Raw genomic sequence first — 57,213 nt, 5'->3', positions numbered from 1 at the left:
GGGTTGGGGCGGCCGGCGTCGTCGGCGAAGCCGTCTTCGAACTCCAGCCGGTGCGGGGCGTCGGTGGACAGGATGCGCCACCAGCCGTAGTGCTTGTCGCCTTCCGGCCCGGTCATGAAATACGTGACCGCGCCGCCGGGCGTCAGGTCATGGTCGACGACGGTCGCGGGATAGGTCGGCGGGCCCCACCACCGCTCCAGCTGGCGGGGGTCCTGCCAGACCTGCCACACCCGCGCCCGCGGCGCGTCGAACCGCGCGGTGAGCGTCATCGCCAGGGCTTCAGGGTCCTTCTGGACGTCGATCATGGTCATGCTCGTGCTCCTTGCTGTCTTCTGAGTCGGGACCGGCGAGAACCGCGCCGATCCGGTCGATACGCCCTTGCCACACGGCCGCCAGCTGGTCCAGCAGCCGATGCGCCTCGCCCAGGGCGCCCGCGTTTCCCCGCACCCGCTGCTCCCGGCCCTGCCGTTGCTTGGTGACGAGCCCCGCTCGTTCCAGCACCGCCACGTGCTTCTGGACGGCCGCGAAACTCATCGGGAACCGCCGGGCGAGCTCTGAGACCGAGTGCTCGCCGGTCAGGGTGAGGGCCACGATCTCGCGCCGCGTCGTATCAGCCAGGGCATGGAAGAGACGATCGGCGCGGTCGGTGGACTCTTGATATACAACCATTGAGTTGTACTTTAGTGCCGTCGTCGGGCCCCGGCAAGTGGTGTCCACCGGGCAGGGTCTTCCAATGCAGACCGTGCGGGAGCCGTGCCGCGTGCGGGTTGAGGGGGCCGTCTATGTCGAGGAGGAGCGGCGGGCGGTCTGTCGTAGGGGGAACTGCCCGTCGGCCGGCCGGATTACCGCAGGCAGGCGTGGGCAGCTCCGGACCACGGTTTCCGCGCTCTCAGAAGTCGACGCGTGTCGGCTCGTCCAGCCGGGCCACCGACTCCTGCTCGTACTCCTTGATGTACGCCTCGCGGATCCGCTCGATCTGCGGATCGCGGGCGCGCGCCTCCCCGGTCGGATACAGCAGGATCAGTTCGTACGAACGCTCCCGCTCGATGACACCGCCGGCGTCCCGCCACTGCCCGCGGCCTTCCTGGATCGTCAGCCCCGACGGGAAGCTCGGCGTGACGCTCCGGTCGATGAACGCCATGAACTGCGGGTCGGTCACGTCGGGTCCGCCCTCCGGCCGCTCGGTGCCGAAGAACAGCCGCGTCTCGACGTATGCCGCACCGCGCGCCGCCGCCGACGACGACGACGGGGACTGTTCGCTGTCGAGCGCGGCGGTGGCGGCGGGCGCGGCCACCGCCAGTACGGAGACGGTGGCGCCGGCGACGGCGAGGAGCGTGCGCTGCTTCAAGCGGGGCATGGGGGAGGGGTCCTTCCTTCGGGGGCACGGCTGCGTTGCCACTCTGGCAAGCAGGCCACACGACAGCCGCCCGGACGCCGTATTCGGCTGGATACCACCCACACCAGCGCATCCGCTGGAATCCTGAGGACGGAGGAGGACTCGATGGAGTCAATGGATTCGATGGCAACCACGAAGACGGACACGCACCCGCCCGCCGATCTCGTCGTGGACGGCTGAGACCGGCGTCTGCTGACCCTCGACGTGCCCGCGATCGCCGCTGAACTCACCGAACGGCTCCCGGTGTTGACGAAACGGCGCAGAGGACACCGCGTCCAGGACTACGAGACGTAGACCAATGCGAACATATGGGCCATAAATGCGCGCCATAACTCGAATGGGCTCCTGGCGTTAGTGCGGGTGCGGGTAAGTGCCCGCGAACGTCTCCTCTCCTGAAGGCAGGGAACCCATGAGACAGGCGCACCGAAAAGTCCTGGCCACCGTGATGCTCACGGGCGGCGCGCTCGCCATGGCGGGGTATGCCCATGCCGACTCGAACGCGGAGGGCGGAGCGGCCGGTTCACCCGGAGTGCTGACCGGCAATGTGGCGCAGGTCCCGGTTGACGTCCCGGTCATTGCCTGCGGCAACACCGTCAACGTCGTCGGACTGCTCAACCCGGCAATGGGAAACTCCTGCGCCCACGCCTCGCACAGCGTGCCGCGCCCGCACAGGCAACGCGTGCCGCTCACAGGCTCGGACAGCAACGAACCTCCCGATCCCGCCGGTCCGGCCGATCCGGCCGAACCTGCCACTCGCCTCGCCGAGACTGGTTCCGCACCGGTCGCCGTCGCCCTTCCCTCGGGTGCGGCCCTGCTGCTGGCGGGCGTCGTGCTCTACCGCCGTCCCCGCCGCTCTCGCCGGTCGTACCCCCAGGAGCCCGGCGGTTCCGCCTAGCCCCGGCCAGCCCCGCCTAGCGTGCGCCAGCCCCGGCTAGTGGCTTTCCGCGCGCCAGGACCCCAGCACCCCATCGATCACCGCCGCCACCCTGCCCCGCGCCTCATGGCGGGCGACCCCGGCCATCAGCAGCGTGTCGTACTCCGTGTCGACGTGCCGTACGGCCGCCCGCACCGCCGCCGTGACCGCCCCCGCCTCCAGGGAGCGGCCCGCCGCGGTCCGCCCTACCCGCCCGCTGCCCCGCGCCGAGGCGTGCGCCGCCACCTCCCTGGCGCGGGCAGCCGGACACCCGGGGAACAGGCGCAGGATCTCCGCCGCGAAGTCAGCGGCGAAACGTACGTCATCGGCCGCCCGGCGCCCCGCGTCTCTCCCCCAGCCTTCGGCCGGGGGCCCCCATCTCGCTTCGCTCGCGGCGGCGGGCCCGCGCATCGGCGTCCGCCAGACACGCCGACTCCGCCCGCGCCAGCGCCGCCTCCTCGACCAGCAGCCCCTGGCGTTCGTACCGCTTACGGCGACGGCTGAAGCGGATCACGACCGCCCACAGCGAACTCGCCTCCCGCGCCCGGCGGGTGAGCGCCGCCGAACCCCGCAGCAGATACACGAGGTGGGCGAGGTCGGCGCAGTCCAGGCAGACAGGCGCGTTGAACTCAAGGATGTGCGGAGGGACAGGCCCCTGACGGCACTCCGAGCAGTGCCGCCCCTTCAGTGGTTCGATCACCACCAGTTCCATGCCGGGAACCTACCCACCCCGGTACGCTCCGCTCTCATGACCTTGATGCACTGTGCCGTACTCGACGACTACCAGGACGTCGCCCTGTCGATGGCGGACTGGTCGGCCCTCGCGGCGCACGGCGTCGGCGTCGACGTACGGTCACTGCAAAGCCACTTCACCTCCGAGGGCGCGGTCGCCGAAGCCGTCGGCGACTGCGAGATCCTCGTCGTGATGCGCGAGCGCACCCCCTTCCCCGCGTCCCTCTTCGCCCGCCTGCCGCGCCTGAAACTGCTGATCACCTCGGGCATGCGCAACGCCGCCATCGATCTCGAAGCAGCCGCCCGCCACGGCGTCACCGTCTGCGGCACCGCCAGCAGCTCCGCGCCCCCCGCCGAGCTGACCTGGGCGCTCATCCTCGGACTGGCGCGCAATGTCGTCCAAGAGGCCACGGCCCTGCGGGAGAACGGGCCCTGGCAGTCCACCGTCGGCGCGGACCTGCACGGCCGCAGGCTCGCGCTCCTCGGCCTCGGCAAGATCGGCGCGAAAGTCGCCCGCGTCGGGCAGGCCTTCGGCATGGACGTCATGGCGTGGAGCCAGAACCTCACCGACGAGCGGGCCGCCGAGATCGGAGTCGTACGGGCACGCTCGCTCGGGGAGTTGCTCGAAGCCGGTGACGTCGTCTCCGTACATGTGCGGCTCAGCGACCGTACCCGCGGGCTGATCGGTACGAACGAGCTCAAGCGGATGCGGAGCACCGCCTGTCTCGTCAACACCTCACGGGCCGAGATCGTCGACCAGGCGGCGCTGGTGCGGGCGCTGCACGACGGCTGGATCGCCGGGGCGGGCGCCGACGTCTTCGAGACCGAGCCGCTGCCCGCCGGCCACCCGCTGCGTACCGCGCCGAACTTCCTCGGGCTGCCGCACCTCGGCTATGTCACCCGAAGCAACTACGAGGGGTACTTCCAGCAGGCCGTCGAGGACATCGCCGCGTATCTGGCCGGCCACCCGATACGTACGCTGTAGTTCGGTTAATCGTTCGAGTGTGGGTCGCGCGTCTTGCTACCTTGATCGACGTGGCGAAACTCAATCAGATCATCGCAGTCGAGAAAGGCGTCAAGTCCAAGGCGCACCAGGACCTGACGGCGGCCCACCACGGGCTGCAGAAGCCCGCGTTGCTGGCCGGCATCTCGCGTACGTACCAGCCCAAGGACGAGGAGGGCGAGCAGCTGCCGCCCGAGTCGACCAGGGTCCAGGTCAAGGCCGAGGACGTGCTGCGCGAGACCGCGAAGACGCTGACCCGGCTGTTCGATGTGACGGCCACCAAGGACTGGGCCAACTGCACCGCGCGCGCCGATGTGACGGTGGACGGGCGGGTCCTGGTGAGCGAGGTGCCGGTGGCGTATCTCTTGTTCCTCGAGAAGCAGTTGACGGATCTCAACACCTTTGTGCGCAAGCTGCCGGTGCTCGATGCCTCGGAGTCGTGGACACAGGACCCGTCGACGGACGCGTGGAAGACCGAGTCGGTACGCACGCTGCGTACGAAGAAGGTCCCCCGCAACCATGTGAAGGCGGAGGCGACCGAGAAGCACCCGGCTCAGGTCGATGTGTACTACGAGGACATTCCGGTCGGTTACTGGACGACCGTGAAGTTCTCCGGTGCGCTGCCCGCGCGGCGGGTGAACGAGCTGCTTGAGCGCGTGGAGAAGCTCCAGCAGGCGGTGAAGTTCGCCCGCGAGGAGGCGAATGGCGCGGAGGTCACCGACCAGCGAGTGGGCGACGCCGTATTTGGCTATCTGTTCGGGTAGCCTCAATGATTCCCCGTCCGCCAGTGTGCGGACGGGGTGCGCGAGGAGCGCAAGCTGAAACTGAAGCTTGTCGTGATGAGCGGTTCAAGTGGAGGTTCGAGTCCTCCCCGCGGCACCTTCTTTCCCGTACGTGATGTCAGGTCACGTCGGGTCACGGGCCGCGGTAGCCCAACTGGCAGAGGCAGACCGCGATCAATCTCAGACTATTGCTCCAGACTCAGCATTCGCCGCCGATCGCCGGATCGACCGGGCCCGAGCCCTGGTGCGTCGAAATGCCGGTTCAAGTCCGGCCCGCGCAGCTCAATGTGCGGTGGTCCAAAGGCAGGACGCGGCGACATAACGACTGACTCGGGTTCTTAACTGTGCCGGCGTGCGACATGGGCGGCCTCACAGGGCTCGGGGGCCGGCTACGCCCCCGGGCCCGCTCCCATCTCCGCTCCTTTTCTGCTCCCTTTCCGCTTGCGCTTCCGCTTCCCGTTGCCTTTGTGTACGGGTACGTTGGGGCCGTTTCGGCGACGGTGCTGGAGGGTTCCATGGGGTTCAGTCAGATCGTAGGGAACGCGCGGCAGGGGCGGCGAGCGCGTACCGGGTTGGTCCTGGCCGGGTGCATGGCCGCGGTCGCGACCGTACCGTCCGCCGCGAACGCCACGCCCGGCAGCGGCGTCTCGGGCACGGTGCTCGCGCAGGGCGTGTCAGAGGAGACGCTGAAGCTGAAGGCCAGGGGCCGTACCGATGTCGTCGTACGGACGATCACCGTGGCGCCGGGTGGCTCCACCGGCTGGCACCACCACCCCGGGCAGCTCCTCGCCGTCGTCCAGTCCGGGACGCTGACCCGGACGCTGGACGACTGCTCGGTGGAGGTGACTCCCGCCGGTACGGCGTTCATCGAACCCTCCGGCTCGGCCCACCGGCATATCGGGCGCAACCTGGGCAGCGAGCCGGTGGTGCTGTACGTGACGTATCTGCTGCCCGCGGGCAGTCCGCTGTCGGTGGACGTGGACGCGCCGCCCTGCGCCGCCGACAGGTAATCGCTCCCGGCATGGCATGGTCAACCCCATGTCGAGTGAGCAAAGTGAACAAGCTGAGGTTCTGTGGACGCGACTGCCGGAAGCCGTGCGGGAGCGTGTCGATGAGTTGATAGTTCAAGGCAAGGTGGTCCAGGCGGCCATGGTCGTACGGGATTCCCTCCGGGAGGCCGGGACCGAGCCGCTGCCGAGCCTTATGGCCTGCCGGGCCATGCTCGCCCAACGGATCGGTCCCTGACGATGATGGACGGATGCGACTCGAAGCGATCACCTGGGAGCGGCTGACGGAGGCGCTCGCCGACCGCGCCATGAAGACGACCGTGCCGGATAAGGCCGTGCCGGATAAGACCGTGCCGGATAAGACCGTGCCGGAGAAGACCGTGCCCTCCGACGAGAACCCGGATGCGGGGTCCTGGCTCCGCATCGGCATCGACGGCGCGCCCGCCGCGCGGACCGGTGAGCTCGCCGGGAGCGTCGCCGAGGCGCTGCGGCTGCGCGGGCGGAGCGTGCTCGTGGTCGGGACGAGCGGGTTTGTGCGGCCCGCCTCGCTGCGGTACGAGTACGGGCGCGAGGACCCCGACACGTACTACAGCGGCTGGTTCGACACCGGCGCGCTGTGGCGGGAGGTCTTCGGACCGCTGGACGCGGGCGGCACCGGGCGCGTGCTGCCCACTCTCTGGGACCCGGCGACCGACCGGGCGACGCGCAGTCCGTACGTGGAACTCCCGCCGGACGGGGTGCTGTTGCTGCACGGGCCGTTCCTGCTCGGGCACTGGTTCCCGTTCGATCTGACCGTACATCTGCGGCTGTCGGCCGCGGCGCTCGCGCGGCGTACGGAGCCGGGGGAGCGCTGGACACTGCCGGCGTTCCAGCGGTACGAGGAGGAGGTCGGGCCGGGGGAGGCGGCGGATGTGCTCGTACGGGCCGACGATCCGCGCCGTCCCGCGTGGGGCGGGCTCGACTGATGCCGCTCAGGGCAGGGGCCGGGCGGTCAGGGCGTGCGGCGGTCGGCCGCCGACGACCGTGACCGCCTGCGCTCCGGCACGGCAGCCCCGGGCCGCCGCCGTCGCGGCGGCCGCCCCCGACAGGCGGGCGGCGAGGAACGCGCCGGTGAACGCGTCGCCCGCCCCCGTGGAGTCCACCGCATCGGCCGGGACCGGCGGGATGCGCGCGGTGACCGTGCCGGACTCCGCGACCAGGGCCCCGTCCGCGCCCAGGGTGACGACGGTCAGCGGGACACGGCGGCTCAGCGCGGCGGCGGCCTCGGCCGGATCGGCCAGGCCGGTGAGGAGGCGGGCCTCGTCGGCGTTCGGGATCAGTACGTCCACGCCTTCCAGCGCCGTAAGCATCCGGTCCACCCCGAGCTCGGCGATGAACCCGGCGGACGCCGGGTCGACGCTCACCGGCACGCCACGGGCGTGGGCCGACTCCAGGGCGAGCACGGCGAGCCGGCGGCTGGTGTCGGAGAAGAGGAGGTAGCCGGAGAGGTGCAGGTGGCCGACGCCGTCCAGCAGCGACGGCGACCAGTCGGCGGGGCACATCCGCCGTACCGCGCCGCTGTCGGTGAGGAACGTCCGCTCGGCGGTCGGGTCGACGAGGGCGATGACGGTCGCGGTGGGAGCCTCAGGATCGGCGATGAGGAAGGGGCGTACGCCCGCGTCGCGAAGCCCCTGTTCGTGCCGGCGTGCTTCGTCCTCGCCGACCCGGCCGAGGAGGCGTACGTCCGGGCAGCCGTAGCGTGCGGCCCAGCAGGCGGCGTTGGCCCCGGCGCCGCCGGGCAGGATGCGGATCCTGGCCGCGGTGTCGGTCCCGGGGGCGAGCGGGGAGTCGTGGCTGGCCACGACGTCCGTGACGACATCGCCGATGACGAGGAGACCTGTGCGGGCGGTGGCCCCCGTGGCGGGACCCACGAGCGCGGGCGCGCGGCCCGGGGCCGCGGTGTCGGGGGCCGCAGCGCTTGCGGCCGTGCGGCTCGGGGGCACAGGCGCGAGCGGCGCGGAGCCTGCGGGCACGCGGGGTGGGGTGGCGGTATCGGGCGGCGCTGTGCGTGTGGGTACTGGGCACGGGGTTGTAGCGCTCGCGGGCATCGGCCCGGGGAGCGCGGACACGCGGCGCTGGGGCGCGGTGCTTGCGGTGGCCGCGGTACCGGTACCGGGCGCCGGAGCGCCTGCGGCCTCGGGGGCTACGGGTGCAGGGCCCGGTGTCGCGGTGCCTGGGGGCATCGGCCCTGGGAGCGCGGACCCGAGGTGCGGGGGCGCGGGCCCGGTACTGGGCGCCGGAACGCCTGCGGGCACAGCCCCTGCAGCCTCGCAGTCTGCGGGCACAGGGTCCGCGAGGATATGGCCTCGCAACGTAGCGCTCGCAGGGGCAGGCCCCGGAGCGACAGTGCCCGCAGGAACCGGCCCAGCGAGTGCGGGCACTCGGCCCAGGCTCGCACGACCGAGCGGTGCGGGGCCCGCGGGCACATGCCCCGCCGGGGGCGCGGTACCGGGCGCCGGAGTGCCTCCGGCCACAGCGCCTGCGAGCACAGGCCTTGGCGGCGCAGTGCCTGCGAGGATCGGCTCCGGGACTGCGGGCATGTGGGCCCGGGTCGCGGTACCGAGCGCTGGAACCTCTGCGGGTACAGCGCGTGCGACGACGGGGCCGACGGGCCCAACCCCTGCAGCCACAGCGCCTGCGGGCACAGGCCCCGGCGTCACAGTGCCCGCGGGCATCGGCCCCAGCAGTGCGGGCACGTGGCCCTGGCTTGCGCTATCAGGCGGTGCGGCTCCCGCGGGCACGCCGCCCGGAGCCACGGGTCCCGACCGCGCAGCGTCCGCGCGCGCCAGGCCCGACCGCGCAGCGTCCGCGCGCACAGGCCGGGGCGGCACAGCGCCCGCCTGCACCGGTTCCCGCACCAGCTCCCGCCCCGGCGGCACCGCCCGTATCGGGCGCCCTGCCCTCACAGTGCCGCCGCGATCCGCGACGCCAGGCGCACATTCCCCCGCACCGCCGCCAGGTTCGCCTCCAGCGAGGCCCCACCCGTCCGGCGCATCAGGTGGTCCAGCAGGAAAGGCGTCACCGCCTGGCCGCTGATGCCCCGCTCCCGGCACTCGTCCAGCGCCTCGCCGAGCACCCGCTCGTGCAGCGCCGGATCGAGCTGCTCCTCCTCCGCGACCGGATTGCCGACGATCAGCGCCGACTCCGGCCCGCCCAGAGCCTCCTTGACCAGGATCACCTCAGCCACCTCCTCCGGCGTGTTGACCGTCCAGTCGACCGGTTCGCCGGAGGACCTGAGGTAGAAGCCCGGGAAACGGTCGATCCCGTATCCGAGGATCGCCACGCCCAGCGTCTCCAGCCGTTGCAGCGTGGCTGGGACATCCAGGATCGACTTCACACCCGCGCACACCACCGCGATCCGGGTCTGCGCCAGCAGCCTCAGGTCCGCCGACTCGTCCTGCGACTCGCTCCACTCGCGGTGTACGCCGCCGAGCCCGCCCGTCGCGAAAACCTTGATCCCGGCACGCGCCGCCAGAAACGCCGTCGCCGACACCGTCGTGGCCCCGCTGGCCCCTCTCGCCAGCGCGGGTGCGAGATCCCGGTGGCCGAATTTGCGTACGGTGTCGTCGTTCGCGATCCGTTCCAGGTGGCTCTTCTCCAGGCCGACATGAGCCCGGCCGTCCAGTACGGCGATGGTGGCGGGGACGGCGCCCTCGGCTCGTACGAGCTCCTCCAGCTCCTCGGCGACGGACAGATTGCGCGGACGCGGCAGTCCATGCGCGATGATCGTCGATTCCAGGGCGACGACGGGCCGGTGCGCGTCGAGCGCTTCCTGCACTTCCTCGGTGAGCAGCATGTCCCATCTCTGACACGGGAGGGGCCCGCCCAAACGTCAACCCACGGCGTCAACACGCAGCGTCAACCTGCGGCCTCAATGTCAGCCCGCCCGCCCATCGCCACAGCCGGGCAGCCCAGGCAGCCGATCCGCCCGTACCACCTGGATCACCGAGCGCGAGCCCGCCGCCTTCGCATCGCCGCTGGTGTGCGCGATGGCGAGCGCGCCGCCTCTGGCCTGTGCATAGCCGTACTGCGGGGTGATACGGGCGTACGCCGACGAGCGCAGGTCCAGGGCGTACGCGGCCTCCGGCGTACGCCAGGTGATCAAATCGCCGCTGACCCGCAACTGATCCATGCCCTCCGCCGTGCCTCCCGCCACCGCCGCCACCGCCGCGACCGGAAGGAGCTGTCCCGTACGCCAGACCATCAGTTTCGGCTCCCGCTCGCCCGCGATCCACGCCCAGGTGGAGCCGTCCGCGGCGGGCGAGCGGAAGTCGCGGAGGCGCGCGAGCGGGGCGGGCAGCGGCGCCGGGCGCAGCGTCGCGAACGAGATCGCCGACAGGCGGGTGGCCTTACCGGAGGCGTCGGCCTCGCGCCAGGCCAGCAGTCCGCCCGCGGCGAAGGGCGCGTCGAGGACGCCGGTGTGCAGAGCACGCGGTGCGCCACCGGACGCGGGGGCGGCGTACACCGTGGCCTTCCCGCCGCCCGTGCCGTGCGCCCAGAAGACCGTCCCGCCACGGACGACCGGCTGGGGCAGGGGTCCCGGCTGCCCGCCGGACCGGGCGAGTACGCGCGTACGGCCTGTGTGCTCGTCCCACACACGCAGGGTCCACGCGCTGTCGAGCGTACGGCCTTCGAGCACCGCGAAGGCCGCCCAGCGGCCGTCGAAGTCGGCGCTGAGGAGCTGGTGTTCGACGGGGTCGGCGAAGTCCAGCAGAGTACGTGGGGTACCGCCACCCTGAACGAGCGCGGCGCGCCGCTTCTTCCGGTTGTCCGAGAGCTGTACGACGGTCCAGCGGGCGGCGGCCGGGCCGACCTCGGTGAGGACGGCCCGCTCGCCCGCCGGGGCGCGCAGTTCACCGGCGGCGAAGGCGGTACGCCAGGTCGGGGGCAGCGGGACCTCGCAGGCGGCCCGGACGGCAGACGTCGTCGTCGGCTGCGGCGGCTTGGGTGCCGGGGCGGCCGCCGACGAGCATCCGGTGAGTGCGATGCCCGCCAGCAGAACCGCGCAGAGCGCCGACGACGGCCTACCGGACGACCTACCAGACGTACCCACGGCCGCCCATGATCGTAGTGATGGTGTCGGAGGAGATCCGCGCCGACTTGGGCACACTCGCCGCCCAGGAAATGACGCTGGTGCTCACCCCGCCCACCGGATCGAGGTAGCTGACCTGCCCGGCCGCGGTGTCGCTGTTGTAGCCGTCGATCGAGACCCAGTGGAAGATCTCGAGATTCGGATGCCCGACGAGATGCGGCCCGCCCGGTACCTCCCAGGCATTGGCCGCGATGGCGTAGTCGTTGTCCGTGTTGTGGACGATGTGCTGCTTGAAGTTCGCCTTGTCGGTGGCGGTCGGGGTGTACGGCAGCGCCTTCGGCACATAGCCCGCGCCCGGGATGCGGTGGTTGAGCGCGTCCGCGATGGGATAGCCGGTCGGATTCGGCACGCCGATGTTGATGCCGTACCAGGCGGTGCCGCTGGTGTTGGTCTTGAGGAGGGTCGCCGCGGACTGCTGCGACAGGCCCGCCGCCTCCGTGTGGGCGGACTGGGTGATCACGAGGGCGGCGGGTCCGCACCAGTACGAGTTCTTCTGCGACTGGTGCAGCCCACCGGAGAGTATGTATCCGGCCTGCGCCGCCGCCGAGCGCGTGGAGACACCCTCGTACGATCTTGCCGCGTCCGCCTGCTTGCGGGCGGTGAGGCTGTGCTGTTCGGCGGTGAGTCTCTGCGTGCCGAGGGTGTCGTGGGCCGCTTTGTACGAGGCGCCGGGGGCGGTGGAGCCTCCGGCGGGTCCGGCGGGTCCGGCGGCTCCAGCGGTTCCGGCGGCCCCAGCGGTTCCGGTGGCTCCGGCGGTTCCGGCGGCGGGTCCGGCGGCGGTGAGTGCCGTGACCAGACCGGTGACGGCGGCGAAAGCGAGACAACGCCGTGTGCTGCGCACTGCTGACATCGGTCTCTCCTGTCCGAGTGGGGGGAACCCGGCGAGTTTGACGCGTGCACGCCACAATGGACAGGGTTTCCGTGACCTTCTGGGCGAGCAACATTGGGTGCACCAAAGACGGTTTCGCCGACCAGCGTTTTTGCTGGTCGGCGAAAGATTTCCGGGCGGTGAACTTCCAGTGCCGCCGTCAGTCGACAGGGGCGGGCCGAGCGGGCTGAGCCGATCGAGTGAGAGCTCTACGTATCGCCAGCCCGGCCATCGGCAGCAGCAGGCACGCGCCGACAAGGTTCAGCCAGCCGTAACTGGCCTGCGCGACAATCACGCCCGCGGCCACGCCGCCGATGCCCGCCGCCGTGTTCATCGTCAGGTCGGACAGGCCCTGCACGGCCGCGCGGGCGGGCTGCGGCACGGACTCCGTGAGCAGCGTGGAACCGGCCACCAACCCCGCAGACCAGCCGAGACCCAGTACGAAGAGACCGGCGGCGGTCTGGCCGTGGCTCGCTCCGGCCGTGCCGGCCAGCGCCGCCGCCACGGAGAGCAGTCCGGCGGCCAGTCCGATCACCGCGAGCCGTCCGACGCGGTCCGCCAGCCAGCCCATCACGGGAGACAGGGCGTACATGCCCGCGATATGGCCGCTGATCACGAGACCGATCAGCTGGATGTCCGCGCCGTGGTGGCTGAGCGCGACCGGGGTCATCGACATGATCGACACCATCGCGGTGTGTGAGACGGCAACGGCGACCAGCGCCAGCTGGGCCATGGGCGACTCGCGCACGGCCCGCACCCCGGCACGCAGCGAACGGCCTTCGGGGGAACGGTCGCCCGGGGACATGGCACGGGCGGTCAGCAGCGGATCGGGGCGCAGGAGGACGAAGACCATGACCGCGGAGACGAGGAAGACCCCGGCGGCCCAGAGGAACGGGCCTGCGGCGGCGGGTATGCCGAGCCCGGAGACGCTGCGGCCCGCGGGCGCGGCGATGTTCGGGCCGAGCACCGCGCCGATGGTGGTCGCCCAGACGACGGTGGAGATGGCCCGGCCGCGATGCTCGGGCTCGGCGAGGTCGGCGGCGGCGAAGCGGGCCTGGAGGTTGGCCGAGGAACCGGCGCCGAACCCGGCCATGCCGAGCAGCAGCAGTGGGAAGTTCGAGATGACGGCCGCCAGTACGACCACACCTGCGCCGAGGGCTCCGATCAGATACGCGAGGACGAGACCTGGCCGCCGCCCGCGGGCCGTCATGAGCGCGGCCAGCGGCATGGAGAGCAACGCGGTCCCGGCCACGGTGGCGGTCGGGGCGAGCCCGGACAACGCCTCGGTGCCGCTGACGTCCTGCGCCAGGACGGCGGCCAGCGCGATGCCGGTCGCGACGCCGAGCCCACCGAGGATCTGACTGGCGATGAGCACGGCGGTGACTCGCCGCCGCAGCGCGGCCAGCCCGTCCACGGACACCGGCGCGGCGGCCGGGGAGGTCTCTATGCCAGCTGCGTCGTCAGCTGCGTCCGGGCTGGTGGTCACTGGCGCAGTGTGCCAGCCCGCACGCGCGTACGAAACTGGCTTTCCGTCTTTCCGTCTTTCCGCACCGAGTCACCCCGGGCGCGCCCATCAGAATCCCTCAGGCAGAACCCCTCAGAACAGCGGCTCCGGCAGTACCCCCTCCAGTGCCAGCAGCTTCCGCTTCGTCTCCAGGCCGCCCCCGAAGCCGCCCAGCCCGCCGTCCGTCTCCACCACCCGGTGGCACGGCACCACCACCGGCAGCGGATTGGACCCCATCGCCGCGCCCACCGCCTGCGCCGCGCCCGGCTGGCCCACGCGTGCCGCCAGATCGCCGTACCCCGCCACCGTTCCGTACGGCACTCTGGCCATCAGCTCCCGCAGCACCTGTCGGTTGAAGCCGGACGACAGCGTCCAGTCCAGCGGCAGGTCGAATGCCCGCAGCTCGCCCGCGAAGTACGCCTCCAGCTGACGTATCGGCTCTGCCAGCCGGCCCGCCGGGCTCTCCGTCGGCTCGGAGCCCAGCCGGGCCGCCAGACGGCCGAGCGCCTTGTCCCGTACCGCCGCGTCGGCATGGAAAACGACGGTCACCAGGCCACCGTCGGTCGCGGCGAGCAGCAGCGGCCCGATGTCCGTGCCGACGACAGTCCACTCGAAGCTGTTCATGCCGACCACCGTACGACCCGGCACTGACAACGCCGGTTCAGTGCCCGCTCAGGGCCGTTCAGTGCGTTCGGTTCAGCGCGTCCCGTACGACGTCCGGCTTGTTGGTGATGATCCCGTCCACCCCGAAACCGTCCACCCGCGCCGTCCCCGCCGCATCGTCCACGGTCCAGGTGTTGACCTGCAGCCGCTTGCCGTGCGCGCCCTTGAGCTGGTGCACCGCGGCCACATAGTCCGCGGTCAGGGCGGTGTGCGTCGGATTGATCTGGTCGGTGAACACCGCGTACGACGGCAGATCGGCGACCGCCGGCATGCCGAGGAACCCGGTGATGACGTCCGGCCGCTGCTGGTGCACCGCCTTCACGCTGTCCGCGCCGAAGCTCTGGATGACCAGCTTCCGCTTGACGTGCGAGCGGTCGAGCCAGCCCTCGTGGCGCAGCACCCGCAGCGTGTCCTTCTCGATGCCGGGGTAGAGCTCGGGCTTCTTGATCTCCAGGAGCAGCTTCTGGCCGTTGTCCTCGACCCGGTTCAGATACTGCTTCAGCATCGGCACGCGCGCGCCCGCCCACTTGTCGCCGAACCAGCTCCCGGCGTCGAGCGTGGCGATCTCCGCGGCGGTGAAGTCCTTGACCTTCCACGGGGAACGGCCGGGAAAACGCTGCTCCACATCGGTGGTCCGCGCCAGCGAGTCGTCGTGTACGACAACCAGCTCGCCGTCCTTGGTGCGCTGAACGTCGTTCTCGACCCACGCGAAGCCCATGTCGTCGGCGAGGTCGATCGCCGCGAGAGTGTTCTCGGGCGCGTACGCGGAGGCGCCCCGGTGGGCGAACACCAGCGGGTCGGCGGACTTGGCGGCCTGAGAGGCGGAGGGCCGAGCTGTGGCGGCCTCGGCCACCGAGCCCGTCAGGAGCAGCGCGGTCACTCCCAGGGCGCTGCCCCCCAGAACGGCTGCGGTCATCGCGGTGGCGGCGGGACGTACGTACACCTGGATTCCTCACGTCGTCATGTCATGGACGGGACAGAGAGTGGCAGCCGTACGCCAACGACGAACAGGCGAAGTGTGGCCACAACGTGAACGCAGTCGTCCAGAAGACACCCGAACACATGCAGAACGCACGCAGAACGCATCATGGGTCGATTTCCTTGTCGACAAATGCCCGTACAAGGTTTTCTTACGGAGATCAGGGCCATACCCTCAGCCAAATATCGGACGTTCCATCAGGGATCGCGGGATCACCAGGACCGAGGGGGCAAACGGGCATGCAGGGGACTGTGGACAGTTTCAGTTATGGCCTTGTCACACCTGTGGCGGCGTACATCATGGCGTGCCTCGGCGGAGCACTCGGCCTCCGCTGCACCACCAGGTCGGTCCGCAACCGGCGATCTTTCAAACCAGGCTGGCTCGCACTCGGCGCGATCGCGATCGGTTCAGGCATATGGACCATGCACTTCATCGCGATGATGGGCTTCAGCGTCGCGGAGGCGCCGATCGCCTACCACAAACCGACCACCTTCGCGAGCCTCGCCGTCGCGATCGTCATGGTCGGCATCGGGATCTTCATCGTCGGCTACCGCGGCGCGACTCCCATGGCCCTGGTCACCGGCGGCACGATCACCGGCCTCGGGGTGGCCACCATGCACTACCTCGGTATGGCGGGCATACGACTGCAAGGGCGTGTCGAATACGACACCCTGACCGTCGCCCTGTCCGTCTTGATCGCCGTCGTGGCCGCCACCGCGGCGCTCTGGGCGGCCGTGTCGGTCCATGGCTTCCTGGCGAGCCTCGGCGCCAGCCTGGTGATGGGCATCGCCGTGAGCGGCATGCACTACACCGGGATGGCGGCGGTCAGCGTCCACCTGCACGGGCTGACCGGCTCCGCCGGAGAGGCCGATTCGCCCGCCACCCTGCTGGCGCCCATGCTGATCGGCCCGGCGGTCTTTCTGCTGCTCGCCGCGGTCGTGGTGATGTTCGACCCGCTGCTGGTGATGGGCGAGCCGGACTGGCAACGGTCCGACGGGGCGAAGAACCTCCGCCCCGGGGTGCCCGCCCACCGGCCGCAGCCGTCGTACGGAGACCCCGCCGGCTGGGCGCCCGCCCGGCCCCCGCGCCGCGCCGCGGTCCACAGGGAGGCTCCCCACAGGGAATCTCCGCGCTCCAGCGACTGGTGACCGGCCGCCGGGGGACGACCACTCACGGCTGATCGCCCGCCGACCGATCGCCGACCGACCGATCGCCGATCGAGCACCGATCACCCCGGCTGTCAGTGGTGGGTCGTACGGTGGTTCCATGCGGCCAGTTTCAAAGATCGAACGTACGGTGGCGCCTTTCGAGGTCGTCAGTCCCTTCCAGCCCAGCGGCGACCAGCCCGCGGCGATCGCCGACCTGGAGCGGCGTATCCGCGCGGGCGAGAAGGATGTCGTCCTGCTCGGTGCCACGGGCACCGGAAAGTCGGCCACGACCGCCTGGATGATCGAGAAGCTCCAGCGCCCCACCCTCGTCATGGCGCCGAACAAAACCCTGGCCGCCCAGCTGGCGAACGAGTTCCGCGAGCTCCTGCCGAACAACGCCGTCGAGTACTTCGTCTCGTACTACGACTACTACCAGCCCGAGGCGTACGTCCCCCAGTCGGACACCTACATCGAGAAGGACTCCTCGATCAACGAGGAGGTCGAGCGGCTGCGCCACTCCGCGACGAACTCCCTGCTCACCCGGCGAGATGTCATCGTGGTCGCCTCCGTCTCATGCATCTACGGCCTCGGCACCCCGCAGGAGTACGTCGACCGGATGGTCTCGCTCAAGGTCGGCGACGAGATCGACCGCGACCAGCTGCTGCGCCGCTTTGTCGACATCCAGTACACGCGCAATGACGTGGCGTTCGCGCGCGGCACCTTCCGGGTCCGCGGCGACACCATCGAGATCTTCCCGGTGTACGAGGAGCTCGCCGTCCGTATCGAGATGTTCGGCGACGAGATCGAGGCCCTCTCCACCCTGCACCCGCTGACCGGCGAGATCATCAGCGAGGACCAGTCGCTCTACGTCTTCCCGGCCAGCCACTATGTGGCCGGTCCGGAGCGCATGGAGAAGGCGGTCAAGGGCATCGAGAAGGAGCTGGAGGAGCGCCTGGCCGAGCTGGACAAGCAGGGCAAGCTGCTGGAGTCCCAGCGCCTGCGCATGCGCACCACCTACGACCTCGAGATGCTCCGCCAGATCGGCTCCTGCTCCGGCGTCGAGAACTACTCGATGCACTTCGACGACCGCGACCCCGGCACCGCGCCCAACACCCTCATCGACTACTTCCCCGAGGACTTCCTGCTCGTCATCGACGAGTCACATGTCACGGTGCCGCAGATCGGCGCGATGTACGAGGGCGACGCCTCCCGCAAGCGGACCCTGGTCGACCACGGCTTCCGGCTGCCGTCCGCGCTCGACAACCGCCCGCTGAAGTGGGAGGAGTTCCAGCAGCGCATCGGGCAGACGGTCTACCTCTCGGCCACCCCCGGCAAGTACGAGCTCTCCCGCGGCAACGGTTTCGTGGAGCAGATCATCCGCCCCACCGGGCTCATCGACCCGGAGGTCGTGGTCAAGCCCACCGAGGGCCAGATCGACGACCTGGTGCACGAAATCCGCCTGCGCACCGAGAAGGACGAGCGTGTCCTGGTCACCACGCTCACCAAGAAGATGTCCGAGGACCTCACCGACTACTTCCTCGAACTGGGCATCCAGGTCCGGTATCTGCACAGCGACGTGGACACCCTGCGCCGGGTCGAGCTGCTGCGCGAACTGCGTTCCGGTGAGTACGACGTCCTGGTCGGCATCAACCTGCTGCGTGAGGGCCTCGACCTCCCGGAGGTCTCGCTGGTGGCCATCCTCGACGCCGACAAGCAGGGCTTCCTGCGCTCCGGCACCTCGCTGATCCAGACCATCGGCCGCGCGGCGCGCAATGTCTCCGGCCAGGTCCATATGTACGCGGACACCATCACCCCGGCGATGGCACAGGCCATCGACGAAACCAACCGACGCCGGGAGAAGCAGGTCGCGTACAACACCGAGCGCGGCCTCGACCCGCAGCCGCTCCGGAAGAAGATCAACGACATTGTCGCGACCATCGCGCGCGAGGAGATCGACACCGAGGAGCTGCTCGGCAGCGGCTACCGGCAGGCGAAGGCCGAACAGCCGGGCAAGGGAGCCAAGGCCCCGGTCCCGGCGCTCGGCGGCAGGGCGGGCAAGGCAGGAAAGGCCGGCAAGAAGGGCGACGTGCTCTCCGACCGCCCCGCGGCCGAACTGGCCGGGATCATCGAGGAGATGACCGAGCGGATGCGAGCCGCCGCCGCCGACCTGCAGTTCGAGATCGCGGCACGTCTGCGCGACGAGGTGGGGGAGTTGAAGAAGGAACTGCGGCAGATGAAGGAGGCGGGCCTCGCCTGACCCCGCGCACCTGGTGTGTTTCAAGAGCGACACAATAGTGAGCCAACTGTGCTGCGTGACCGGAGTCACTGCGTAGGGTGCATGGCAACCGCATACATGGCGGACGCAATTCGTGAGAAGGGGACTGCGCGTGACGGTCAACATGACCAAGGGTCAGGCCATCAGCCTGCAGAAGAGCGACGGGGGCACTCTCACCGCGGTGCGGATGGGGCTCGGCTGGCAGGCGGCGCCGCGCCGCGGTCTGTTCGGCTCACGCACCCGGGAAATCGACCTGGACGCCTCGGCGGTGCTGTTCGCGGACAAGCAGCCGGTGGACGTGGTCTTCTTCCGCCACCTCATCAGCGACGACGGCTCGGTCAAGCACACCGGTGACAACCTGGTCGGCGGAGCGGGCTCCAACGGCGGCGACGACGAGGCGATCCTGGTCGACCTGCCGCGCGTGCCGGTCCACATAGATCAGATCGTCTTCACGGTGAACTCCTTCACCGGCCAGACGTTCCAGGAAGTGCAGAACGCTTTCTGCCGCATCATCGACGAGACCAACGGCCAGGAGCTCGCCCGCTACACGCTCGACGGCGGCGGCCAGTACACCGCGCAGATCATGGCGAAGGTGCACCGCGTGGGCGGCGGCTGGCAGATGACGGCCATCGGCACCCCGGCCAACGGCCGTACCTTCCAGGATCTGATGCCGTCGATCCTGCCGGTCCTGTAGGCAACGTCGTACGGAAGAACACGCAGCTCCCGGAGGCAGCAGGCCGCCGGGAGCTGCACCAATGACCACCACCGAGCACCGCACAGCACTGAGGGGACAGAGGCGATGACGGCCGAACTGGTCCGGGGGCAGAACCACCCCTTGCCCGACACCCACCTGGAGATAAGGGTGTCGGCAGGCCATCCGGTCGTTGCCTGCGCCACCTGCGCCGACGAGCGGGGGACCATCAGCGAGGAGCTGATCGCCCACCCGGGCGCCCCCTCGCTGCCGGGCGTCGAGGTACCCCGGAGTGCCGGCGACTCCCCCCGGTACACCATCGATCTGGACGCGGTGCCCGCGGCTGTGCACCAGGTGAATGTGGTGCTCGCGCTCCCCGAAGGCAATGGCGGTCCCGCCCACTTCGGCGCCTCCGCGGCCCCCTTCGTGGCGGTCATCGGCCAGGGCGACGCCGAACTGGCCAGCTTCACCATCACCGGCCTCGACGCCGAGACCGCCGTCGTGGCGGTTGAGCTGTACCGGCGCCAGGGCGCCTGGAAGGTACGCGCCGTCGGTCAGGGGTACGCGGGCGGGCTCGCGGAGCTGCTCGGCGACCAAGGGGTGGCCAGGGCGCGCGAGACGGCCGCGAGCATCCAGCGGACGGCAGTGCCGCGCGTCGCCCGGCCCGAGCCGGCTCAGCTGCGTACACACGGCTCGGACGGAGCGTTCCCTACGCCTTCCACGCCGGCCACGTCTTCCGCGCCGTCCGTGCCCACTTCGCCCACTTCGCCCACTTCGCCCACCTCGCCCGCTTCGCCCACCGGACCGGGAGCCGACGCGACGGTTCCCGACGGCATCCCGGCCGCCGGTCCGCAGCCCGGAACAGCCGCCGGAACACCCGGGGGTCCGGCCGGTCCCGCGCAGAGCCCCTCGTCGGGCCCCAGTGGGCCCGTCAACTACGCCCACCCGCGCCGCCGGCCCGCCGTCGCGCCTCCGTCGCCGCCCCCGGTCGCGCCGCCCGCCCGGCCCGGACAGCCCGCCACTCCCGTCGCGGGCGACGCCAGCGGCTGGTCGATGGAGGAGCGGCTGTACAACCAGGTCTGGGGCATGTTCGAGGACCTGGCCCGCTCCATCGCCGCGTACCGCAGCGCGGTCGAATTCGCCGAGTCCCGGATGGAGAAGGAGCTCGACAAGGTCCTGTCCGATCCGCGCAGCCGCATCGGCGGCACGGGCAACGCCGCCCGCGAAGCGGCCCGCGCCAAGTACGAGCAGCTGACGGAACAGGCCCGCCAAGTACTCGACCGCGATGTGGCCCAGCTGGTCGCCGAGAGCGCCGTCGTCGAGCCCGCCCTCCCGCCCGCCTTCGCCCGCTGGGACAACCCCGCCTGGCACGCGTACCGCGTGCCCATGGAGATCCCGATGGCGCTGCGCCTCGGCGATCTCCACCTCCCCGAGAGCCCGGAGGTGCGGATCCCGTTCCTGGTGCGGCTGCCGCTGGAGCGCGGACTGTGGGTGGACAGCGGACGCTCCCATTCCGAGGCGGCGATGCTGCTGGACGAGGCGCAGCTGCGCACACTCGCCCTGGACGCCGCGGTGGCGCACGCCGCCCGGCTGCTCGCGGTCTATCCGCCGGGCGAGTTCACGGTCCATGTCATCGATCCCGCGGGCACGGCGGCCCGCTCGCTCGCCCCGCTGGTCGACTCCGGGGCGCTGGACGGCCCTCCGGCAGCCGGTGCCCAGGGCGTGAGCGCCGTCCTGGCCAAACTGACTCAGCGCGTGGACCTGGTGACGATGGCGGTGCGCGGCGGCGCGGCCGACTCGCTCCCGCCCGACCTGGACACGGCCGAGCAGCTGCTGATCGTCAATGACTTCCCGCACGGCTTCGACGACCGCGCGGTCACTCAGCTGCGCTACCTCGCCGACGAGGGCCCGGCGGTCGGCGTCCACCTCATGATGGTCGCGGACCGTGAGGACGCGAGCGCGTACGGGCCGGTGCTCGACCCGCTCTGGCGCTCCCTGCTGCGCATCACGCCGGTGGCCGACGACCACCTCGCCGATCCGTGGGTCGGTCACGCCTGGACGTACGAACCGCTCCGGGTGCCCCCGGGCAGCGGCGTGCTCCGGCAGGTACTCGATCAGGTGACCGTCGCCCGTCGCACCTGGCGCCGCTGACCTGCGCACTTGAGGAGTGCTTTACCAACCCCTTTACCTTCCATGGGTCTTTCGTGTACTGTTCTTGGTGCGGAGGGGAGTACTCCCGACTGCGGCGTTCCCGTCAATACGGACCGATATCGGTCCCGGGGCGTCGGCCCGTGGTGCGGCGGAAGCGGCCCGGGTGGAAGAGACCTCCGGCAGCGACGACGCTGATCAAGTAGCCGTACGACGCCGGAGGCGCAGTGGACGTTTCATGGACCCTGTGGGCGCTGACCATTTTTGGCCTCAGCGCTCTGATCGCAATCGACTTCTTCATCGGGCGCAAGCCGCATGACGTGTCGATCAAGGAAGCCGGAATCTGGACCGTCGTCTGGATCGTGCTGGCCGTACTCTTCGGCCTCGGCCTGCTGATAGCGGGCAACAGCCAGGCGTCGGGCGAGTTCTTCGCGGGCTTCATCACCGAGAAGTCGCTCAGCGTCGACAACCTCTTCGTCTTCGTCCTCATCATGGCGAAGTTCTCGGTGCCCTCCCACCTTCAGCAGCGGGTGCTGCTGATCGGTGTGCTGATCGCCCTTGTGCTGCGCGCGATATTCATCGCCGCCGGCGCCGCGGTCATCGCCAACTTCTCCTGGGTCTTCTACATCTTCGGCGCGTTCCTCATCTACACCGCCTGGAAGCTCATCCAGGAGGCGCGCTCCGGCGACGAAGAGGAGGAGTTCGAGGAGAACCGACTCCTCAAGTCCATCGAGAGCCGCTTCGGCGTCGCCGACAGGTACCACGGCACGAAGCTCTTCATCCGGAACAACGGCAAGCGCGTGCTGACCCCGCTGATGGTCGTCATGCTCGCCATCGGCACCACCGATGTGCTTTTCGCGCTGGACTCCATACCCGCGATCTTCGGCCTGACCCAGGACCCGTACATCGTCTTCACCGCCAACGCCTTCGCCCTGATGGGGCTGCGCCAGCTGTACTTCCTCATCGGCGGACTGCTCAGGAAGCTGGTCCACCTCAGCTACGGCCTGTCGGTGATTCTCGGCTTCATCGGCGTCAAGCTGGTGCTGCACGCCCTGCACGAGAACGGGGTGCATGTCCCCGAGATATCGATCCCGTTCTCGCTGAGCGTCATCTGTGGCGTGCTCGTCATCACCACGATCACCAGCCTGATCGCCTCCAAGCGGCAGGCCCAGCGCGAAGCGGCCGAGGAGGCCGAGAAGGACGCCGTCGAGGTCTGACGGCAGCGGCCTTCCGGGGCGTACGGGCGCGGGGAATGCCCGCGCCCGTACGCCCGTACCCCGGGGCTCAGTAGGTGACGGTGATCCGGCGGTTCGGACCGTCGACACGGACCAGTCCGCCGTAAGGGATGACCAGCTGAGGGTCGGTGTGGCCGAAGTCGACGTCGAAGACGGCCATCGTCTCCGGTGCGTATTCCGTCAGCCCGCGCTGGACCGCCGCGCGCTGCTCGGTGGCGTAGCGCGCCGCCGCAGTTCGGTCGTTGGGCTGCTCGAAGGACCAGGTCTTGGGGCGGCCCATCAGTAGCGCCGGGAAGCGCCGCAGCAGCCCGCGCTCACCCATGTTCCGCAGAATCCGGAATACCTCGGTGGCGCGCGGCAGCTCCTCGGAAGTCTCCAGGAACAGCACACACCCGTCGTATGCGGAGAGGTCGGCCCGGATCTCACGGTCAGCCATCAGCAGCCCGGACAGCACCTCCAGGTTGCCGCCCCAACTGCGGCCTTCCACAACCGTTCCCGAGCTCTTTACGAGGGGTGCCACCGGCTCGCTCCCCCCGGGCCCGTACCAGCTCCAGCCGCCGCCCGGCCGGGTCTCCGGCTCCGCCGTGAACGTCGCAGGGTCGGCCCAGTCGCGGTCCACATCGCGGAACCGCTCGGCGGGCCGCAGCTCGTAGGACCCCGGGGTGAACAGCGCGGCCCGCAGCGAGTCGGCGGTCAGTGGGTTCATTGCCCCAGGCCGCCCCAGTTCGCCCATCACGGTCGCGCCGTGGAAGCCGACGATGCCGGTGTTCCACAGCCAGGCCAGCAGATTGGTGTTGTCGCTGTAGCCGAAGAAAGGCTTCGGGTTGGCCCGGATCAGTTCCCGGTCCAGCAGCGGCAGTACGGTGATCTCGTCGTCGCCGCCGATGCTCGCGATCACGGCCTTCACGGACGGGTCCCCGAAGGCGGCATGGATGTCATCGGCCCGCTCCCGCGCGCTCGCCCCCGGCTTCCGCGTCGCCGGGTACTCGACGGGCACCAGCCCGAAGTCCCGCTCCAGCCGCTGGAGCCCCAGTTCGTACGGAAGCGGGAGCAGCCCCGGCAACCCACTGGACGGCGAGATCACACCAATCCGGTCACCGGGGCGGGGCTTGGGCGGGTACACGGGCGTCTCCATGCGCCCGGAGACTACGGCGAGCCCCCGGGGCGCCGCCGGGAATTTCCGGCCCGCGCCTCGGGCGGAGTCACTGCCCCGCCGCGCCCGTGGCTACCAGCCGCGCTCGCGCCACTCCGGCAGATGCGGCCGCTCGGCGCCCAGCGTTGTGTCCTTGCCATGGCCCGGGTAGACCCACGTCTCGTCCGGGAGGGCGCCGAAGAGCTTGGTCTCCACGTCGCTGATCAGGCTCGCGAATGCCGCAGGGTCCTTCCGGGTGTTGCCCACCCCGCCAGGGAAGAGGCAGTCCCCGGTGAAGACGTGCGGGGGCCCGTGCGGGTCGTCGTAGATGAGAGCGATCGAGCCCGGCGTATGGCCCACGAGACGGCGCGCGGTCAGCTCGACGCGGCCGACCCGGATCGTGTCCCCGTCGTCGACCGGCGCATCCGTGGGGACCGGGATGCCCTCGGCGTCGTAGCGGCCGGCGTAGGTGCGGGCGCCGGTCGCCTCGACGACCTCGGCCAGCGCCTGCCAGTGGTCGCCGTGGCGGTGCGTGGTGACGACGGACGCGATGGAGTCGTCGCCGATCAGATGGAGCAGGGTCTCGGGCTCGTTGGCCGCGTCGATCAGCAGCTGCTCACCGGTGGCCCGGCAGCGCAGCAGATAGCTGTTGTTGTCCATCGGGCCGACCGCGACCTTGGAGATCATCAGGTCCGTCAGCTCATGCACATCGGCCGGGCCGCCGACCTTCACCACACCGCTGTAGGTCATGGGGTCAGCCTATAGCGGAGGCAGCGCCGGCAGCGGGGCTCCGGCGGTCTCCAGAGCCGTGCCCTCGCGCCGCCCGGAGAGCCAGCCCAGCAGCGCCGGGGCGGGTCCTGAGACCGTGACCGGGTCGCCTTCCGTACCGCCGGTGCGCCACTCCCCGGAGACGTCCCCGGAGACGTCCCCGGCGGCCTCGCCGGTCGCGACGAGCCGGGTCGGCGGGACGTTCGCGTTGCCCGTGAAGCGCTCCGCGAGCATGGCGATCTCCCGCCCCGTGAACTCCTCCGGCAGATCCTCCAGCTCGTAGCCGAGCCCCAGATCCACATGGTGCAGCTCCACCTCGGCGAGGCGGCGGAACGGGATGCGGGCCGCGGCGTCCCGCACGCCGTTGCGCAGCTCGACGGTGCGGTTCCAGTCGGCGAAGGCGGCGCCCGCGGCCTGGAGACGGGCGGCGCTGTCGCGTACGTCGGCGAGCTGGACGGCCAGCGGACGCGATGCGTCCCGTTCGATGTCGGCGTCGCGCGCCTCGGCGCTCGCATACATCGGGCGGCCTTCGAGAACATTTACGAGCGCGTCGGCGTTACGGGAGATATGAGCCAATACATGACGTCGGCTCCAGCCGGGCAGCAGCGACGGCTCGGCGGCGCGGGAATCCTCCATGGAGGCCGCAGCGGCGAGGAGCCGGTCGGTGGCTTTGCGTACAGAGTCCAGGTCGCGCAGGGGATCGATCATGGTGCCGACGATAGTCGCGCCACACGATCGGGTGAAGCTGTCTCGGTGTGGCCGTAATTCGAATGTGCGTGCTATAGGCTCGTCGGAAGCATCCGGCATCCTTGGTTGGCAGCAGCCGATTCAAAGCCGGGATCCGAATCCGACGGCCCCCCTAGTCTGGGCGGGGGCTGTGCTCCCGCTTCTCTCAAGACTTCTCTCCAGAAATCTCTCAAGAAAGGTGCGGACCGGCGTGGCCGACCGTCTCATCGTTCGTGGCGCTCGCGAGCACAATCTCAAGAACGTCTCGCTCGACCTCCCGCGTGACTCCCTCATCGTCTTCACCGGGCTCTCGGGGTCGGGCAAGTCGTCCCTCGCGTTCGACACGATCTTCGCCGAGGGGCAGCGCCGGTACGTCGAGTCGCTCTCCTCCTACGCCCGGCAGTTCCTGGGCCAGATGGACAAGCCGGACGTCGACTTCATCGAAGGCCTCTCCCCGGCCGTCTCCATCGACCAGAAGTCGACCTCGCGCAACCCGCGCTCGACGGTCGGCACCATCACCGAGGTCTACGACTATCTGCGGCTGCTCTTCGCCCGTATCGGCAAGCCGCACTGCCCCGAGTGCGGCAGGCCCATCGCGCGCCAGTCGCCGCAGGCCATCGTGGACCGGGTGCTGGAGCTGCCCGAGGGCAGCCGCTTCCAGGTGCTCTCGCCGCTCGTGCGCGAGCGCAAGGGCGAGTTCGTCGATCTCTTCGCAGATCTGCAGACCAAGGGATACAGCAGGGCGCGGGTGGACGGGCAGACCATTCAGCTCGCCGAGCCGCCCACCCTGAAGAAGCAGGAGAAGCACACCATCGAGGTGGTCATCGACCGCCTCACCGTCAAGGACAGCGCCAAGCGGCGGCTGACCGACTCGGTCGAGACCGCGCTCGGCCTCTCCGGCGGCATGGTCGTGCTCGACTTCGTGGACCTCCCCGAGGACGACCCCGAGCGCGAGCGGATGTTCTCCGAGCACCTCTACTGCGCGTACGACGACCTCTCTTTCGAGGAGCTGGAGCCCCGCTCCTTCTCCTTCAACTCCCCCTTCGGCGCCTGCCCCGACTGCACGGGCATCGGCACCCGCATGGAGGTGGACCCCGAGCTGATCGTCCCGGACGTGGAGAAGTCCCTCGACGAGGGCGCGATCCACCCCTGGTCGCACGGCCACACCAAGGAGTACTTCGGACGGATGATCGGCGGCCTCGCGCAGGCCCTCGGCTTCTCCACCGACATGCCCTGGGCCGGGCTGCCGCAGCGCGCCAAGAAGGCCCTGCTCTACGGGCACAAGACCCAGGTCGAGGTCCGCTACCGCAACAGATACGGCAGGGAGCGCGCGTACACCACCCCCGCCTTCGAGGGTGCTGTCCAGTTCGTCAAGCGGCGGCACACCGAGGCCGAGAGCGACTCCAGCAGGGAGCGCTTCGAGGGTTATATGCGCCAGGTGGACTGCCCGACCTGCGAAGGCACCCGGCTGAAACCGATCGTCCTCGCGGTCACGGTGATGGAGAAGTCCATCGCCGCGGTCGCCGCGATGTCGATCAGCGAATGCGCGGACTTCCTGGGCCGGCTCAAGCTGAACACCCGCGACAAGAAGATCGCGGAGCGAGTGCTCAAGGAGGTCAACGAACGGCTGAAGTTCCTGGTCGACGTGGGCCTCGACTACCTCTCGCTGAACCGCGCGGCAGGCACGCTCTCCGGCGGCGAGGCCCAGCGCATCCGGCTCGCCACCCAGATCGGCTCCGGCCTGGTCGGCGTGTTGTACGTACTGGACGAGCCGTCCATCGGCCTGCACCAGCGCGACAACCACCGCCTCATCGAGACCCTCGTCCGGCTGCGTGACATGGGCAACACGCTCATCGTCGTGGAGCACGACGAGGACACCATCAAGGTCGCCGACTGGGTGGTCGACATCGGCCCCGGCGCGGGCGAGCACGGCGGCAGGGTGGTGCACTCCGGTGCGCTGAAGGACCTGCTGACCAACAAGGAGTCGATCACCGGGCAGTACCTGTCGGGGAAGCGGTCCATCCCGACGCCCGAGATCCGCAGGCCCACCGACCCGGCACGGCAGCTCACCGTCCACGGCGCGCGCGAGAACAACCTGCGCGACATCGATGTGTCCTTCCCGCTGGGCGTGCTGTCGGCGGTCACCGGCGTCTCGGGCTCCGGCAAGTCGACGCTGGTCAACGACATCCTCTACACCCACCTCGCGCGCGAACTGAACGGCGCGAAGTCGGTGCCCGGCCGCCACACCCGGGTCGCGGGCGACGACCTGGTCGACAAGGTGGTGCACGTCGACCAGTCGCCCATCGGCCGTACGCCCCGGTCCAACCCGGCCACGTACACCGGCGTCTTCGACCATGTGCGCAAGCTCTTCGCGGAGACGATGGAGGCCAAGGTCCGGGGCTACCTCCCCGGCCGGTTCTCCTTCAACGTCAAGGGCGGCCGCTGCGAGAACTGCTCCGGCGACGGCACCATCAAGATCGAGATGAACTTCCTGCCGGACGTGTACGTCCCGTGCGAGGTCTGCCACGGAGCGCGCTACAACCGCGAGACCCTGGACGTCCACTACAAGGGCAAGTCCATCGCCGAAGTGCTGGACATGCCGATCGAGGAGGCGCTGGGCTTCTTCGAAGCCGTTCCCACGATCTCGCGCCATCTGAAGACGCTGAACGAGGTCGGCCTCGGGTATGTCCGCCTCGGCCAGTCCGCGCCGACGCTCTCGGGCGGCGAGGCGCAGCGGGTGAAGCTGGCCTCGGAGCTCCAGAAGCGTTCCACCGGCCGCACGGTCTACGTCCTGGACGAGCCGACGACCGGTCTGCACTTCGAGGACATCAGCAAGCTGATCACCGTGCTGTCGGGCCTGGTCGACAAGGGCAACACCGTCATCGTCATCGAGCACAACCTCGATGTGATCAAGGTCGCCGACTGGGTGGTCGACATGGGCCCGGAGGGGGGCAACGGCGGTGGCCTGGTCATAGCCGAAGGCACCCCGGAGCAGGTCGCGGGGGTCCCGACCAGCCACACCGGCAAGTTCCTGCGGGACATCCTGGACGCGGACCGGATCAGCGACGCGGTGGTGCCGCCGGCGCGCAAGGCCGCGAAGAAGGTGGCGGTCAGGAAGACGGCGGCGGCGGACGGGGTGCCGGTGAGGAAGGCGGCGACGACGCGGATCGCCAGGGCCCGCAAGGCCTGAGGTCGGGGGCGCTGCCCCCGAACCCGCGCGCCTCAATCGCCGGCGGGGCTCTTTAGAGCCCGTCCGGCGATTGAGGCGCGCGGCCCGAAGGGCGGTACGCGGTCGGGGCGGAGCCCCAGTTACGGGAAAGGGCGGGGTGGGGGCAAGCCCGCCGCAGGCGCACCCCGCACCGCAGGCGCACCCCGCTCCGCCGGTATCGTCGGGGTTGTCACGGGCGCCCCGTCCGACCGACCGCCCTGACCCGTGGAGTCTTCATGTCCGGCCAGCCCGCCGCCCGCCGCACCGTGCTGAAAGGCGCCGCCCTCGCCGGTGTCGCCGGGCTGGGAGTGGCCGCCTGCTCCACCGAATCGAAGCTCGGTCATGCCCAGACGCCCACCCCGACCGCGCCCGTGGACCTCGGCGCGGCCGACGCCGTACCGGTCGGCGGTGCCAGGCTCTACCGCGAGGAGCGCCTCGTCGTCAGCTGCCCGGCAAAGGGCCAGTACAAGGCATTCAGCGCCCAGTGCACCCACGCCGGCTGTGTCCTCGACAAGGTCGACGGCACCGAGGCCAACTGCCCCTGCCACGGCAGCCGCTTCGATGTGACGACCGGCAAGGCGCTTCAGGGCCCGGCGACCGTGCCGCTCCCCGAGGTCCCGATCAAGGCGGAGGGCGGCAAGCTCATCGCGGGCCCCGACGCGCAGCAATAGCCGCGCCCGCCTCCCTCAGGACCCGCCCGGCAATCAGCTGGCGATCAGCTGGTGATCAGCCCCAGTCCCAGTTGATCCCGAGGATCCCCGTCCGTACGCCCTGCTCCACCAGGTGCACCGTACGGTGCGGGCCGCTCAGCGGCAGGTCCGTCCGGGCGCCCCGCGGCGCGCCCGTCGCCGCCTGCGCGAACCGCCGGCAACGCACCGGCAGCGCGGCCGGGTCGAAGCGCACCTGCAGGACGTACTGCCCGCCCGCGCAGCTGAAAGCCCGCACATACTCCCCGCTCGGCGGCCCGCCGGTCCCGTCCTCGAAGCCGTAGCCGAAGAGGTACGTCTCGCCCGCCCGCAGCCGGGCGTCGAACAGCAGCTCCGCGACGAGCACCCCGCTCTCCCGGTGCCACCGCACCCGCCCGATACGGCAATTCTCCAGAGCGCTCACCGTCACTTCCGCCGGGTCGCGGCCCGGCGCGCCGCGGTGGACGGCCAGATAGCGGTCGACGCCGTCGCGGTGGGCGCGTACGACGTGGTGCGAGTCTCGCCCGAGCACCTCGCGCCCCGCCCCGATCCGTACGCGCTCGTGGTGACCCACCGTGTGCAGTGCGCCGTCCGCGGGCGCTCCCAGGTCGGCGAGCAGCCGCTCCAGCACGCCGGAGCCCTCCACCAGGGAGCGGTACGAGCGCGCGGCCAGGGCCTCGCTGTCTCCGTGCTCGCCGCCATCGCCGCCATCGTCGCCCTCACCGGGTCCGAGCAGCCGGATCAGGGAGTTCCCGGGCAGCCCGAGCACGTCCTCCAGGGCGCGTACGGCGCGCAGCGACTCGGGACGCTGCGGGCGGCGTGCGCCCTGCTGCCAGTAACTGAGGCTGGTCACCCCGACCTTGATGCCGCGGTGGGCGAGATGGTGCTGCACGCGCTGGAGCGGCAGCCCGCGTACCGCGAGCGCGGCGCGCAGCGCCAGATGGAACGGGCCGGTGTGCAGCATCTGCGACAGCTCTTCGGCCTCAGCGTGCCCCATGGGTCCTCCAGCGGCTCTGGGGCCGCACCGTTCACAGTGCCGTGTCGGTCACTGCGCCATGTCAGCGCCATGTCACCCCGCATTGAAGCGTGTCGACCTGCGCTCGACAAGGCCGATGAAGGCCGATGCTGGACAGCGGCGTCAACGCGGGCCACGACGAGCACTACCTCACGAGGGGCCGTGGACACTCGTATGTGATCTACGGTTACGACATGAGCGCGATGAGCGCGACGAGCGCGACCAAGAGGACCACGCGAGCCTCTGCCACCGCTGTCCTCGCGGCCTGTCTCTCCCTCGGCGCCCCCGGCACGGCCACCGCGGCCGGGACCGGCCCCGGAGCCCGTGGTGGTCCCTCCGCGGCAGACCTGGCGGAGGCCCACCGCGCCGCCACCGCTCCCGCCGCCCTGGAGAGCCTGTCCCAGTTCTTCGCCCGCCCGCCAGCCGCAGCCGACCCCCGCGTCGAGGACGTAGGCGTGGACGCGGAGGTGGAGGTGGAGGTGGAGGTGGAGGTGAACCTCCCCGTCTACACCCTCGCTCCTGAGTTCGTGGCCGGGAAGCCGGGTGCGCCCGTCGCCCGGCTGGAGTACCTGGCCGGGCAGGCGGTGTCGTCCGACGGCCGCTCCGCCTCCGTCTGGACGGCCCGCCGGGGCGCGGACTGGCAGGTGGTCGGCATCGCCGCCGGTGACGACGAGATCCGCTACGTACGCCAGGGCGCCCGCAAGCTGCCCGGCGGCAGGGTCTTCCACGAACCGCAGATCGACGCCTGGTACGTCAGCAAGGGCGAGCGGGTTCTTCCGCTCGACGACGACGCCCGACGGGCCGTGGGCAGCCGTGGCACCACACTCGCCGCCTACCAGCGCCGCGTCCGGACCGCCTACGCGTACGGCGGCCCCGCCGCGGGCCCCGCCTACCGGGGGAGCGCGGTCACCCTCGCATCGGCGGCCTCCGGAGCGGGCGCCCTCGCGGCCCTCGCCCTGTGCGGTATGACGGCCCTCCGGATGCGCCGCCGCACCTGAGGACGCGGGCGCCTTGCTCCCAGCACTGAGCCGACCGCACTGTCACTGTCCGCCAGTAGGGTGGACGGCATGGCAGACCCCTCCAGCTACCGCCCCAGGCCGGGACAGATCCCCGACTCACCGGGGGTCTACAAATTCCGCGACGAGCACCGCCGGGTGATCTACGTCGGGAAGGCCAAAAGCCTGCGCCAGCGCCTCGCCAGCTACTTCCAGGACCTGGCCGGTCTGCACCCCCGCACCCGCACCATGGTCACCACGGCCGCATCCGTCGAGTGGACCGTGGTCTCCACCGAGGTCGAGGCGCTCCAGCTGGAGTACTCCTGGATCAAGGAGTACGACCCCCGGTTCAACGTCAAGTACCGGGACGACAAGAGCTATCCGTATCTCGCGGTCACCCTCAATGAGGAGTTCCCGCGCGTTCAGGTCATGCGCGGCGCCAAGAAGAAGGGCGTGCGCTACTTCGGTCCGTACGGCCACGCCTGGGCGATCCGCGAGACCGTCGATCTGATGCTCCGCGTCTTTCCCGTACGCACCTGCTCCGCCGGGGTCTTCAGGAACCACGTCCAGAAGGGCCGCCCCTGTCTGCTCGGCTATATCGACAAGTGCTCCGCGCCCTGCGTGGGCCGGGTCACCCCCGAGGAGCACCGCGAACTGGCCGAGGAGTTCTGCGACTTCATGGCCGGCCGCACCGGGACGTACATACGCCGCCTGGAGAAGCAGATGATGGCGGCGGCCGAGGACCTGGAGTACGAGAAGGCAGGCCGCCTGCGTGACGACATCGGGGCCCTGCGGCGCGCCCTGGAGAAGAACGCCGTCGTCCTCGCCGACGCCACCGACGCCGATCTCATCGCTGTCGCCGAGGACGAGCTCGAAGCCGCCGTGCAGATCTTCCACGTACGCGGCGGACGCGTCCGCGGCCAGCGCGGCTGGGTCACCGACAAGGTCGAGGCCGTCGACACCGCCGGGCTGGTCGAGCACGCCCTGCAGCAGCTGTACGGAGAGGAGCGCGGCGACGCCGTACCCAAGGAGGTCCTCGTCCCGGCACTCCCCGAGGACTCCGACACCGTCACGCAGTGGCTGAGCGACCGCCGCGGCTCGCAGGTCTCGCTGCGCATCCCGCAGCGCGGCGACAAGAAGGACCTGATGGAGACGGTGCAGCGCAACGCCGTGCAGGCGCTCGGGCTGCACAAGACGAAGCGCGCCAGCGATCTCACCACCCGCTCGCGCGCCCTGGAGGAGATCGCCGAGGCCCTCGGCCTCGACTCCGCTCCGCTGCGGATCGAATGCTTTGACGTATCGCACCTCCAGGGCGAGGACGTCGTGGCGTCCATGGTGGTCTTCGAGGACGGACTGCCGCGCAAGAGCGAGTACCGCCGCTTCCAGATCAAGGGCTTCGAGGGCCAGGACGACGTCCGGTCGATGCATGAGGTGATCGGCCGGCGCTTCAAGCGGTATCTGGCGGAGAAGGACCGAACGGGCGAGTGGATCGGTGCCGAGAGCCCCATGAGTGCCGAGGGCCAGACGCCCGAGGGCCAGACGCCCGACGGCGCCGAGACCTCCGAGGGCCCGACGACAGACGGAGCGGCGGCCCCCGGCCAGGTCCTGGAGGACGACGGCAGGCCCAAGCGTTTCGCCTACCCGCCCCAGCTCGTCGTCGTGGACGGCGGACAGCCCCAGGTGGCCGCCGCCCAGCGCGCCCTCGACGAGCTGGGCATAGACGATGTCGCCGTCTGCGGCCTCGCCAAGCGCCTCGAAGAGGTCTGGCTGCCGCACGACGACGACCCGGTGGTCCTGCCCCGCTCCAGCGAAGGGCTGTATCTCCTCCAGCGCATCCGCGACACGGCCCACGACTTCGCCATCCGCTACCAGCGCTCCAAGCGCCGCCACCGCATCCGCACCAGCCCGCTGGACACGATCCCCGGCCTCGGCGACACCCGGAAGCAGGCCCTGATCAAACATTTCGGCTCGGTCAAGCGCCTGAAGCAGGCGACAATCGAGCAGATCTGCGAGGTTCCCGGCATGGGACGCAAGACGGCGGAGTCCGTCGTCGTGGCCCTTGCCCAGGCGGCTCCGGCCGCCCCTGCCGTGAATACGGCAACAGGAGAGATCATTGAAGAGAATGACGGGGGCAGCACAGCATGACTGAGCACCATGGAGACGGAGCACCAGACGTGAGTACGGCCAGTACGGGCAGTACGGGCGCACCAACCGAGCCCGGCGCCACGACCGAGCCCGCCGGGACCGCCGATACGGCGGCGATCCCCGAGCTGGTCATCATCTCGGGAATGTCGGGGGCCGGCCGGTCCACCGCCGCGAAGTGCCTGGAGGACCTCGGCTGGTTCGTGGTCGACAACCTGCCGCCCGCGCTGATCCCCACGATGGTGGAGCTCGGCGCCCGCTCACAGGGCAATGTCGCCCGTATCGCCGTCGTGGTCGACGTGCGCGGCCGGCGTTTCTTCGACAACCTCCGCGAGTCCCTCGCCGACCTCGACGCCAAGCAGGTCACCCGGCGGATCGTGTTTCTGGAGTCCTCCGACGAGGCCCTGGTCCGCCGCTTCGAGTCGGTCCGCAGGCCGCACCCCCTCCAGGGCGACGGCCGGATCGTGGACGGCATCGCGGCCGAGCGTGATCTGCTGCGCGAGCTGCGCGGCGACGCCGACCTGGTGATCGACACCTCCAGCCTGAACGTCCACGAGCTGCGCGCCAAGATGGACGCCCAGTTCGCGGGCGACGAGGAGCCGGAGCTGCGCGCGACGGTCATGTCGTTCGGCTTCAAGTACGGACTGCCCGTCGACGCCGACCTTGTCGTGGACATGCGCTTTCTGCCGAATCCGCACTGGGTCCCGGAGCTGCGGCCCTTCACCGGCCTCAATGAAGAAGTCTCGAACTACGTCTTCAACCAGCCCGGCGCCAAGGAGTTCCTCGACCGCTACACCGAGCTGCTCCAGATGATCGCCGCGGGCTACCGCCGCGAGGGCAAGCGGTATGTGACCATCGCCGTCGGCTGCACCGGCGGCAAGCACCGCTCCGTCGCCACGTCCGAGAGGCTCGCGGCCAGCCTTTCCTCCGCCGGAATTGAGACCGTCATCGTCCACCGGGACCTGGGGCGCGAGTGACCGGACGCAATCTCCGGCTGCGGCGCCTGCGCAGAGCCACGCACGCGCTGTCGGGACTCAACCCCGGAGTCAAACGCGGCGCCCAGCCCAAGGTCGTCGCGCTGGGCGGCGGCATGGGGCTGTCCGCCTCGCTCACCGCCCTGCGCCGTATTACCGGCGATCTCACCGCGGTCGTCACCGTCGCCGACGACGGCGGCTCCAGCGGCCGGCTCCGGGAGGAGCTCGGCGTGCTGCCGCCCGGTGACCTGCGCAAGGCGCTGGCCGCGCTGTGCGGCGACGACGCCTGGGGCCAGACCTGGTCCCGCGTCATCCAGCACCGCTTCCAGTCCCAGGGCGAGCTGCACGAACACGCGGTCGGCAATCTGCTGATCGTGGCCCTGTGGGAGCAGCTCGGCGACCATGTCCAGGCGCTGGACCTGGTCGGCAAGCTGCTGGGCGCGCACGGCAGGGTGCTGCCGATGTCCGCCGTGCCGCTGGAGTTGCAGGCGCTGGTACGGGGCCATGACCCGGCCCGCCCGGACGAGGTGCAGACAGTGCGCGGCCAGGCCACGGTCGCGCTGACGCCGGGCGAGGTGCAGTCCGTGCACCTGGTGCCGCACGACCCGCCCGCGGTCCCGGAGGCCGTTGCCGCCGTGCTGGACGCCGACTGGGTGGTGCTGGGCCCGGGCTCCTGGTTCTCCTCGGTGATTCCGCATCTGCTGGTGCCCGAACTGCTGGACGCGCTGATAGTGACGAGGGCCCGCCGCGTCCTCTCACTCAACCTCGCCCCTCAGCCGGGTGAAACAGATGGCTTCTCACCGCAGCGTCATTTGGAGGTTTTGGGACGACACGCGCCTAAACTCGCCCTGGACGTGGTGCTGGCCGACGAGGCCGCAGTGCCCGACCGCGACTCCCTCGTCGACGCCGCCCAGCGGTTCGGCGCCGCGGTCGAGCTGGGCCCAGTGGCCTCGCCCGACAGGGGTCCGGTCCATGATCCGGAGCTGTTGGCCGCCGCGTACGACCGTATTTTTCGGATGCATGGAAGGATCGGCCCATGGCGATGACGGCAGCGGTGAAGGACGAAATCTCCCGGCTTCCCGTCACCCGCACCTGCTGCAGAAAGGCAGAGGTCTCGGCGATTCTTCGGTTCGCGGGCGGACTGCACCTGGTGAGCGGGCGCATTGTGATCGAAGCGGAGCTGGACACCGGCATTGCCGCGCGCCGGCTGAAGCGGGACATCCTGGAGATCTTCGGGCATACCTCCGAGCTGATGGTGATGGCGCCGGGCGGACTGCGCCGCGGCTCGCGTTACGTCGTACGGGTGGTAGGGGGCGGCGATCAGCTGGCGCGCCAGACCGGTCTGGTCGACGGCCGGGGCCGCCCCATCCGCGGGCTGCCTCCGCAGGTCGTCTCCGGGGCCACCTGTGACGCGGAGGCCGCCTGGCGCGGCGCGTTCCTGGCGCACGGCTCGCTGACCGAGCCGGGCCGCTCCTCCTCGCTGGAGGTCACCTGCCCGGGTCCGGAGGCCGCGCTCGCCCTGGTCGGCGCGGCCCGCCGGCTCTCGATCGCCGCCAAGGCGCGCGAGGTGCGCGGCGTGGACCGTGTCGTCGTACGCGACGGGGACGCGATCGGCGCGCTGCTGACCCGCCTCGGGGCGCACGAATCCGTACTGGCGTGGGAGGAGCGGCGGATGCGGCGCGAGGTGCGCGCCACCGCCAACCGCCTCGCCAACTTCGACGACGCCAACCTCCGACGCTCGGCCCGTGCCGCGGTCGCCGCGGGCGCCCGGGTGCAGCGCGCGCTGGAGATCCTGGGCGAGGAGGTGCCCGAGCATCTGGCCGCCGCGGGGCGGCTGCGGATGGAGCACAAGCAGGCCTCGCTGGAGGAGCTGGGCGCGCTCGCCGAACCGCCGCTGACCAAGGACGCGGTCGCGGGCCGGATCCGCCGGCTGCTGGCGATGGCCGACAAGCGGGCGCAGGACCTCGGCATTCCCGGTACGGAGTCGAACCTCACCGAGGAGATGGCGGACGGCCTCGTCGGCTGAGCCCGCGCCCCTGTCCTTGCCGGCAGCCCTGAGCGCGCCTCCGCGAGCGTGCCTCCGCAACTCCCGTGCTGCCGACTTCCTTCGAGGGAGTCGGCAGCCGCGTTTCGCCTTCCGAAATCGGCCAGGTCCCGTATTCTTGGCATGATCATGAAGAGGCATGAACCTGGCAACTGACCACTTCTGTGGCAGACAACTGCAAGGGGGGCTAATGAGACGTAGAGCGAGATCGATCCTCGCGGCGGCTTCACTGCTGATGGCCACACTGGCCGCGGCGCCGATCGCCCAGGCCGGACAAGGCGACGGCGGCGGTGACGACGGACTCTCTGTATGGCGTGCACAAGTCACCAAGGCGCAGGTCCCGCTGCTTCTGGCGGCAGGCACCGACGGCCATGAACTGAGTGAGCAGGTACCCGACAAGGGCACCGCCACCATTGAGCTCTACCTCACCGAGCAGCAGGCCGACGAGCTGCGGGTGAAGGGCATCCCCCTCGCCGAGCACACGATCTCGGCCAAGGCCGAGAGCCGTGTCGAGGCCGCCGGCGACGGCGTCTTCCGCCCGTACGGCGGCGCGGGAGGCCTCAAGCAGGAGATCCTCGCCACCGCACAGGCCAACCCCGGCCTCACCAAGGTCGTCTCCATCGGCAAGACCGTCAAAGGCCAGGACATCCTCGCCCTCAAGGTCAGCAAGGGTGCCAAGAAGTACAAGGACGGCTCCAAGCCCTCCACCCTGTACCTGTCCAACCAGCACGCCCGCGAGTGGATCACCCCCGAGATGAACCGGCGGCTGCTCCACCACTACCTCGCCAACTACGGCAAGGACCCGCAGATCACCCAGATCGTGGACTCCACCGAGCTGTGGTTCGTTCTCTCCGCGAACCCGGACGGCTACGACTACACCTTCACGGGCACCGACGAGCGCCAGTGGCGCAAGAACCTGCGCGACAACAACGGCGACGGCAAGATCGCGCCCGGCGACGGCGTCGACCTCAACCGCAACTTCTCGTACAAGTGGGGCTACGACAACGAGGGCTCGTCCCCCGACCCCTTCGACGAGACCTACCGCGGCACAGGCCCCGGCTCCGAGCCCGAGACCAAGGCTCTGGACGCCTTCCAGAAGCGCATCGGCTTCGAGTACGGCATCAACTACCACTCCGCGGCCGAGCTGATCCTGTACGGAGTCGGCTGGCAGGTCGACACCCCCTCGCCGGACGACGTCCTCTACGAATCCCTCGCCGGTACGCCCGAGAACCCGGCCATCCCCGGCTACCACCCGCAGGTCGCCTCCGAGCTCTACATCACCAACGGCGAGGCCGACGGACATGCGGCCAACGTCAACGGCATGATGATGTACACCCCGGAGATGTCGACCTGCGCCACCGCCTCCCGGGTCGACCCGAACGACGCCTGGAACGCGGCCGACTGCGCCTCCGTCTTCACCTTCCCCGACGACGAGAAGCTGATCCAGCAGGAGTTCGCCAAGAACATCCCGTTCGCGCTCTCCATCGCCGAGACCGCCGCCCACCCCGACCAGCCGTCGTCCTCGCTGGGCCTGAAGGCCGCGGACTTCACCGCCGACACCTTCACCACCTCCTACGCCCGCGGCGGCGACCAGGAAGTGACCGTCACCGCCCGCAAGTCGCTGCGCGACAAGGAGCTCAACTACCGGATCAACGGCGGACGCACCCACGACGAGGACCTCAAGGCCTGGAAGGGCGGCGAGACGTACGGCGGCAAGGACAACCTCCACTTCGACGACTACCGCGCCGAGGTGGAAGACGCCGACGTCGGCGACACCGTCGAGGTCTGGTTCACCGGCCGTACGAAGGGCGGGAAGACCGCCTCCAGCGAGCACTTCACCTACACCGTCGCCGAACGGCCCCGCGCCGACACGCTGGTGATCGCGGAAGAGGGCGGCACCGCCCCGGCGGTCCACGCCGCCGCGTACACCAAGGCCCTGGCCGACAACGGCCGGCGCGCCGCCGCCTGGGACGTCGCCACCCAGGGCACTCCCGACCCGCTCGGCGTGCTGAGCCACTTCAAGACGGTGGTCTGGTACACCGGCGCCGCGGCCCCCTCCTGGGCCACCACCGAGTCCGTACGGTCGTTTGTCAACGAAGGCGGCAAGCTGATCAACGCCGGAGAGCGCGCCGGAGGCAACGCCAACCTCGGCGGCGCCGTGAGCGACGACTTCGCCCAGTACTACCTCGGCGCGTCCGGCCGTGCCTCACTGGCCGGCGCGAACAGCTACCTCGGTACGGGACGACTGGCGGGCGGCTCCGTGCCACTGGCCGGCGCGGCGGGCAACCCCCTGGACGCCGCAGGCGCGTACACGATCACCTCGGACACGCTCCCGGCCGCGCAGTTCCCGCAGTTCAGCAGCGCCGCCGCGGGCGACTACCCGGGCGTGACGATGCCCTTCTCGCCGTACGAGGGCGAGTGGTACATGGCCGCCTCGCACCGCAACTCCTCCTGGATGCGGCTGGCCCGTCCGCTCGACCTGACGGGCACGAGCGCGGCCGACAAGCCGGCGCTGGACTTCCGGCTCAGCTTCAACACCGAGCCCGGCTACGACAACGCGATCGTCGAGGTCCACACCGTCGGCCAGGACGACTGGACGACGCTGCCGGACGCCAACGGCGGTACGCAGACCACCGTGCCCACCCAGTGTGACCAGGCCTTCTACGTCAATCAGCACCCCTTCCTGCGCCACTATCTCACCGTCGGGTCCAGCGCCTGCACGGCGAGCGGAACCACCGGCACCTGGAACTCCTTCACCGCGGCCTCCGACGGCTGGCGCGCCGTCTCGTTCGATCTGAGCGCCTACGCGGGCAAGCAGATCGAGGTCGCGGTCAGTTACGTCACCGACCCCAGCGACGGCGGTCGCGGGATCTTCGTGGACGACACGAAGCTGGTGACCGGCGGCGGCGAGCAGGGAGCCGAGGGCTTCGAAGCCTCACTCGGCCCCTGGACGGCCGTCGCCTCACCGGAGGGCAGCCCGGCGCTGCGCGGCAGTTGGACGCGCAGCCAGGACCTGTTCCCGTCCGCGAGCGCGGTCACCACGAAGGACACCGTGCTACTCGGCTTCGGCCTGGAGCACGTGCCCGGAGCGGCCGAGCGCAAGCAGCTCATCGGCAGGGCACTCGGCGCGCTGCGGCGCTGACCCTGTACGGTCGAAATCAGGCCTGAATCCGGCGGCCCGTACCCCCTTACCGGGGGGTACGGGCCGCCGAGCCACGCGCGGCCCCTCTCGATGTCATCCCCGGGCCTCCAGAGCGGTAGGGTCGTAAGAGGTCGGGGACATCCCATACAACTCGCCGGCGTCTACAACCGGCGTAGCAACGAGGAGATCGGTTCGTGACGATCCGCGTAGGCATCAACGGCTTTGGCCGCATCGGTCGTAACTACTTCCGCGCGCTGCTGGAGCAGGGTGCAGACATCGAGATCGTGGCTGTCAACGACCTGGGTGACACTGCGACCACGGCCCACTTGCTGAAGTACGACACGATCATGGGCCGCCTCAAGGCTGAGGTGACCCACACCGCCGACACGATCACGGTCGACGGCCGCACCATCAAGGTGCTCTCCGAGCGCAACCCCGCCGACATTCCGTGGGGCGAGCTGGGCGTCGACATCGTCATCGAGTCGACCGGCATTTTCACCAAGAAGGCCGACGCCGCGAAGCACATCGCCGGCGGCGCCAAGAAGGTCCTCATCTCGGCTCCGGCCAAGGACGAGGACATCACCATCGTGATGGGCGTCAACCAGGACAAGTACGACGCGGCCAACCACCACGTCATCTCCAACGCCTCCTGCACCACGAACTGTGTGGCGCCGATGGCCAAGGTTCTCCTGGAGAACTTCGGCATCGTCAAGGGCATGATGACCACGGTCCACGCGTACACGAACGACCAGCGCATCCTGGACTTCCCGCACTCGGACCTGCGCCGCGCCCGCGCCGCCGCCGAGAACATCATCCCGACCACCACCGGTGCCGCGAAGGCCACCGCGCTGGTCATCCCGGAACTGGCGGGCAAGCTCGACGGCATCGCGATGCGCGTCCCGGTCCCCACCGGCTCCGTGACCGACCTGGTCATCGAGCTTGAGCGTGAGGTCACCAAGGACGAGGTCAACACGGCGTTCCAGAAGGCGGCCGAGGGCCAGCTCAAGGGAATCCTGGACTACACCGAGGACGCGATCGTCTCCTCGGACATCGTCAACTGGCCCGCCTCCTGCACCTTCGACTCCTCCCTGACCATGGTCCAGGGCAAGAGCGTCAAGGTCATCGGCTGGTACGACAACGAGTGGGGCTACTCCAACCGCCTGGTGGACCTCACGGTCTTCGTCGGCGCCCAGCTCTGATCAGCAGCGCGAGCAGCCAGAGCAGCAAGATGTGAGCGAGAGGGCTCGGGCAGCGCACCGCCGCGCCGCCCGAGCCTTCTCGCACGTCCAGCCGGTCCGAGGAGTCCTGTCCATGAAGACGATCGACGAACTACTTACCGAAGGGGTCGCGGGCAAGCGGGTATTCGTCCGCGCCGACCTCAATGTGCCGCTCGACGGCGCCACCATCACCGACGACGGCCGTATCCGCGCCGTCGTCCCGACGATCGCCAAGCTCGCCGAGGCGGGCGCGCGCGTCATCGTCGCCTCCCACCTCGGCCGCCCCAAGGGCGCCGCCGACCCGGCCTTCTCGCTCGCCCCCGTGGCGCGGCGGCTCGGTGAACTCCTCGCCGCCGAGGTCGTGTTCGCCGCCGACACCGTCGGCGAGTCCGCCACTGCCGTCACCGCGGGCCTCGCCGACGGCCAGGTCGCCGTCATCGAGAACCTCCGCTTCAACGCCGGCGAGACCTCGAAGGACGACGCCGAGCGCGCCGCCTTCGCCGACCTGCTCGCCCTGCTCGCCGACGTGTACGTGGGCGACGGCTTCGGAGCCGTACACCGCAAGCACGCCTCGGTGTACGACCTCCCCGCCCGGCTGCCGCACGCCGCCGGCTACCTGATCGCCACCGAGGTCGGCGTCCTCAAGAAGCTCACCGAGGACGTCCAGCGCCCGTACGTCGTGGCCCTCGGCGGCTCCAAGGTCTCCGACAAGCTCGGGGTCATCGACCACCTGCTGGAGAAGGCCGACCGCATCCTGATCGGCGGCGGCATGGCGTACACCTTCCTCAAGGCCCAGGGCCACGAGGTCGGCACCTCGCTGCTCCAGGAGGACCAGATCCCGGCCGTGCGCGAGTACCTGGCGCGCGCCAAGGACAAGGGCGTGGAGTTCGTGCTCCCCGTCGACGTCCTGGTCGCCGGAGCGTTCCCGGACCTGCGGACGAAGGCCCCGGCCCACCCCGCCACCGTCGCCGCGGACGCCATCCCGGCCGATCAGCTGGGACTGGACATCGGTCCCGAGACCTGCCGGCTGTACGCATCGAAGCTCGCCGACGCGGCCACCGTGTTCTGGAACGGTCCGATGGGCGTCTTCGAGCACCCCGACTACGCCGAGGGCACCAAGGCCGTTGCCCAGGCGCTCGTCGACTCCCCGGCCTTCTCGGTCGTCGGCGGCGGGGACTCCGCCGCCGCCGTGAGGATCCTGGGCTTCGACGAAAAGGCATTCAGCCACATTTCGACCGGTGGCGGCGCGAGCCTCGAGTATCTCGAAGGCAAGACGCTTCCCGGCCTCGCCGCACTGGAGGACTGACCCCCTTATGACTGCTCCCGCAAAGGGCCGCACCCCGCTGATGGCGGGCAACTGGAAGATGAACCTCAACCACCTTGAGGCCATCGCCCACACTCAGAAGCTGGCCTTCGCCCTGACGGACAAGGACTACGAGGCCGTAGAGGTCGCCGTCCTGCCGCCCTTCACCGACCTGCGGTCCGTACAGACCCTGATCGACGCCGACAAGCTCAAGATCAAGTACGGCGCCCAGGACATCTCGGCCCAGGACTCCGGCGCGTACACCGGTGAGATCTCCGGCCTGATGCTGGCCAAGCTGAAGTGCACCTACGTCGCCGTGGGCCACTCCGAGCGCCGCCAGTATCACGCCGAGTCGGACGAGATCTGCAACGCCAAGGTGAAGGCCGCGTACAGGCACGGCCTGACCCCGATCCTCTGCGTCGGCGAGGGTCTGGACATCCGCAAGGCCGGACAGCAGGTCCCGCACACCCTCGCGCAGCTCGACGGCGGGCTCAAGGACATCCCGGCCGAGCAGGCCGAGTCCATCGTGATCGCGTACGAGCCGGTGTGGGCCATCGGCACGGGCGAGGTCGCCACGCCCGAGGACGCGCAGGAGGTCTGCGCCGCGATCCGCGCCCGGCTCGCCGAGCTGTACTCGCAGGAGCTGGCCGATCAGGTCCGTATCCAGTACGGCGGCTCGGTGAAGGCCGGGAATGTCGCCGCGATCATGGCGCAGCCCGATGTGGACGGCGCTCTGGTGGGCGGCGCGGCGCTGGACGCGGAAGAGTTCGTGAAGATCATCCGCTTCCGCGACCAGTGAGTAGACCAGTGAGTATGCGGTAGAGCCGATCCGTCGTACCCTTGCGGGGGCCAGATGTCAGTCATCCGGCCCCCGTCGGCCATCTTTTCCAGGCCGACATTTCAGCCAGCCCGACATTTCAGTCCGAGAGAATTGCCAGGAAGTAGGGACCAGCCGTGATTATGGGGTTCTCGATCGCCCTGATCGTCTTCAGCCTGCTGCTGATGCTGCTGGTGCTGATGCACAAGGGAAAGGGCGGCGGCCTCTCCGACATGTTCGGTGGCGGTATGCAGTCCTCAGTGGGCGGCTCTTCCGTCGCAGAGCGGAACCTCGACCGCATTACGGTGGTCCTCGGGCTGCTGTGGTTCGCGTGCATTGTCGTGCTTGGCCTGCTGATGAAGCTGGACAGCTAGACCCCTCGCCGTGCGCGTCTTGATTGCGGGAGTAACTCCAATCACTGGACGCACGTTGGGCCTTACGTAGACTGGGGCATCTTCGAGCACCATCACGCAGGGAGTTACGACCGTGGCAAGTGGCAACGCGATCCGGGGAAGCCGGGTCGGAGCGGGGCCGATGGGTGAGGCCGAGCGGGGCGAGTCCGCGCCGCGCCTGCGCATCTCCTTCTGGTGCTCGAATGGGCACGAGACGCAGCCGAGCTTCGCCAGTGACGCGCAGGTTCCGGACACTTGGGACTGTCCTCGATGCGGTTTCCCAGCCGGACAAGACCGGGACAACCCGCCGGACCCACCGCGTACGGAGCCCTACAAGACGCATCTCGCGTATGTACGCGAGCGGCGCAGCGACGAGGACGGCGAGGCGATTCTCGCCGAGGCGCTCGCGAAATTGCGCGGCGAGATCTAGAAGTCGACATCCGGCCGGATGCCTGCGGGCGTCCGGCCGGAGTGCGTTCACCCTCGTCCCCTCCCTTGTATCCCTATGACTCGCTACCCGGCCTGATCAATTAGGTTGGAGACGCAGTGGGACACACAGGCAAGGTACGAGAAGAAGTGGGCTGATTTCCGAATGTCCGAGTCGCACACCTTGAACACAGCGGGCCGTACGAGGCTCAACCAGATGCCCGAGTGGACCGCTCTCGCCAAGCACCGTGAGCAGCTGGGCCGCACGCACCTGCGGGAGCTGTTCGCGGCCGACGCGGCGCGCGGTACCGCGTACACCCTCCAGGTCGGCGATCTGTATCTCGACTACTCCAAGCACCTGGTGACCGACGAGACGCTGACGCTGCTGCGCGAGCTCGCCGCGGCCACCGGCGTCGCCGGGCTGCGGGACGCGATGTTCCGCGGCGAGAAGATCAACACCACCGAGGACCGCGCCGTCCTGCACACGGCGCTGCGCGCCCCGCGTGACGCCGTGATCGAGGTGGACGGCGAGAACGTCGTGCCCGCGGTGCACGCGGTACTGGACCGGATGAGCGCCTTCACCGACCGGATCAGGTCGGGCGAGTGGACCGGCCACACCGGCAAGCCCATCAAGAACATCGTCAACATCGGCATCGGCGGCTCCGATCTGGGCCCGGCGATGGCGTACGAGGCGCTGCGCTCGTACACCGCGCGCGAACTGACGTTCCGTTTTGTGTCGAACGTCGACGGGGCCGATCTGCACGAGGCCGTACGGGACCTGGACCCGGCCGAGACGCTGTTCATCATCGCCTCCAAGACCTTCACCACCATCGAGACGCTCACCAACGCCACGTCCGCGCGAGACTGGCTGCTCACCGGCCTGCGGGCCGGTCAGGACGCCGTCGCCAAGCACTTCGTGGCGCTGTCCACCAACGCCGAGAAGGTCTCCGACTTCGGCATCGACACGACCAACATGTTCGAGTTCTGGGACTGGGTCGGCGGTCGGTACTCGTACGACTCCGCCATCGGTCTCTCGCTGATGATCGCGATCGGCCCGGACCGCTTCCGGGAGATGCTCGACGGTTTCCACCTGGTGGACGAGCACTTCCGCACAGCGCCGGCCGAGGAGAACGCGCCGCTGCTGCTGGGCCTGCTGGGCATCTGGTACGGGGCGTTCTTCGACGCGCAGTCGCATGCGGTGCTGCCGTACTCCCACTATCTGTCGAAGTTCACCGCGTACCTCCAGCAGCTCGACATGGAGTCCAACGGCAAGTCCGTGGACCGCCAGGGCAACCCCGTCGACTGGCAGACCGGACCGGTGGTGTGGGGCACGCCCGGCACCAACGGCCAGCACGCGTACTACCAGCTGATCCACCAGGGCACCAAGGTCATCCCGGCGGACTTCATCGCCTTCGCACAGCCGGTCGGGGATCTGCTGCCCGGTCTCGTCGCCCAGCACGATCTGCTGATGGCCAACTTCTTCGCGCAGACCCAGGCGCTCGCCTTCGGCAAGACGCCCGAGGAGGTACAGGCGGAGGGCGTGCCCGAGGAGCTGGTGGCGCACAAGACGTTCCACGGCAACCACCCGACGACCACGATCCTCGCGGACGAGCTGACACCGTCCGTACTGGGCCAGCTGATCGCGCTGTACGAGCACAAGGTGTTCGTCCAGGGGGCCGTCTGGAACATCGACTCCTTCGACCAGTGGGGCGTCGAGCTCGGCAAGGTACTCGCGAAGAAGATCGAGCCGGTGCTCACCGAAGGGACGGGCGGCGAGGCATTGGACAGCTCGACGTCGGCACTGGCCGCGAAGTACCGCACGCTGCGCGGTCGCTGAATCCGTGGGAGGGAACGGGATAAGGCTGAGGCCGCCGAACAACATGCTCAATGAGCGGGCCGTCGGCTGGTGGCGGGTGCAGTGGCTGCTGCTGACCCTGGTCCCCGTGGCCGTACTGGCGGTACTGGGCGCGCTGATCACGCCCGCACGGCCGTGGCTCCTGACGATCGCCGGTGCGCTGGCGGTGCTCGGTCTGGCCTGCGCCTTTTTCTTCCCGCTCTGGTGGTTCCGGGTACACCGCTGGGAGGTCACGGACGAGGCGGTGTACGTCCGGACGGGCGCGTTCTGGCAGGAGTGGCGGATCGCGCCCATGTCCCGGATCCAGACCGTGGACACGGTGCGCGGGCCGCTGGAGCAGGCGTTCAAGCTGGCCACGGTCATTGTCACGACCGCGTCGTCCAAGGGCGCGATCAAGATCGAAGGGCTGGACCACGCGCTCGCCGCGGAGTTGGCGGAGCGGCTGACGCGGATCACGCAGGCCACGCCCGGAGACGCGACATGAGCGACGTGGAGGACGTGGCGACGGACTGGCGGAAGCTCGACAGGCGTACGGTCCTGGCCACCGCGCTCGTCATGGCAGGCGTGGCCGGGGGCGCCGCCTTGCCCGTCACCCTCGGCCTCGCCGGCGGCATGCCGCTGTGGCAGGCGCTCGGCTGGGTGCTGGCCGGGGCGCTGCTGCTCATCTCCGTGGGCACGGGCGCGGACTACGTACGGTGGCGCCGCACGCGCTACCGCATCGGCCCCGAGCGCGCCGAACTCCACACCGGGCTGCTGCTGGTCAAACGCCGTTCGCTGGCCCGCGAGCGCATCCGCAGCGTCGATCTGGCCGCGAACCCGCTGCTGCGGATCCTCGGCCTGGTCAAGGTGCGCATCGGCACCGGCGAGCAGAGCGCGGGCGGTGAATCCACGCTCGAACTCGACCCGGTCAGCAAGGCCGAGGGCGAGCGCCTGCGTACGGAACTGCTGGCGCGGCTGACCGCCGCCGCGCCCGGCATCCACCAGGAGGGCGTGCTCGGCGCGCTCGACCCGTCCTGGATCCGCTACGCGCCGGTTTCTTTCGTCGCCCCCCTGCTCGGGGGCGCGGCGGCCGGCGGTGTGATGCAGGTCAGCGAGTGGTTCGGCGCGCAGGGCGAGGTCATCGACTGGGTGGGGGACCGCTTCCAGGACACCCCCGTCGTGTGGACGGTCGCGGCGCTGGTGCTCGCGGCGGTGGTCGCGGGCGCGGTGGGCGCGCTCGGCCTGTGGATCGAGATGTGGTGGAACTACCGCCTGGAGCGCGAACCCGGCGGCACCCTGCGGGTGCGGCGCGGGCTGTTCACCGCGCGCTCGATCTCCATAGAGGAGCGGCGGCTGCGGGGCGTCGAACTGGTCGAGCCGCTGGGCGTACGGCTGTTCGGGGCGGCGCGGGTGGACGCGATCGCCACCGGCCTCGTGGACGACAGCGACGACAAACACGCCGACCTGAAGGCGCTGCTGCCGCCCGCGCCCCGGGCGGTGGCCAACGAACTGGCCGCGCGGGTGCTGCGGGAGCCGGTCGCCCCGACGGGATCGGTCTCCTTGACCGCGCACCCCCGGGCGGCCCGGACCCGGCGTCTGCGGTGGGCGCTGACGGCGGTGCTGCTCCCGGTGTCGGTGCTGGCGGCGCTGGGCGCATGGCTCACGCCCGTCCTGCTGTACGTCGCCGGGGCGTGCGCGGTCGTGGCGCTGCCGGTCGCGGTGGCCCTGGCCCTGGACGCGTACCGGAGCCTGGGCCACGGCATCAGCGGCGACTACCTCGTCGCCCGCTCCGGAACGATCCGGCGCGCGACGGTCGCGTTGCAGCGGGGCGGGGTGATCGGTTGGACGGTCAGGCAGTCCTGGTTCCAGCGCCGGGCGGGGGTACTGACGCTGACGGCGACGACGGCGGCGGGGGCGGGGGCGTACTCGGTGTACGACGCGGGGGAGGGGGAGGGGCTGGTGTTCGGGGCGGAGGCGGTGCCGGGGGTGCTGGAGCCGTTCCTTGTGCGGGGTGGTGGGGGCGGCTGAGGGCGCGTGCGGGTTGCGGTGGTGCGGGTGGCGCCTGCGGCGGGCTTTCCCCTACCCGCCCCTTCCCGTAACTGGGGCTCCGCCCCAGACCCCGTACCGCCCTTCGGGTGGGGGTCCCCCCCCACGCCCCCTGGGGCGTAGGGGGAGTGTCCTCAATCGCCGGACGGGCTCTATTGAGCCCCGCCGGCGTTTGAGACGCGGGGGCGGCGCCCCCGGACCAGGGCCCGCACGCGTCAGGCCGACGCCGGAGGGTACAGGTCCCGCGGCAGCTGGGACGCCGCCCCCGCGTCCAGAAGCCACAGCGTGCGCGAGCGACCGTACGCTCCCGCCGCCGGTGCCTGGACCTCACCCGCTCCCGACAGCGCGATCATCGCCGCCTTCGCCTTGTCCTCGCCCGCAGCCAGCAGCCATACCTCCCGCGCCGCCCGGATCGCCCGCAGCGTCATCGAGATCCGCGTCGGCGGTGGCTTCGGCGCCCCGTGGACGCCGACCACCGTGCGTTCCGTCTCGCGGACCGCCGGAAGCTCCGGGAAGAGCGACGCCACATGCGTGTCGGGGCCGACACCCAGCAGGAGTACGTCGAACGTCGGCACCGGGCCGTGGTCCTCGGGGCCCGCCGCCGCGGCCAGTTCCGTCGCGTACGCCGCCGCCGCCGCGTCCACATCCGTGCCGTACGGCCCGTCCGACGCGGCCATCGCGTGCACCCGGGCCGGGTCCAGCGGGACCTGGTTCAGCAGTGCCTCGCGCGCCTGGGTGACATTGCGTTCCGGGTCGCCCTCCGGGACGAACCGTTCGTCGCCCCACCACAGATCGAGCCGCGGCCAGTCGATGGCGTCCCTGGCCTGGGACGCGGCGACCGCGGCCAGCAGGGCGTTGCCGTTGCGGCCACCCGTCAGGACCACGGACGCCGAGCCGCGCGCGGCCTGGGCGTCCACGATTTTCGTGATCAGCCGGGCCGCCGCGGCCTGCGCCATCAGTTCCTTGTCGCGGTGTACGACGAGCTGCGGAACGTTCACTGTGCCGGCGCCTTCTTCGGTGGCGCGGGCCTGGGCTGCTCCTTCGCCTCCGCGAAGGACTCCAGCCGGTCGACCCCGAACCGCAGCGCCGACGCGTAGGTGTCGTCCGGGTCGAGCCGCCGCAGCTCCTCCGCGATCAGCTCCGACGTCTCACGCCGCTGGAGTGCCACCGCCCGGTCCGGCTGGCCCTCTATGGACAGCGTCGCCAGCGCGCCGTCCGCCCGGTCCAGCACGATCGGCCCGCAGCTGGTCTCCATCCGTACGGCCGTGAGGCCAGGACCGGAGGACAGCGAGCGCTTCACCGGCACATGCAGCCGGTCAGCCAGCCACATCGCGAGCAGTTCGCAGCTCGGGTTGAACTCCTCGCCCTCCACCTCCACGGAGGTGACCTGGCACGCCACCTGGTCCAGAGCCGCCGCGAGCATCGAGCGCCACGGTGTGGTCCGGGTCCAGGACAGGTCGGTGTCGCCCGGGGTGTACGCCTCGGCGCGCGCCGCCAGGTCCCGCACCGGCTGCTCCGAGGCGTACGTGTCCGTGACCCTGCGCTGCGCCAGCGCGCCCAGCGGATCGTTGGCCGGGTCGGTCGGCGCGTTCACCGGCCACCAGACCACCACCGGCGCGTCGGGCAGCAGCAGCGGCAGCACCACCGACTGGGCGTGGTTGAGCACCTCGCCGTACAGCCGCAGGATGACCGTCTCGCCGGTGCCCGCGTCCGTGCCGACCCGCACCTCCGCGTCGAGGCGTGCCTGCGCGCGCTCGCGCGGCGAGCGCGAGACCCGCTTGATGACGACCAGCGTGCGCGAAGGGTGCTCGCGCGACGCCTCGTTGGCTGCCCTCAGCGAGTCGTAGGCGTTCTCCTCGTCGGTGACGATGACGAGGGTGAGCACCATGCCGACGGCCTGCGTGCCGATCGCCCGGCGCCCCTGCACCAGCGCCTTGTTGATCTTGCTGGCCGTGGTGTCCGTAAGGTCGATCTTCATGGCCGACGCCAGCTCCGTCCGTCTCGTGCGAGCATTTCGTCCGCCTCGTCCGGGCCCCAGGTCCCGGCCGGATACTGCGCGGGCTTGCCGTGCCGGTCCCAGTACTGCTCGATCGGGTCGAGGATCTTCCAGGACAGCTCGACCTCCTCCAGACGCGGGAAGAGGTTGGAGTCGCCGAGCAGGACGTCGAGGATGAGCCGTTCGTACGCCTCGGGGCTGGACTCCGTGAAGGACTCGCCGTACGCGAAGTCCATCGAGACGTCCCGCACCTCCATCGAGGTGCCCGGCACCTTCGAGCCGAACCGCATGGTCACGCCCTCGTCCGGCTGGACGCGGATGACCAGGGCGTTCTGCCCCAGCTCCTCCGTCGCCGTGTGGTCGAAGGGGGAGTGCGGGGCGCGCTGGAAGACCACCGCGATCTCGGTGACCCGCCGGCCGAGCCGCTTGCCCGTACGGAGGTAGAAGGGGACGCCCGCCCAGCGGCGGTTGTCGATCTCCAGCTTGACCGCGGCGTAGGTGTCGGTCTTCGACTTGGGGTCGATGCCGTCTTCCTGGAGGTAGCCGACGGCCTTCTCGCCGCCCTGCCAGCCCGCGGCGTACTGCCCGCGCACCGTGTTCCTGGCCAGGTCCTCGGGGTCCTGGAGCAGCTTCACCGCGCCCAGCACCTTGGTCTTCTCGGCCGCGAGCGCGTCCGCGTCGAAGGAGGCGGGCTCCTCCATCGCGGTCAGCGCGAGCAGCTGGAGCAGGTGGTTCTGGATGACGTCACGGGCGGCGCCGATGCCGTCGTAGTAGCCGGCGCGGCCGCCGATGCCGATGTCCTCGGCCATGGTGATCTGTACATGGTCGACGTACGACCGGTTCCAGATCGGCTCGAAGAGGGTGTTGGCGAACCGCAGCGCCAGAATGTTCTGGACGGTCTCCTTGCCCAGATAGTGGTCGATCCGGAAGACCTCGTTGGACGGGAAGACCTCGTGTACGACCTTGTTGAGCTCCTTGGCGGAGACCAGGTCGTGGCCGAACGGCTTCTCGATGACGGCGCGCCGCCAGGAGCCTTCCTTCTGGTCGGCGAGACCGTGCTTGCGCAGCTGTTCGACCACCTTCGGGAAGAACTTCGGCGGCACGGACAGATAGAACGCGAAGTTGCCGCCGGTGCCCTGCCTCTTGTCGAGGTCCTCGATGGTGGCCTTCAGCCGCTCGAAGGCGTCATCGTCGTCGAAATCGCCCTGGACGAAGCGCATCCCCTGGATGAGCTGCTGCCAGACCTCTTCCCGGAAGGGCGTACGGGCGTTCGCCTTGACGGCGTCGTGGACCTCCTGCGCGAAGTCCTCGTCCTGCCACTCACGGCGGGCGTAGCCGATGAGCGAGAAGCCCGGCGGCAGCAGCCCGCGGTTGGCCAGGTCGTAGACGGCGGGCATCAGCTTCTTACGCGACAGATCGCCCGTGACCCCGAAAATGACCAGGCCCGACGGCCCCGCGATACGCGGGAGCCGTCGGTCGGCGGGGTCACGAAGCGGGTTGGCTCCGCTGAGACCGGACAAGGTTGTCAGCCCTCCGAAGGAGCGAGGCGCTTCAGCTCGGCCTCGGTCGACTTGAGCAGATCCGTCCAGGACGTCGCGAACTTCTCGACGCCCTCGTCCTCCAGGACCGTGACGACATCGTCGTACGAGATCCCGAGCTCGGCGACGGCGGCGAGGTCGGCGCGCGCCTGGTCGTAGGTGCCCGCGATGGTGTTGCCGGTGATCTGGCCGTGGTCGCCGGCAGCCTCCAGGGTGGCCTCCGGCATGGTGTTCACCGTGCCCGGGGCGACCAGGTCGTCGACATACATCGTGTCCCTGTACGCCGGGTCCTTGACACCGGTGGAGGCCCACAGCGGACGCTGCCGGTTGGCGCGCGCCCTGTCCAGGGCGTCCCAGCGCTCCGAGGAGAAGATCTCCTCGTACGCCTCGTAGGCCAGGCGCGCGTTGGCGACGGCCGCCTTGCCGCGGGCCTCCTTGGCCTCGGGGGTGCCGATCGCGTCGAGGCGCTTGTCGATCTCGGTGTCCACGCGGGACACGAAGAAGGACGCCACGGACTGGATCGTGGACAGGTCGATCCCCATCGCGTTCGCCTTCTCCAGGCCGGAGAGGTAGGCGTCCATGACCTCGCGGTAGCGCTCCAGCGAGAAGATCAGCGTGACATTGACGCTGATGCCCTTGGAGATGGTCTCGGTGATCGCGGGCAGGCCCGCCTTGGTCGCCGGGATCTTGATCAGCGTGTTGGGCCGGTCCACCAGCCAGGCCAGCTGCCTGGCCTCGGCGATGGTCGCCTCGGTGTTGTGCGCCAGGCGCGGGTCGACCTCGATGGAGACCCGGCCGTCCAGACCGCCGGTGGCGTCGAAGACCGGCCGCAGGATGTCGGCCGCGTCGCGGACGTCCGCGGTCGTGATCATCCGTACGGCTTCCTCGACCGTCACCCTGCGCACGGCGAGATCGTGGAGCTGCTGGTCGTAACCGTCGCCGCCGCTGATGGCCTTCTGGAAGATCGACGGATTCGTGGTGACTCCCACGACATGCTGCTGGTCGATCAGTTCGGCGAGATTGCCGGAGGTGATCCGCTGGCGCGAGAGGTCGTCCAGCCAGATCGCGACGCCTTCGTCGGAGAGGCGCTTGAGTGCGTCTGTCATGAGAATTGCATCTCCTACTTGTCGTATACCAGCGTCAGCGCGTAGCGGCGGCGAGGGATTCCCGTGCGGCGGCGGCGACCGCATCGGCAGTGAAGCCGAACTCCCGGAAGAGAACCTTTCCGTCAGCCGAAGCGCCGAAGTGCTCCAGCGAAACAATCCGGCCCGCGTCGCCGACGTAGCGGTGCCAGGTCAGACCGATACCGGCCTCGACCGCGACCCGTGCCTTCACGGACGGCGGCAGAACACTGTCCTTGTACGCCTGGTCCTGCTCCTCGAACCATTCCACACACGGCATCGAGACGACCCGCGTCGCCACGCCCGCCTCCTGGAGCTGCTCACGCGCCTGGACGGCGAGCTGGACCTCGGAGCCGGTGGCGATCAGCACCACCTGCGGCTCGCCCCCCTCGGCGTCGAAGAGCACATAACCGCCGCGCGCCGCGTCCTCGTTGCGCTCGTACGTCGGCACACCCTGGCGGGTCAGCGCCAGGCCGTGCGGGGCGCCCTTGCCGAACTCCTTGGTGAAGCGCGCCAGGATCTCGCGCCAGGCCACGGCGGTCTCGTTCGCGTCGGCCGGGCGGACGATGTTCAGGCCCGGGATCGCGCGCAGCGTGGCCAGGTGCTCCACCGGCTGGTGGGTGGGACCGTCCTCGCCCAGACCGACCGAGTCATGCGTCCAGACGTACGTCACCGGCAGGTGCATCAGCGCCGAGAGCCGTACCGCGTTGCGCATGTAGTCGGAGAACACCAGGAAGGTGCCACCGTAGATACGGGTGTTGCCGTGCAGCGCGATGCCGTTCATGGCCGCGGCCATGGAGTGCTCGCGGATGCCGAAGTGGACCGTACGGCCGTACGGGTCCGCCTCCGGCAGCGGGTTGCCCACCGGCAGGAACGAGGACGTCTTGTCGATGGTGGTGTTGTTGGAGCCCGCCAGGTCGGCCGAGCCGCCCCACAGCTCCGGGATGACCGCGCCCAGCGCCTGCAGGACCTTGCCGGAGGCGGCGCGGGTGGCGACACCCTTGCCGGTCTCGAACTCCGGCAGTTCCTCCTCCCAGCCCGCGGGCAGCTCGCCCGCGCGGATCCGGTCGAACTCGGCCGCCCGGTCCGGGTTGGCGGTGCGCCACGCGGCGAACGTCTTCTCCCACTCGCCACGGGCCTCGCGCCCGCGGTCGAGCGCCGAACGGCTGTGGGCGAGGACCTCGTCGGCGACCTCGAAGCTCTGCTCCGGGTCGAAGCCCAGGACACGCTTGGTGGCCGCGACCTCCTCGTCGCCGAGCGCCGAGCCGTGCGCGGCCTCGGTGTTCTGCGCGTGCGGGGCGGGCCAGGCGATGATCGAACGGGCCGCGATGAAGGAGGGGCGCTCGGTCTCCGCCTGCGCCGCCTTCATGGCGTGGTACAGACCGGCCGGGTCGAGGTCGCCGTTGGGCAGCTGCTCGACGCGCTGGACGTGCCAGCCGTACGCCTCGTACCGCTTGATGGTGTCCTCCGAGACCGCGGTCTCGGTGTCGCCCTCGATGGAGATGTGGTTGTCGTCCCACAGCAGCACCAGGTTGCCCAGCTTCTGGTGCCCGGCCAGCGACGATGCCTCCGCGGAGATGCCCTCCTGGAGGCAGCCGTCACCGGCGATCGCCCAGATGGTGTGGTCGAAGGGGCTCTGGCCGACCGGGGCTGCCGGGTCGAACAGGCCACGCTCGTAGCGGGCGGCCATGGCCATGCCCACCGCGTTGGCGACACCCTGGCCCAGCGGCCCGGTCGTCGTCTCCACACCATTGGTGTGGCCGTACTCCGGGTGGCCCGGTGTCTTCGAGCCCCAGGTCCGGAACGCCTTCAGGTCATCGAGTTCCAGGCCGTACCCGGCCAGGTAGAGCTGGATGTACAGGGTCAGGCTGGAGTGACCCGCGGAGAGGACGAACCGGTCACGGCCGGTCCAGTCCGCGTCGGCCGGATCGTGCCGCATCAGCTTCTGGAACAGCACGTACGCGGCGGGCGCGAGGCTCATGGCCGTACCCGGATGGCCGTTGCCGACCTTCTGTACGGAGTCCATGGCCAGGACGCGGGCGGTGTCTACAGCCCGCTGGTCCAGATCGGTCCACTCAAGGTCTGTGGTGGTCGGCTTGGTGCTCACCCTGGGTCAGGGCTCCTCTCCACATAATCGAATCCCGGTGACGAAGGAACCACCGGGCGTTGTCGAGCCTACCCTCGCGGCAACGCGGGTCTTTTCGAGCGTGGGTCTTTACCGAAACAGCTACTGCCGTATAGCTGTACGCAAGCTGTACGCACACCTATACGGAGGGGCTGCGAGAGCTGCTCAACACGACCCCACCCCGGAGAAGATCGGCGTATGCCGGGCGTCTAGAGTGGCGTGGTACGCGCAAGTCTCTACCGGGTTATCACGCCGGAAACTTGCTGGAATTTCTCTGTCAGGGGTGTGCGTGACGGCCGTCGAGTCCCGACCCGCAGGGGTCGTCTTGACTCCCAGCCCGGGGGGCCACCGCCCGTTCGGGGCCCGCGTCAAGGCCTTCGTGGCACTTACCAAGCCGCGGATCATCGAGTTGTTGCTGATCACCACCGTTCCGGTGATGTTCCTGGCCGCACAGGGTGTTCCCGACCTGTGGCTGGTGCTCACAACCTGTCTCGGCGGGTACCTTTCCGCCGGTGGGGCAAACGCCCTGAACATGTACATCGACCGCGACATCGACGCTCTGATGGACCGTACGTCGCAGCGCCCGCTGGTCACCGGAATGGTCTCGCCCCGCGAGAGCCTGGTCTTCGGCCTCGCCCTCGCCGTTATCTCCACCCTCTGGTTCGGGCTGCTCGTCAACTGGCTGTCCGCCGCGCTGTCGCTGGGCGCGCTGCTCTTCTACGTCATCGTCTACACGATGATCCTCAAGCGCCGCACCTCCCAGAACATCGTCTGGGGCGGCATCGCCGGCTGTATGCCGGTCCTGATCGGCTGGTCCGCCGTCACCAACTCGATGTCGTGGGCCCCGGTCATCCTCTTCCTGGTCATGTTCTTCTGGACGCCGCCGCACTACTGGCCGCTGTCGATGAAGGTGAAGGCCGACTACGCGCGCGTGGGCGTTCCGATGCTCCCTGTCGTCGCCTCGAACAGGGTCGTCGCCCGCCAGATCGTGCTCTACAGCTGGGTGATGGTCGCCGTCTCGCTGCTGCTGACGCCGCTGGGCTACACCGGCTGGTTCTATACGGCGGTGGCGCTGGCCACGGGCGGTTGGTGGCTGTGGGAGGCGCACTCCCTGCACAACCGCGCGAAGGCGGGCGCGGCGGGCGTCAAGCTCAAGGAGATGCGGCTGTTCCACTGGTCGATCATCTATGTGTCGCTGCTCTTCACGGCGGTCGCGGTGGACCCCTTCCTGCGGTAGCGGTACCCGTCGGTAGCATTCTGTTCATGGCAGACACTGAGCAGGACACCCAGGACAAGCGCGCGGAGCGCAGGGCCGGCAGGCTCGCCAAGCAGATCTCCGCCTTCGCCAAGGCCCACGGCGGCGCCGAAGGGCAGCTGGCGTACCTCGGCCAGATGGGCACCCGCATCGTGCTCGTCGGTGAGGACGGCGAATGGGGCGACCTCGTCGCACCGAGCCACGACATCGCGCGCGCCGCCGTCGAGCGGTCGGGGATCACGCTCCACGAGTCCTTCGACGGTGAGTTCGCGGCGAAGGTCCGCACGGGTCCGTACGAGTGGAGCCGGATGGCAGGCATCCAGATCGGCGGCCCGTCCAACGGCTGAGCAACACCTCGCGCGGGTGTCACCCGTTAGGACTGTGGAAGCACACGCGGTCCACGACTGGGAGCCCCGATGATCGACACCCCGAGCCTCGTGGACCAGTACTGCCACGGAGTGCTCCGTACGGAACTCGGCCTCGGCACCTTCGAAGCGCAGTTGGGCCGCACCACCCGGCCGCCAGCGCCCGGCACCACCTTCTTCGACACCCAGACCGGCTTCGCCGTACGGCGCTGGTGCCCGCCGCTGCTGGGTCTCGATCCGCACTGCCCGCCCGCCCACTACCTCGCCCGCCGCCGCGAGCTCGGCGTGCTGGAGGCGGCCCGGCGGCTGCTGAGGGGAAGCGGGATCTCCACCTATCTGGTGGACACCGGGCTGTCCGGGGATCTCACGGGCCCGCACGAGATCGCCGCGGCGGGCTCGGCCGACGCGCGCGAGATCGTACGACTCGAACTGCTCGCCCAGCAGGTCGCCGACACCTCGGGCACCGTGGAGGGCTTCCTGGCGAACCTCGCCGAGGCCGTGCACGGCGCAGCCGTGTCCGCCGTCGCCCTCACCTCCGTCGCCGCCGTGGGCCACGGGATCGCGCTGGCTCCCGAGCCGCCGGGCCCCGGGGAGGTACGCGGGGCCGCCGGGCGGTGGCTGGCCGGGCGGCAGGTCGGCGGCGCGCTCACCGATCCCGTACTGGTGCGACATCTGCTGTGGATCGCGATCGCGTCGGGGCTGCCGCTCCAGCTGCACGTCGGGGTGGAGGACCCGATGCTGCTCACCGGTTTCGCGGCGGCCACGGCGGGTCTCGGCACGGATCTGGTGCTGCTGCACGGCTATCCGTACCACCGGCATGCCGCGCACCTGGCGAGCGTGTTCCCGCATGTGTACGCGGACCTGGGGCCCGCTCTCGTACACACGGGGGCGCGGGCCGCCGCCGTGCTCGCGGAGACCCTGGAGCTGGCGCCGTTCGGGAAGCTGCTCTTCTCCAGCGGGGCGCGGGGGCTGCCCGAGCTGCATGTGGTGGGGGCGCGGGTCTTCCGGGAGGCGTTGGGGCGGGTGCTGGGCGGGTGGGTCGGCGAGGGGGCGTGGTCGCGGGCGGACGCGGACCGGGTCGCGGGAATGATCGCGGCGGGCAACGCGCGCCGCGTCTACGGCCTGTCCGGCGCCTGATTGTTCGCGCCGCTCGCGCCAGGATGTCCTTGCGGGCGGACGGCGACCCGGACGCTCGACAGGCGGAAACGCTCTGGGCCGGGGCTCACGGGCCGGATACCTTCAGCCCCGCTGCCTCCCATGCCGAAGGCTATGGGGGAGATTGAGGCGCGGGGTTCGGGGCAGCGCCCCGACATGGGCCCGTCGCCGACCAGGCCCGGCATCTTCAGCCCCGCTGGGGGCACCTCCCATGCCGAAGGCTATGGGGGAGACTGAGGAGCTGGGGTACTCCCCCTACCCCCAGCGGCGTGGGTGGGAGGGGGGGGGGGCGCGCCCCCGCCGGGCGGCCCCGGGG

Annotated in this window: 49 protein-coding genes, 1 tRNA gene and 1 pseudogene (1 of these 51 running past the window's edge); 31 read left to right on the top strand and 20 right to left on the bottom strand. The window is 70.1% G+C overall.

Annotated features, from left to right (window positions below):
- The 3 genes from ACIHCQ_RS14735 to ACIHCQ_RS14725 all read right to left on the bottom strand — a co-directional run.
- Positions 1–311, bottom strand: the 5' portion of a protein-coding gene (locus ACIHCQ_RS14735) for an SRPBCC domain-containing protein (RefSeq protein WP_399661822.1). The gene continues 187 nt to the left of window position 1, outside the view; 311 of the gene's 498 nt are visible here — the first part of the coding sequence; its start codon is at positions 309–311; its stop codon lies beyond the left edge, outside the window.
- Positions 280–669: an ArsR/SmtB family transcription factor gene (locus ACIHCQ_RS14730; RefSeq protein WP_399661821.1), complete on the bottom strand. Its 390-nt coding sequence runs from the start codon at positions 667–669 to the stop codon at positions 280–282. The genes ACIHCQ_RS14735 and ACIHCQ_RS14730 overlap by 32 nt, the downstream gene beginning before the upstream one ends.
- A gap of 220 nt (positions 670–889) precedes the next feature.
- Positions 890–1,357 (bottom strand): DUF3574 domain-containing protein, encoded by a 468-nt coding sequence (locus tag ACIHCQ_RS14725; protein ID WP_399661819.1) that lies wholly within the window; start codon positions 1,355–1,357, stop codon positions 890–892.
- Between the two features lie 448 nt (positions 1,358–1,805).
- On the opposite strand from ACIHCQ_RS14725, the gene ACIHCQ_RS14720 reads away from it, so the two are divergent.
- Complete coding sequence (locus tag ACIHCQ_RS14720) at positions 1,806–2,291, top strand: chaplin (RefSeq protein ID WP_399661817.1); 486 nt, start codon at positions 1,806–1,808, stop codon at positions 2,289–2,291.
- 36 nt (positions 2,292–2,327) lie between these two features.
- Here the strand turns inward: ACIHCQ_RS14720 and ACIHCQ_RS14715 are convergent.
- Positions 2,328–3,021 (bottom strand): annotated as a pseudogene (locus ACIHCQ_RS14715) (DUF2293 domain-containing protein).
- A 36-nt stretch (positions 3,022–3,057) separates the two neighbouring features.
- Here ACIHCQ_RS14715 and ACIHCQ_RS14710 point away from each other — a divergent pair.
- The 6 genes from ACIHCQ_RS14710 (at position 3,058) to ACIHCQ_RS14685 (ending at position 6,798) form a co-directional block, all read left to right on the top strand.
- Complete coding sequence (locus tag ACIHCQ_RS14710; protein WP_399661815.1) at positions 3,058–4,026, top strand: D-2-hydroxyacid dehydrogenase family protein; 969 nt, start codon at positions 3,058–3,060, stop codon at positions 4,024–4,026.
- Positions 4,027–4,076: 50 nt separating this feature from the next.
- Positions 4,077–4,808, top strand: coding sequence for a hypothetical protein (locus tag ACIHCQ_RS14705; protein WP_399661813.1), 732 nt, complete (start codon positions 4,077–4,079; stop codon positions 4,806–4,808).
- Positions 4,809–4,965: 157 nt separating this feature from the next.
- Positions 4,966–5,106 (top strand) — tRNA-Thr (locus ACIHCQ_RS14700).
- 235 nt (positions 5,107–5,341) lie between these two features.
- Entirely contained in the window at positions 5,342–5,836 is a 495-nt protein-coding gene (locus tag ACIHCQ_RS14695; protein WP_399661811.1) for a cupin domain-containing protein, read from the top strand.
- Positions 5,837–5,864: 28 nt separating this feature from the next.
- Positions 5,865–6,071, top strand: a complete 207-nt coding sequence (locus tag ACIHCQ_RS14690; protein ID WP_399661809.1) for a hypothetical protein — start codon at positions 5,865–5,867, stop codon at positions 6,069–6,071.
- Between the two features lie 13 nt (positions 6,072–6,084).
- Entirely contained in the window at positions 6,085–6,798 is a 714-nt protein-coding gene (locus ACIHCQ_RS14685; protein ID WP_399661807.1) for a uridine kinase, read from the top strand.
- A gap of 6 nt (positions 6,799–6,804) precedes the next feature.
- On the opposite strand, the gene ACIHCQ_RS14680 is transcribed toward ACIHCQ_RS14685, so the two are convergent.
- From ACIHCQ_RS14680 to ACIHCQ_RS14650, 7 genes are all read right to left on the bottom strand, one after another.
- Positions 6,805–7,743, bottom strand: coding sequence for a carbohydrate kinase family protein (locus tag ACIHCQ_RS14680; RefSeq protein ID WP_399662038.1), 939 nt, complete (start codon positions 7,741–7,743; stop codon positions 6,805–6,807).
- Positions 7,744–8,774: 1,031 nt separating this feature from the next.
- Positions 8,775–9,668 carry a pseudouridine-5'-phosphate glycosidase gene (locus tag ACIHCQ_RS14675; protein WP_399661805.1) on the bottom strand — a complete coding sequence of 298 codons (894 nt, stop codon included), beginning with the start codon at positions 9,666–9,668 and terminating at the stop codon, positions 8,775–8,777.
- A gap of 81 nt (positions 9,669–9,749) precedes the next feature.
- On the bottom strand, positions 9,750–10,925 hold the full coding sequence (locus ACIHCQ_RS14670; RefSeq protein ID WP_399661803.1) for a hypothetical protein: 1,176 nt from the start codon (positions 10,923–10,925) through the stop codon (positions 9,750–9,752).
- Complete coding sequence (locus ACIHCQ_RS14665; protein ID WP_399661801.1) at positions 10,909–11,814, bottom strand: hypothetical protein; 906 nt, start codon at positions 11,812–11,814, stop codon at positions 10,909–10,911. Before ACIHCQ_RS14665 ends, ACIHCQ_RS14670 begins: the two co-directional genes overlap by 17 nt.
- Before the next feature lie 178 nt (positions 11,815–11,992).
- Entirely contained in the window at positions 11,993–13,318 is a 1,326-nt protein-coding gene (locus ACIHCQ_RS14660) for an MFS transporter (protein WP_399661799.1), read from the bottom strand.
- A gap of 111 nt (positions 13,319–13,429) precedes the next feature.
- Positions 13,430–13,960: a methylated-DNA--[protein]-cysteine S-methyltransferase gene (locus ACIHCQ_RS14655; RefSeq protein ID WP_399661797.1), complete on the bottom strand. Its 531-nt coding sequence runs from the start codon at positions 13,958–13,960 to the stop codon at positions 13,430–13,432.
- A gap of 58 nt (positions 13,961–14,018) precedes the next feature.
- Positions 14,019–14,915, bottom strand: a complete 897-nt coding sequence (locus tag ACIHCQ_RS14650; RefSeq protein ID WP_399662036.1) for a glycerophosphodiester phosphodiesterase — start codon at positions 14,913–14,915, stop codon at positions 14,019–14,021.
- A 302-nt stretch (positions 14,916–15,217) separates the two neighbouring features.
- Here ACIHCQ_RS14650 and ACIHCQ_RS14645 point away from each other — a divergent pair, with 302 nt between their 5' ends.
- From ACIHCQ_RS14645 to ACIHCQ_RS14625, 5 genes are all read left to right on the top strand, one after another.
- Complete coding sequence (locus ACIHCQ_RS14645) at positions 15,218–16,126, top strand: MHYT domain-containing protein (protein WP_399661795.1); 909 nt, start codon at positions 15,218–15,220, stop codon at positions 16,124–16,126.
- Between the two features lie 118 nt (positions 16,127–16,244).
- On the top strand, positions 16,245–18,383 hold the full coding sequence (gene uvrB / locus ACIHCQ_RS14640) for an excinuclease ABC subunit UvrB (RefSeq protein ID WP_399661793.1): 2,139 nt from the start codon (positions 16,245–16,247) through the stop codon (positions 18,381–18,383).
- A gap of 130 nt (positions 18,384–18,513) precedes the next feature.
- A complete protein-coding gene (locus ACIHCQ_RS14635) occupies positions 18,514–19,095 on the top strand; it encodes a TerD family protein (protein ID WP_399661791.1) in 582 nt (193 codons plus the stop codon).
- Positions 19,096–19,200: 105 nt separating this feature from the next.
- Positions 19,201–21,243 carry a TerD family protein gene (locus ACIHCQ_RS14630; RefSeq protein ID WP_399661789.1) on the top strand — a complete coding sequence of 681 codons (2,043 nt, stop codon included), beginning with the start codon at positions 19,201–19,203 and terminating at the stop codon, positions 21,241–21,243.
- A gap of 224 nt (positions 21,244–21,467) precedes the next feature.
- On the top strand, positions 21,468–22,457 hold the full coding sequence (locus ACIHCQ_RS14625) for a TerC family protein (protein ID WP_399661787.1): 990 nt from the start codon (positions 21,468–21,470) through the stop codon (positions 22,455–22,457).
- Between the two features lie 67 nt (positions 22,458–22,524).
- On the opposite strand, the gene ACIHCQ_RS14620 is transcribed toward ACIHCQ_RS14625, so the two are convergent.
- The 3 genes from ACIHCQ_RS14620 to ACIHCQ_RS14610 form a co-directional block, all read right to left on the bottom strand.
- Positions 22,525–23,610, bottom strand: a complete 1,086-nt coding sequence (locus ACIHCQ_RS14620) for a S66 peptidase family protein (RefSeq protein WP_399661786.1) — start codon at positions 23,608–23,610, stop codon at positions 22,525–22,527.
- A 90-nt stretch (positions 23,611–23,700) separates the two neighbouring features.
- Positions 23,701–24,357 (bottom strand): MBL fold metallo-hydrolase, encoded by a 657-nt coding sequence (locus tag ACIHCQ_RS14615; RefSeq protein ID WP_399661784.1) that lies wholly within the window; start codon positions 24,355–24,357, stop codon positions 23,701–23,703.
- A 9-nt stretch (positions 24,358–24,366) separates the two neighbouring features.
- On the bottom strand, positions 24,367–25,083 hold the full coding sequence (locus ACIHCQ_RS14610; protein WP_399661782.1) for a maleylpyruvate isomerase family mycothiol-dependent enzyme: 717 nt from the start codon (positions 25,081–25,083) through the stop codon (positions 24,367–24,369).
- Between the two features lie 229 nt (positions 25,084–25,312).
- On the opposite strand from ACIHCQ_RS14610, the gene uvrA reads away from it, so the two are divergent.
- Positions 25,313–28,291, top strand: coding sequence for an excinuclease ABC subunit UvrA (gene uvrA / locus ACIHCQ_RS14605; RefSeq protein ID WP_399661779.1), 2,979 nt, complete (start codon positions 25,313–25,315; stop codon positions 28,289–28,291).
- A gap of 254 nt (positions 28,292–28,545) precedes the next feature.
- Positions 28,546–28,980: a Rieske (2Fe-2S) protein gene (locus ACIHCQ_RS14600; RefSeq protein WP_399661777.1), complete on the top strand. Its 435-nt coding sequence runs from the start codon at positions 28,546–28,548 to the stop codon at positions 28,978–28,980.
- Positions 28,981–29,035: 55 nt separating this feature from the next.
- Here ACIHCQ_RS14600 and ACIHCQ_RS14595 read toward each other — a convergent pair whose 3' ends face one another.
- On the bottom strand, positions 29,036–29,992 hold the full coding sequence (locus tag ACIHCQ_RS14595; protein ID WP_399661775.1) for a hypothetical protein: 957 nt from the start codon (positions 29,990–29,992) through the stop codon (positions 29,036–29,038).
- Between the two features lie 221 nt (positions 29,993–30,213).
- On the opposite strand from ACIHCQ_RS14595, the gene ACIHCQ_RS14590 reads away from it, so the two are divergent.
- The 14 genes from ACIHCQ_RS14590 to ACIHCQ_RS14525 all read left to right on the top strand — a co-directional run bounded on the left by ACIHCQ_RS14590 (position 30,214) and on the right by ACIHCQ_RS14525 (position 47,324).
- Positions 30,214–31,008, top strand: a complete 795-nt coding sequence (locus ACIHCQ_RS14590) for a hypothetical protein (RefSeq protein WP_399662034.1) — start codon at positions 30,214–30,216, stop codon at positions 31,006–31,008.
- A gap of 69 nt (positions 31,009–31,077) precedes the next feature.
- Positions 31,078–33,150, top strand: coding sequence for an excinuclease ABC subunit UvrC (gene uvrC / locus ACIHCQ_RS14585; protein ID WP_399661773.1), 2,073 nt, complete (start codon positions 31,078–31,080; stop codon positions 33,148–33,150).
- Positions 33,147–34,124, top strand: coding sequence for an RNase adapter RapZ (rapZ, locus tag ACIHCQ_RS14580; RefSeq protein ID WP_399661771.1), 978 nt, complete (start codon positions 33,147–33,149; stop codon positions 34,122–34,124). Before uvrC ends, rapZ begins: the two co-directional genes overlap by 4 nt.
- Positions 34,121–35,167, top strand: coding sequence for a uridine diphosphate-N-acetylglucosamine-binding protein YvcK (gene yvcK / locus ACIHCQ_RS14575; RefSeq protein ID WP_399661769.1), 1,047 nt, complete (start codon positions 34,121–34,123; stop codon positions 35,165–35,167). The genes rapZ and yvcK overlap by 4 nt, the downstream gene beginning before the upstream one ends.
- Positions 35,158–36,147, top strand: a complete 990-nt coding sequence (gene whiA, locus ACIHCQ_RS14570) for a DNA-binding protein WhiA (protein ID WP_399661767.1) — start codon at positions 35,158–35,160, stop codon at positions 36,145–36,147. The genes yvcK and whiA overlap by 10 nt, the downstream gene beginning before the upstream one ends.
- A 208-nt stretch (positions 36,148–36,355) precedes the next feature.
- A complete protein-coding gene (locus tag ACIHCQ_RS14565; protein WP_399661766.1) occupies positions 36,356–39,307 on the top strand; it encodes a M14 family zinc carboxypeptidase in 2,952 nt (983 codons plus the stop codon).
- Positions 39,308–39,501: 194 nt separating this feature from the next.
- Positions 39,502–40,506, top strand: a complete 1,005-nt coding sequence (gene gap / locus ACIHCQ_RS14560) for a type I glyceraldehyde-3-phosphate dehydrogenase (RefSeq protein ID WP_399661764.1) — start codon at positions 39,502–39,504, stop codon at positions 40,504–40,506.
- 112 nt (positions 40,507–40,618) lie between these two features.
- Positions 40,619–41,830, top strand: coding sequence for a phosphoglycerate kinase (locus ACIHCQ_RS14555; RefSeq protein WP_399661762.1), 1,212 nt, complete (start codon positions 40,619–40,621; stop codon positions 41,828–41,830).
- Positions 41,831–41,837: 7 nt separating this feature from the next.
- A complete protein-coding gene (tpiA, locus tag ACIHCQ_RS14550; RefSeq protein WP_399661760.1) occupies positions 41,838–42,626 on the top strand; it encodes a triose-phosphate isomerase in 789 nt (262 codons plus the stop codon).
- Between the two features lie 161 nt (positions 42,627–42,787).
- The gene (gene secG / locus ACIHCQ_RS14545; protein ID WP_399662032.1) at positions 42,788–43,018 is read left to right on the top strand and encodes a preprotein translocase subunit SecG; all 231 of its coding nucleotides are present in this window, start codon (positions 42,788–42,790) and stop codon (positions 43,016–43,018) included.
- A gap of 112 nt (positions 43,019–43,130) precedes the next feature.
- Positions 43,131–43,466, top strand: a complete 336-nt coding sequence (locus ACIHCQ_RS14540) for an RNA polymerase-binding protein RbpA (RefSeq protein WP_384258720.1) — start codon at positions 43,131–43,133, stop codon at positions 43,464–43,466.
- 180 nt (positions 43,467–43,646) lie between these two features.
- Positions 43,647–45,299 (top strand): glucose-6-phosphate isomerase, encoded by a 1,653-nt coding sequence (gene pgi, locus ACIHCQ_RS14535; protein WP_399662029.1) that lies wholly within the window; start codon positions 43,647–43,649, stop codon positions 45,297–45,299.
- Positions 45,300–45,342: 43 nt separating this feature from the next.
- A complete protein-coding gene (locus ACIHCQ_RS14530; RefSeq protein WP_399661757.1) occupies positions 45,343–45,801 on the top strand; it encodes a PH domain-containing protein in 459 nt (152 codons plus the stop codon).
- Positions 45,798–47,324 (top strand): PH domain-containing protein, encoded by a 1,527-nt coding sequence (locus ACIHCQ_RS14525; RefSeq protein ID WP_399661755.1) that lies wholly within the window; start codon positions 45,798–45,800, stop codon positions 47,322–47,324. Before ACIHCQ_RS14530 ends, ACIHCQ_RS14525 begins: the two co-directional genes overlap by 4 nt.
- Positions 47,325–47,557: 233 nt before the next feature.
- Here ACIHCQ_RS14525 and pgl read toward each other — a convergent pair whose 3' ends face one another.
- Genes pgl through tkt form a run of 5 tightly spaced genes read right to left on the bottom strand, consistent with a single transcriptional unit; the run spans position 47,558 to position 54,104 of the window.
- Complete coding sequence (gene pgl / locus ACIHCQ_RS14520; protein ID WP_399661753.1) at positions 47,558–48,340, bottom strand: 6-phosphogluconolactonase; 783 nt, start codon at positions 48,338–48,340, stop codon at positions 47,558–47,560.
- Positions 48,337–49,320 carry a glucose-6-phosphate dehydrogenase assembly protein OpcA gene (gene opcA / locus ACIHCQ_RS14515; protein ID WP_399661751.1) on the bottom strand — a complete coding sequence of 328 codons (984 nt, stop codon included), beginning with the start codon at positions 49,318–49,320 and terminating at the stop codon, positions 48,337–48,339. Before opcA ends, pgl begins: the two co-directional genes overlap by 4 nt.
- Positions 49,317–50,858: a glucose-6-phosphate dehydrogenase gene (gene zwf, locus ACIHCQ_RS14510; protein ID WP_399661749.1), complete on the bottom strand. Its 1,542-nt coding sequence runs from the start codon at positions 50,856–50,858 to the stop codon at positions 49,317–49,319. The genes opcA and zwf overlap by 4 nt, the downstream gene beginning before the upstream one ends.
- Positions 50,859–50,863: 5 nt before the next feature.
- Positions 50,864–51,982 carry a transaldolase gene (gene tal / locus ACIHCQ_RS14505; protein WP_399661747.1) on the bottom strand — a complete coding sequence of 373 codons (1,119 nt, stop codon included), beginning with the start codon at positions 51,980–51,982 and terminating at the stop codon, positions 50,864–50,866.
- 34 nt (positions 51,983–52,016) lie between these two features.
- On the bottom strand, positions 52,017–54,104 hold the full coding sequence (gene tkt / locus ACIHCQ_RS14500) for a transketolase (RefSeq protein ID WP_399661745.1): 2,088 nt from the start codon (positions 54,102–54,104) through the stop codon (positions 52,017–52,019).
- 301 nt (positions 54,105–54,405) lie between these two features.
- Here tkt and ACIHCQ_RS14495 point away from each other — a divergent pair, with 301 nt between their 5' ends.
- The 3 genes from ACIHCQ_RS14495 (at position 54,406) to ACIHCQ_RS14485 (ending at position 56,879) form a co-directional block, all read left to right on the top strand.
- Positions 54,406–55,359: a heme o synthase gene (locus ACIHCQ_RS14495; RefSeq protein ID WP_399661743.1), complete on the top strand. Its 954-nt coding sequence runs from the start codon at positions 54,406–54,408 to the stop codon at positions 55,357–55,359.
- Positions 55,360–55,385: 26 nt separating this feature from the next.
- Positions 55,386–55,724 carry a hypothetical protein gene (locus ACIHCQ_RS14490; RefSeq protein ID WP_399661741.1) on the top strand — a complete coding sequence of 113 codons (339 nt, stop codon included), beginning with the start codon at positions 55,386–55,388 and terminating at the stop codon, positions 55,722–55,724.
- A 69-nt stretch (positions 55,725–55,793) separates the two neighbouring features.
- Positions 55,794–56,879 carry an amidohydrolase family protein gene (locus ACIHCQ_RS14485; RefSeq protein WP_399661739.1) on the top strand — a complete coding sequence of 362 codons (1,086 nt, stop codon included), beginning with the start codon at positions 55,794–55,796 and terminating at the stop codon, positions 56,877–56,879.
- Positions 56,880–57,213: the final 334 nt, after the last annotated feature.

Origin of the sequence: Streptomyces sp. NPDC052236 (assembly GCF_044548015.1) — a bacterium.
Lineage (GTDB): Bacteria > Actinomycetota > Actinomycetes > Streptomycetales > Streptomycetaceae > Streptomyces.
Note: the sequence above shows the minus strand (reverse complement) of the source record. Positions and strands in the feature narration are given on the sequence as shown.

What these genes read in the sequence shown, in the direction of transcription:
- ACIHCQ_RS14730 (WP_399661821.1), bottom strand. Translation starts at nt 669, where the DNA reads ATGGTTGTATATCAAGAGTCCACCGACCGCGCCGATCGTCTCTTCCAT.
- ACIHCQ_RS14725 (WP_399661819.1), bottom strand. Translation starts at nt 1,357, where the DNA reads ATGCCCCGCTTGAAGCAGCGCACGCTCCTCGCCGTCGCCGGCGCCACC.
- ACIHCQ_RS14720 (WP_399661817.1), top strand. Translation starts at nt 1,806, where the DNA reads ATGAGACAGGCGCACCGAAAAGTCCTGGCCACCGTGATGCTCACGGGC.
- ACIHCQ_RS14710 (WP_399661815.1), top strand. Translation starts at nt 3,058, where the DNA reads ATGACCTTGATGCACTGTGCCGTACTCGACGACTACCAGGACGTCGCC.
- ACIHCQ_RS14695 (WP_399661811.1), top strand. Translation starts at nt 5,342, where the DNA reads ATGGGGTTCAGTCAGATCGTAGGGAACGCGCGGCAGGGGCGGCGAGCG.
- ACIHCQ_RS14690 (WP_399661809.1), top strand. Translation starts at nt 5,865, where the DNA reads ATGTCGAGTGAGCAAAGTGAACAAGCTGAGGTTCTGTGGACGCGACTG.
- ACIHCQ_RS14685 (WP_399661807.1), top strand. Translation starts at nt 6,085, where the DNA reads ATGCGACTCGAAGCGATCACCTGGGAGCGGCTGACGGAGGCGCTCGCC.
- ACIHCQ_RS14675 (WP_399661805.1), bottom strand. Translation starts at nt 9,668, where the DNA reads ATGCTGCTCACCGAGGAAGTGCAGGAAGCGCTCGACGCGCACCGGCCC.
- ACIHCQ_RS14665 (WP_399661801.1), bottom strand. Translation starts at nt 11,814, where the DNA reads ATGTCAGCAGTGCGCAGCACACGGCGTTGTCTCGCTTTCGCCGCCGTC.
- ACIHCQ_RS14655 (WP_399661797.1), bottom strand. Translation starts at nt 13,960, where the DNA reads ATGAACAGCTTCGAGTGGACTGTCGTCGGCACGGACATCGGGCCGCTG.
- ACIHCQ_RS14650 (WP_399662036.1), bottom strand. Translation starts at nt 14,915, where the DNA reads ATGACCGCAGCCGTTCTGGGGGGCAGCGCCCTGGGAGTGACCGCGCTG.
- ACIHCQ_RS14645 (WP_399661795.1), top strand. Translation starts at nt 15,218, where the DNA reads ATGCAGGGGACTGTGGACAGTTTCAGTTATGGCCTTGTCACACCTGTG.
- uvrB (WP_399661793.1), top strand. Translation starts at nt 16,245, where the DNA reads ATGCGGCCAGTTTCAAAGATCGAACGTACGGTGGCGCCTTTCGAGGTC.
- ACIHCQ_RS14630 (WP_399661789.1), top strand. Translation starts at nt 19,201, where the DNA reads ATGACGGCCGAACTGGTCCGGGGGCAGAACCACCCCTTGCCCGACACC.
- ACIHCQ_RS14620 (WP_399661786.1), bottom strand. Translation starts at nt 23,610, where the DNA reads ATGGAGACGCCCGTGTACCCGCCCAAGCCCCGCCCCGGTGACCGGATT.
- ACIHCQ_RS14615 (WP_399661784.1), bottom strand. Translation starts at nt 24,357, where the DNA reads ATGACCTACAGCGGTGTGGTGAAGGTCGGCGGCCCGGCCGATGTGCAT.
- ACIHCQ_RS14610 (WP_399661782.1), bottom strand. Translation starts at nt 25,083, where the DNA reads ATGATCGATCCCCTGCGCGACCTGGACTCTGTACGCAAAGCCACCGAC.
- ACIHCQ_RS14600 (WP_399661777.1), top strand. Translation starts at nt 28,546, where the DNA reads ATGTCCGGCCAGCCCGCCGCCCGCCGCACCGTGCTGAAAGGCGCCGCC.
- ACIHCQ_RS14595 (WP_399661775.1), bottom strand. Translation starts at nt 29,992, where the DNA reads ATGGGGCACGCTGAGGCCGAAGAGCTGTCGCAGATGCTGCACACCGGC.
- ACIHCQ_RS14590 (WP_399662034.1), top strand. Translation starts at nt 30,214, where the DNA reads ATGAGCGCGACGAGCGCGACCAAGAGGACCACGCGAGCCTCTGCCACC.
- uvrC (WP_399661773.1), top strand. Translation starts at nt 31,078, where the DNA reads ATGGCAGACCCCTCCAGCTACCGCCCCAGGCCGGGACAGATCCCCGAC.
- rapZ (WP_399661771.1), top strand. Translation starts at nt 33,147, where the DNA reads ATGACTGAGCACCATGGAGACGGAGCACCAGACGTGAGTACGGCCAGT.
- whiA (WP_399661767.1), top strand. Translation starts at nt 35,158, where the DNA reads ATGGCGATGACGGCAGCGGTGAAGGACGAAATCTCCCGGCTTCCCGTC.
- ACIHCQ_RS14565 (WP_399661766.1), top strand. Translation starts at nt 36,356, where the DNA reads ATGAGACGTAGAGCGAGATCGATCCTCGCGGCGGCTTCACTGCTGATG.
- ACIHCQ_RS14555 (WP_399661762.1), top strand. Translation starts at nt 40,619, where the DNA reads ATGAAGACGATCGACGAACTACTTACCGAAGGGGTCGCGGGCAAGCGG.
- tpiA (WP_399661760.1), top strand. Translation starts at nt 41,838, where the DNA reads ATGACTGCTCCCGCAAAGGGCCGCACCCCGCTGATGGCGGGCAACTGG.
- secG (WP_399662032.1), top strand. Translation starts at nt 42,788, where the DNA reads ATGGGGTTCTCGATCGCCCTGATCGTCTTCAGCCTGCTGCTGATGCTG.
- ACIHCQ_RS14530 (WP_399661757.1), top strand. Translation starts at nt 45,343, where the DNA reads ATGCTCAATGAGCGGGCCGTCGGCTGGTGGCGGGTGCAGTGGCTGCTG.
- ACIHCQ_RS14525 (WP_399661755.1), top strand. Translation starts at nt 45,798, where the DNA reads ATGAGCGACGTGGAGGACGTGGCGACGGACTGGCGGAAGCTCGACAGG.
- opcA (WP_399661751.1), bottom strand. Translation starts at nt 49,320, where the DNA reads ATGAAGATCGACCTTACGGACACCACGGCCAGCAAGATCAACAAGGCG.
- tal (WP_399661747.1), bottom strand. Translation starts at nt 51,982, where the DNA reads ATGACAGACGCACTCAAGCGCCTCTCCGACGAAGGCGTCGCGATCTGG.
- ACIHCQ_RS14490 (WP_399661741.1), top strand. Translation starts at nt 55,386, where the DNA reads ATGGCAGACACTGAGCAGGACACCCAGGACAAGCGCGCGGAGCGCAGG.
- ACIHCQ_RS14485 (WP_399661739.1), top strand. Translation starts at nt 55,794, where the DNA reads ATGATCGACACCCCGAGCCTCGTGGACCAGTACTGCCACGGAGTGCTC.